The sequence below is a fragment of the uncultured Pedobacter sp. genome, from assembly GCF_913776295.1.
Taxonomy (GTDB): Bacteria; Bacteroidota; Bacteroidia; order Sphingobacteriales; family Sphingobacteriaceae; genus Pedobacter.
On record NZ_CAJYOJ010000076.1, the window covers coordinates 1 to 52,368 of the forward strand.

Here is a 52,368-nt window from a genome sequence, read left to right on the forward strand (position 1 = left end):
TAATCGGGTTTAGGTGGCCCGGCCGGTAAGGAGATTGGGGGTTGCAAAGCGCAAAATTTACTATGCCTTTAAAATTTCAATGGGTTTTACAGCACTGTTCTGCGTAAATAAACCCCTGCCCGTTGCAGGCGGGTGATCGCAGCGAACACGAAGTGCAACGGAGTAAAGCGAAGAGCAGGAAGAAACTTCACTATTTAACCCAGGTTTTGCTTTCCGAAACAAAAAAATAATACTTTTCTAAAAAGAAATATAAGGCGCAATCTTATCAATCACCTGCTGATTTAAGAGAATGATCTTTTTTAAATCGGCTACACCGGTATAATTACCATGCTGCCTGCGGTATTGAATAATGGCATTGATCTGTTTAAACGTAAGATAGGGATTACGCTTTAAATCATTAAAAGTTGCCGTATTGAGGTTGATCGTTTTTAGCGGCGTATTACCAATTTTAATCTGATCTTTAATTTCGGCATATTTATTAGAATCTAAGCCGTACACTTCAAGAAGCTGTTCTTTTTTATGGAAACCACCTAAACGTTCGCGGTATTTAAGAATTCTAAGTGCAAAAGTCCCACCGATGCCTTTAATCTCATCCAATTGAGTAGAATCTGCCGTATTAATATCAACAACCACCGGAGCTTTTTTGGCATATTCCTTCCTTTCATTACGCGCATCACTTTTGGGCAATCTTATTGTCTCGGGTATGCTGGCATAGGGCAATATCTTTTTATACATTTCAGGCGAAATGGTATACATTTTCTGAAGATCCTCGGGTTTATAAAACCTTCCTCCCTTATTGGTATAATTTACAATGGATTGTGCCTGTTTTGCTGAAAGGCCCAGCGTTTCCCACCCCTCTTTCGTTAATGTATTGGGATCGAATTTAAAAAGCTTAACTGTTTTTTTGTGGCTGAAAGTTTCGATCCGATCGCGAACAGCATCATTAGTCGCTTGATCTGTTATGCTAATCTGCTGAATTTGTGCTAAAAGATTCGGGTCATCCTTTGGAACCGGCTGCCAATAGCCAAATATAATTGGTACGGCCTTTATAATCATGATAATAAAGACCAGGAGCAACAATCCGTTGAATTCGCTTTTGCTTACACCAAAATTTTTGTTGAACCAAATTCTCATTGATGCGATATGACATGTGGATTATAAATATAAATCTTATTTTTGGGATTGCAAAACTGACTAGGTTTTGCCTATCAACAATCTAAGAATTTATATGAAAATCATAACTACATCTGAGTTTGCGAAAGCAACAAAGATAGATAAGCTAGGTGTACCAGGTTTAGCAGGTTTGATGATGGAGATCATGAAACTGAACGACATTAATGATGTATTTGCGCAAAACCAACACTTTAAAGGCTTAGAATTTGTAGACAAGATACTGGAAACCATTGGTGTTTCTATCGAATTTGACGATGATGATTTAAATAGCATACCGAAAACCGGGCCGTTTATTGCCATTGCAAACCACCCTTATGGCGGTGTGGAAGGTTTGGCCCTGGTTAAACTTTTATGTACGGTTAGGCCGGATGCCAAGGTAATGGTGAATTTTATTCTGAAAAAAATACCAAACCTGGATGAGTTTTTTGTGGCTGTAAATCCGTTTGAAAATGTGCAGCATTCATCCAGCATCAGCGGATTGAAGACTACTTTTGATCTGCTTAGAAACGGCACGCCGATTGGCATTTTCCCGGCCGGGGAGGTTTCTACTTTTAAATTAGATGCGCAGCAGGTAACCGACAGGATGTGGCACCCTGTTGTTGGAAAGCTGATTGCTAAAGCTAAAGTACCGGTTGTACCGATTTATTTCCATGGCAACAACGGTGTTTTCTTTAATATTCTGAGCTTTATACACCCTACCCTGCGAACGGCAAAACTACCTTCAGAATTTTTAAACAAACATGGCCGTACCATTAAAGTTAGGATTGGCAAACCCATAGCCGTATCTGAAATTTCGCATATGAACAGCAGCAATAAGCTGATGGACTTTTTAAGGGCCCGGACGTATGCGCTGGGTATTGGTTTAGACACCGAAAAGAAACTCTTTAATCCATTAAACTTATTTAAGATTAAAAAGAAACCTGCGGAGGTAATTGAGGAAACTTCCAGGCTTTTAATCAAAAATGAGGTTGCGGCGCTGGAAGATTTCAGGGTTTGGACGGAGAAAAATTATGAGGTATACATTGTCCCGACTTTAAAAATCCCGAATATTTTAAGGGAGATAGGTCGCCTTCGCGAAATTACTTTCCGTGAGGTTGGCGAGGGCACCAACAAAAAAATCGATCTGGATAATTACGATATCTACTATAACCATTTATTTATATGGGATAAAGATTTAGAAAATATTGTAGGCGCTTACCGGATTGGAAAAGGTGATGAGATTTTAGAAAGCATGGGCCGCCGTGGTTTTTACCTTTCTGAACTCTTTAAAATGAAAGATCAATTCTACCCGATGCTGAGACAAGGTATTGAACTGGGCAGATCGTGGATCAGAAAAGAATACCAGGGTAAACCACTTCCGTTATTCCTGTTATGGAAAGGGATTTTAAAATACCTGATCGATAATCCACAGTACCGCTATATGTTCGGTCCGGTAAGTATCAGCAACAATTTCTCGAAATTCAGCAAGGCTTTGATTGTAGATTACATTACCAAAAACCATTTCGATTACGAAATGGCCAAATATGTTAAACCCCGAAACAAATTTAAAGCCGATTTACTGCCAATTTCTACCGATACCCTGGTCGACAGCAGCGAATCTTTTAAAGATCTTGATAGCATTATCGGAGATATTGAAAACTCACATATTAAAATCCCGGTGTTGTTAAGGCAGTATATGAACCTGAATGCAAAAATTATCTCGTTTAATATCGACCCTAAGTTTTCTGATTGTTTAGATGGTTTCTTAGTGGTTGATACCCATAGTATTCCTGCAGAGATTTTAGAGAAACTTGGCAAAAATCTATAATTTATGCCATAAAAAAACCCAGACATCCATCTGGGTTTTTTATTATCAACTAACCTAAACTTTATAAATACTAACCAAATATTTATGGCACAAAAGTAGTTTGGCCATGTTAAATTGGTATTAAAGAAATGTTATTTATAGAAATTTATTAATGTACCGGATGTAATTTGCCAATACCCGTAATGGATATGGAAGAAAGTCCGGCTTTAGCAAATCTGTTCAAGATGTTAACATAGTATTAAGCACCACTTAAATGGTTTACATAAAGAAATTGTTGCTTTTACATTAATAATAAGTAAATTTAAAATAACCAAATATGGCGCGGCTTGAAAAAAAGAATTTACATCTGCATTTTGAGAACTATTTTGTTCGCTGGCCTGATGACGAATGCTATCGGCTCAAAGGGACAGCAACATGCTTTCGATTTTTATGATGGAGCCTTTAATTTCAGTGTCGATTCTACAATAGTTTTTCCTGTACCTCAAGAGGCAACTACATCAGCTGTTTCAAACTTTTATCATCAGATCTCTTCAGGAAGATACGCTTCCCTGATCTCATCTTTAGAAAGGTACCAGAAAGAATATAATTTAAACGACTGGATTTATTATCAGCTGATCCGTAAAACAGCCGAACAGATTAGTCCGAAAGCAAATAACTATTTTGCCTACACCTTATACAAATGGTTTTTACTCAGTAAGTGTGGCTATGATGCAAGGCTGGCAGTAGGTAATGATCAGGTCATTTTTTATGTGAGAAATGAGGAGGACATCAGCGATATTCCGTTTTTTATGATTGAAGGAAAAAAGTTTATGTGCCTGAACTACCATGATTATGGCAAACTATTTAAGCAGGCCGATGCTTACAAACCGGTAAAAATATTAATTCCGGAAGGTAAAAATCCATTTTCGTATAAAGTAACGCGAATGCCCGATTTTAAGCCCGAAAGTTATGAGGAAAAGGACATTGAATTTAGCTACCGTCAGAAAATACATCATTTTAAACTAAAAGTTAATCAGGATGTTCAAACCATTTTCAAAAATTATCCGGTAGTTGATTTTGAGAGTTACTTTAATATTCCGCTAAGCCGAGAAACATACAGTTCTCTGATCCCCACACTGAAAGAAAATCTGAAAAACATGGATCAGAAAAAAGGCGTTGATTACCTGATGAGATTTACACGTTATGGCTTTCTATATGAAGATGACAGTGAAAACTATGGTAAGGAAAAACGATTCGCTCCGGAACAAACCTTGTTAAGTAAATATAGTGACTGCGATGACCGTGCTGCGTTATTTTTTTATCTGGTGAAAGAAATATATAACCTCCCGATGATCGCTTTGCTATATCCCAAACATTTAACCATTGCCGTACAGTTTGATAAACCGGTAGGCGAAGCAATTACTTACAAGGGCAAAAAATATTCTTATTGCGAACCAACCCCGCAATCAAAAAACCTAAAGATAGGACAAATTGCCACCAACCTGAAAAATCTGAAATATGATGTGGTATATGCCTATGAGCCTGGCAATAAATAATACCCGACATATTAAATTAAGGTTAACTAAAAGTTAAAATAATATTATTTTATCAAGTACCGAAAGATCAACACTTTATTTACCGTATTTTTAAGCGCTAAGTATAATAACCATATGGCCGCTATCATCTATACTGTTATCAAAGAATTCTTTGTCGAAATTCACGGCCACCCGGTCAAGGCCAGAATCTTATCGCCAATTAGTGATGATAAAACCTTTACCTTTCAGGTCAGTTCACACTTTAAAAATGCCAGCGAACAGGAAGCCAACGTACCGGCCTCCACCTTTACTTCTTATACCAATGCCGAACGCCATTTGCTGGGCTACCTTGAAGCTTTTCAAAACACACTGGATTTAGGTGGCGATGTAGCACCAGGGGTTGATTTTTAAACCTGTTACGGATCGTATTCGAGCAGAAGTGTTTAATATTCGATTGATTGAGATCCAATCTGATTAACAGCAGGAAATATTTTATATGTTAAGTAAGAGGTTTACCGTTAACATAATCATAATATTAACTTAACTTTCTGTTTTTTTACCTTTGTAAAAACCCGTAAATTTCAGATGAAAAAGAACAAATCCAAGTCGAAAAATCACTCGACAAATAAAAAGCTACGTAAAGAATTAGAATCGAAATTAACCTTTGCATTTAACGAATTGGTTAATCAATATGGAAAAGCCAAAAAAACGGACAAAGTGATTGAGAAGTTTGCCAAACAACTTGTTAAGAAGGTAAATATTCCTGTTGTTGATGATTTAATAACAGCATCGATCAACGAAGAGAAAGCTATTGTTGCGGACATTGAAGAAAAACCAGTTAAAGTGGTTTCTACAAAGAAAACAAAAGCCTCATTAAAAGAAGCAGAATTGAAATAAAAGCTGACAAAAAAGGCCGGGAGTGCAGATTCCCGGCCTTTTTATTTTAAATCGTTATTAAAAATCAGCTTATTTAACAGCACCAGGAGTGGTGTAAGGTAATGATTGAGGATCAAAATGAGCCCAGCCAGCAGCCCAGTTATCAGCACCAAAAGCACCTCTGTAGGCTACAGCTGTAAAACCTGATGTTAATTTAGCATTAGCAAATGAAGCACCGGTTGCTGCAGCAGAATTTGCCACTACCGTAAAGTTTGGAGTACCAACCCTTGAGCTTGCAACCAGATCTGCAGAATATTTGTAAGGATCGGTAATGATGCTCGACGCTAAAGCAGTAGGGTCAAAAGTATTCAATGCTGTCGCAGCCTGCAATAATGGGCTAATCACACTTAAAGCTGTTGCATTAGAAGCTTTAATCTGATTTCCTTTACCATTGCTATTATAGATCAGGTTGTTTGCAAATAATGATTTACCAGTAGCAAGATTGCTGGATGCGTTTGCACCGGCAGAACCAGCACCATCATCATAATAAACACCTTCAGTATAACCAACAATGATAGAGTTAACTAAACTCATTGCAGAGTTACGACGGATTTGAGCACCGTGCTGGAAGTTAGCATTGATGCTGCTACCACCAGAACCTACAGGGCCTAAAATCGTCATGTTTGAAAAAATAGCAGAAGTTTGAGGCGCTGAGTTGTCACCGGCCGCATTGTTATCGGATTCGAAACCGTTTGATCCGGAAACGTCAGCAGTTACAGCTAAACGTTGTGCTAAACCAAACTGAACTTTACCTGAGAAACCGTTATCGGTATCAAAATCATCATCCCAGCTATCGATAGCCAATAAGTGAGCACAGTTAACTGCACCACCGAACCATTCGAAAGCATCATCACCAGAACGGTAAACCTCGATATAATCGATTTGAGTACCTGAACCAACTGAACCAAAAGTTAAACCGTTGATTTCGTTATCAGGACTTAAAGCAATACCTGCATACTCTATACGCACATATTTCATCACACCTGAATTATCGGCATTATCGGTACCACCATGTTTACCTTTATCAGTTGCATCAGATATACCCTCAATTGGAACAGATGTACCTAAGTTGTTCTGAGCTTTACCCAAAAGAATCACACCACCCCAATCGCCTTCTTTGCGAGCACCAGCAGCTACACTTGAAGTAAATACAATGGGTTTATCTACTGTACCGGTTGCATTGATTTTAGCTCCTCTTGTAATAACCAAAGCACCTTTGGTAGCTTTATCACCTTTAATAATCGTACCAGGCTGAATGGTTAAAGTAGCATTGTTGGTTACAAAAACATTACCTTTTAACAGGTAAATTTTATCTGCACTCCAGGTTGTACTTGCTGTTACATCACCAGAAACTTCTACTGTGTTAGCCGCTAAAGGTGGGTTAATATCATCATCGACAGTGTTTTTAGAACAACTTGCCAACAAAACGATTACGCTCATTGCGCAAAGTAATAATTGTTTTTTCATCTTTCCTTGTTTCTTAACTTTTTATAAAATTATTATCCTATTGTAATTTGTAGATTAAACAGATTTTAAAATATCATTAACATCAGCACTTTTCACTAAACATGATCTTAACATTAAAATGTATAAGAGAAAGAAAGTGAGTAATTACTTCCTGGCTTATAACTACTAATGGTTTCATCGCCTTTCGAGCGATCGTATTTTTTATCAAGATCGTTATCATAGTATTGTGTAATGCGGTTATTTAAAATATCACCAGCATTAAATTTAATTTCGCCTCTGTTTTTAATCACTTTTAAGGCCAATTGCAAATCGATAACATCCCTAGGTGCTTCCCATATTGCAGGGAAAAGTACACCACCGGCAACATTAAGTCTCCGTCCTACCCTGTTGTAGAGTGCATTAAAGTTTAGCTTGTTATCCAGTAAGCTATGTTGTAAACCAGCATTAATAATGTAAGGCGCCTGACCAACCATTGGTCTTTTCACATCTTTCAGATTTAAACCAGTATTATTCGTTTCAACTTTTGATTTAATAAGCGAAAGATTTGTGTAGAAGGTTGTATTCTTTAAGAAATCAGTTTTGGCAATAAAATCCAGTGATTTACGAAATTCCAATTCCACCCCATAAACATTAACCTGATCAGAATTGATATAGGTTATGATTCTTGAAGAACCACCATCACTATTAAAAGATTCGATGGCATTGTGGAATTTTTTATAGAATGCCGAAACTGAAATGATCTGTCCTGCCTGAGGATAAAATTCGAAACGGATATCGCCGTTGTCGATTTTTGCTTCTTTTAGACCAGGATTACCCTGTTGCAAAGCCAAAAGTTCATAATCATAAACTGATGCAGAAGCCAATTCCCTAAATTCTGGCCTGGCAAGCGTACGATAATAAGAAGCCCTTAAATTTATTTTTGGTGTTAGGCTGTACGTGTAGTTCGCAGATGGCAAAAAGTCAACATAGTTATCATTGACAGAAGTTTGAGGTGTAGGCACTTTAGCGTCTAAAACAACATTAAATTGTTCAACTCTTAGTCCCCATACCAATCTCGATTTTTCGCCCAGTTTGTTGTCTAGCATTAAATAACCCGCATTGGTCATAGAGTGCGCGTTGTAGCTATCGGCATCCAACGAAATATCATTTAAATAATAAGCCCCGCCATTGATTGCATCTTTACCATATAATGTATTAAGAGATCTTCTCTGTACCTCATCTTTCAGCGAAGAGCTTTGATTGGCCTGTAATCCGATAAATCTTGCGTCGAAACTACGTTTGCGATAAATAGAACTTAAACCAGCTTTGAAAGTAGATGTTTGGCTAAACATTTTTACCGGTAAGGTATAGTTTAAACCTCCGCTAAAGTTATCTTCGTTCAATTTTGAGAATAACCTAGAATTTTCCTTATTGATATTGTCTGTTTGAGCAACATATACATACGCTTCTTTACCTGCAAGACTTGGATCTCTTTGATAAGAGATTTTCTTTTGATCTGGTTGATCATTCAAAATATTGGCATAACTTAACGACCAGTTGATTTTTGAATTATTCTCACCAAGTGGATGTGTGCCTTCGAGGGTAGACTTGAACAAAGATTTCTGCATTAAATCGAATGCATAAAATTTAATATCCCTTCCTCTATCCTTATTATAACCTTGTCTATCCAGATATTGATCGTCATAAGTTCTGTTATAAATGTTCTTTAAGGTAATCTTACTTTTACCGAAGGAATAAGCAAAATTGGCAATTGCACCTAAATTAGTAGAGAATTTATAAGCATTATCATGATAATCATAATTTACATAATCACGGATAACATCATTATAAATAGTTTGTGAATTTCTATAAGTAACTGAAAATAATGCGCCTAATCTATTATTGCTTTCTTTAAAATCTTTGACTCTACCTAAAGTAAACTGATAATTTTGAGTAGGAAGAGAAGTATTGTTATAAGTTTTCCAGTTAGATGAGAGGCTGTTCATTGCTGCAACATCCTGAGCAGGTGTTAGTCCGGCAAGGATTTTATTACGTGACGGGAAATTACCCGGTAAGGCTTTATTGCCATTATCAAAGCCAAAATAATCACTGGCATTTCTAACCCCGCTCTTAAAATCCTTAAACGTTGATGCTGTGTTATAACCAGCTCCAATACCAAAACTGATAAAATTGTTATCTGGTATATCTTTCGTCAAAATCTGGATAGCACCTCCGGTAAAATCAGCAGGTAAATCTGGTGTAGCTGTTTTACTGACTATCAGGTTATCAACCAGATTCGAAGGAACAATATCAAATGAAAATGCTTTACGGTTGGGCTCAGTACTTGGTAATGATGCGCCATCAAGGGTTGCATTGTTATACCTATCGCTCAATCCCCTCACGACCACAAATTTGTTATCCTGAACCGTAGCACCGCTTACCCTTTTTAAAATATCAGAAGTATTTCTATCCGGCGATTTTTTAATCTGGTCGCTCGAAATACCATCAGAAATTAAAGCACTGTTTTTTTGTTGCGCATATAAAGAGTTAACCGATTCTTGCTTAAAGCTTGCTTTTACCACAACCTCCTGCAAGTTTTGCCCGACAGCCTCGTTAAGTACAATATTTAAACTGGTAACTGATGGTCCTTTAACCTCTACATCTGATACCTCTTTAGTCTGGTACCCGACGTAAGAAAACTCAAGCGCATATTTACCATTGCTTATGGCTTGTAAAGTATATTTACCATCAACATCTGTTGAAACACCTTTAGTTGTACCTTTAATTTTAACCGTTACGCCGATTAGGGTTTCGCCTGTTTTTTTATCGGTAACCGTTCCAGAAATTTTTCCGGTTTGGGCATACGAAAGTATGCTGATCGTTAAAGCTAACACAGTAAGTGCCGCTCTTTTAAAAAAGTTTAGTAAGTCCAATTTGCCTTTATTTGATAAGGGCAAAATTATTACCACAGTGTTAACTGTAGGTTAGATGTTAATTAAGATTGTTTTACTTTAAGGTTAATTCAATATTAACCAATATTTTTGATCAGTAACGGATGCCCACCTTTTTGCAGATGAAATGCAATAACCAGATTGGGCCGATTAACAAAAATTTAACATCATCCAGGAAAGATGGTTTCTTCCTTTCAATTTTATGTCCGATAAACTGACCGATCCAGGCGGCTATAAATATTGCAGCGTAAATGGCATACGCGGTTCCGCTCCCCAGACCTACCGCCTGCTCAATTTTAACGATGATATAACTCATTATTCCCACCACCCAGATCATCATGAAAAATAAAACTGGTGATAAAGTGAAATAATAATACAAGCTAAAGGCTATCAGAAACGAAGCCCAATTAAAGAAGCCGTTATAGCTGCCCAGAAAATTTAGATGCGGAAATGGAATCTGCCATACTAAACCCAACAGGCTGAACACGATCAAAGGAACACAGATCCAATGAACCAGTTTATTGGTTGAGTTTTGGTGGCTCTCTGCATACTTGTCGAAAAGTACATCAACCGGTCTTTTAGGGTCAATTTTAATGGTTTGCTTGCTCATTATGTAAAAATAAAAAAAGCGATGGAATATCCATCGCTTTATATAGAGACCTTATAGGTTTTTGAAACCTGTAAGGTCTTAAACTATTATTTCGCAAAAGCTACCGAACGGGTTTCCCTGATTACGGTCACCTTAATCTGACCCGGATAGGTCATTTCAGTTTGAATACGTGTAGAAATATCGGCCGCTAAAAGTTCTGCCTGTGCATCGGTTATGCGTTCGCTTTCTACAATTACACGTAGTTCTCTACCAGCCTGTATAGCGAAAGTTTTTTCTACACCTGGATAAGATAACGCCAATTCTTCTAAATCTTTAAGGCGTTTAATATAACTTTCCACCACCTCGCGGCGTGCCCCCGGACGTGCGCCAGAAATGGCATCACAAGCCTGTACAATTGGAGAGATCATTGAAGTCATCTCAATTTCATCATGGTGGGCACCAATAGCATTGCAAATTTCCGGGTGCTCTTTATATTTTTCAGCCAGTTGCATTCCTAAAATGGCGTGTGGCAATTCCGGGTTATCATCAGGCACTTTACCAATATCGTGTAAGAGACCCGCACGTTTAGCCATTTTAGCATTTAAGCCTAACTCTGCAGCCATTGTGGCACAGAAATTCGCCACCTCACGTGAGTGATGTAAAAGATTTTGTCCGTATGATGAACGGTAACGCATACGCCCAACCATCCGGATCAACTCCGGATGCAAACCATGGATCCCTAAATCAATTACGGTACGCTCTCCAATTTCTACAATCTCATCTTCAATCTGTTTTTTGGTTTTGGCTACAATTTCTTCAATACGTGCCGGGTGGATACGACCATCGGTTACCAAACGGTGTAAAGCCAAACGGGCGATTTCTCTTCTTACCGGATCGAAACCAGATAGAATGATCGCTTCCGGTGTATCGTCCACAATAATTTCAATGCCGGTTGCTGCTTCCAGGGCACGGATATTTCTACCCTCTCTTCCAATAACGCGACCTTTAATTTCGTCACTTTCGATATGGAAAATAGACACAGAATTTTCAATTGCCGCTTCGGTAGCCGTACGCTGAATGGTTTGAATCACCACTTTTTTAGCTTCCTTACTTGCCGTTAATTTGGCCTCATCCACAATATCCTTCACCTGCATCATAGCCTGGGTACGGGCTTCCTGTTTCAGATTTTCTACCAATTGTTCTTTAGCTTCTTCAGCAGAAAGGCCGGCAATAGTTTCTAACTGTTTTAGATGCTGATTTTTAAGTACCTCCACTTCTTCTTGCTTTTTAACGGCAAGCTCAGTCTGTTTTTCGAGGTTAATTTTATGCTTTTCGAGTTCCTGCTCTTTTTTATTAAAGTTCTCCATACGCTGATTGACCGATTGCTCTTTCTGCTTAATGGTATTTTCGCGCTGGTTAATGGTATTGTTTCTTGCACTAACTTCTTGTTCGTGTTCAGCTTTTAATTGTAAGAATTTCTCTTTTGCTTCTAAAAGTTTATTCTTTTTTAAAATCTCTGCATTGTTTTCTGCATCTTTTAAAATTTTCTTCACTTTGTTCTGTGCGGCAATTTCCTGCTGTTTAAGCAAGTTACGCAACAGAAATCTTCCTATTACTACTCCGATAGCTATACCCGCTATCACGGCAAATACATATCCTAATATTTCAACTATTTCCATTTTGTTTTTTATGTAAAAAAAAACCGCAACTAATTTTTAAAGTCTCATACATTTTAAACCTCAACTAAGCATAATTAGGGTTTAAGCCATTTTCAGGTGCAATTGCAAATGAAATACGCCCTCTTAACCCTATAGATATTGAAGTGTTAAGTTTTATAAAATTTGAAACTCAAAAACCAGCTGCGGCTATGTTTTTATGCTAAATAGTGGCACCGTCGCTGATCCGATAACTAATCGGATGTAAACCTAATTAAATAGATGCTGAAACGAGTTCAGCATGACGAATTGCCGAAAGAACGAACCTTATTTTGCAAAGAAATTATTGAGTAAAATATCCAATTCTTCAACTTTATCGGCAACAGCAGTATCCTGGCTCTGTACTTTGTTTTCTGTTCTTAATACGGCTGTTGCATAGTGCAACACTGCCATAGAAAGAAGGTCTTGCTTATCTCTAACCGCATAATTATCCTGGTAATCTTTTATGCGCTCATTGATCATTTTTGCTGCCCGTCTCACAATTTCTTCCTCTTCCACATTTACTTTTAGTGGGTAAATACGGTCGGAAATGGTTATTTTAATCGAGATTTCTCCCATTTGCTAGCTTAGTTTCTGATTTCCTTGCATCACTATTTTTTTAATAATGCAATACTCTTATCAATCTCCCGCACAAAATCGTTAATTTTTTGTTTAATGTCAAGCGATTTTTCACTTGCCCCCTCTATACTTTTAGCCAATTTTGTAACTCTCAATTTTTCATCAAGTTCCAAATTTTTGCCTTTTGCTGTATCGAGCGCAACCTTTAACGATTGATTTTCAAGCTTTAATAAATCATTTTCTTCCTGTAGCGCATTACATAACTCAATTACCCGAGCCGTTTTTTGTAATACTTTATCTAATTGATCTGCAACAGAAGCCATGAATTTATTTTTAAAAATACGAATTTATATTTTATTTCCTAATTTCTGCCCCGGCTTGTGCCGTTAAATTCGTGATTAGTTTCTGCATGGTATGTTCAATCTGCTTATCGGTCAGGGTTTGTTCCTCATCCTGCAAAATAAAATTCAAGGCATAAGATTTTTTGCCTTCCGGCAATTTATCACCCACATATACATCAAATACACCCACTTCCTTGATCAGCTTTTTATCAGTTTTAAATGCAATGCCTTTCAAAGTATCGAAAGTTACATTTTGATCAATCAGCAAGGAAAGATCGCGACGCACCTGCGGATACTTAGCAACATCTTTATGTACGATTTTATTTCTCCTTACAATATCCAATAAAACAGCCCAATCAAAATCAGCATAATATACATCTGCATTTACATCAGCTATTTTACGGTCGGCTTTTGAAACGGCCCCGAAACTTACCAAAGTTTTATCTCCACGGAAATATTTAATGCCATAGGCAAAGTTTTCGTCGTTTAAAACATCAGACTGGTAACTGGTAATGCCCAAACGTGATACGATGGCATCAACTGCTGATTTTAAATTATAAAAAGTGGCCGGTTTAGCCTGATGGTTCCATTGCTCACTTTGTTTGGCACCTGCAATCAACAATAATAACCTTGGGCGCTCCACATACTGCTCATTAATTAGATGATAGGTTTTACCAAATTCGTAAAACTTCACGTCCGGATTCTTCCGGTTCTGATTGTAGGCTACACTTTCCAAAGCCGGCATCAATAAATTCTGTCGCATTACATTTAAATCACTGCTCAACGGATTTAAAATGAATACGGCTTCGTCTAAATTTTTCGAATAGGCTGATTTGGTTAACGAGTTACACATAATCTCTGCAAAACCATTTGCAGTGAGCATATCTGCAATGACGTTATGCGTATTTTCCTTCTCAGGCTTTACACTGTAAGAAAGTGATGCATTCACCTTTGAAGGAATTTCGATATTGTTGTAACCATAAATACGCAATACCTCTTCTGTAATATCGCATTCGCGGGTTACGTCTACTTTAAATGATGGTACCCTTAAAGCCAAAGTATCATCAGAAGTATTAGTTGCCGAAATACCTAAAGCGGTAATGATGTGTTTGATTTCAGCCGAAGGAATATTTGCGCCGATTAATTTATTGATATTGGTATAACTTACCTCGAACTCAAATGGCTTGATTTGGTTTGGGTAGATATCAGCCACCGGAGAAGAAATTTCGCCACCAGCCAGTTCTTTGATCAACAAAGCAGCATATTTTAATGCAGTAACCGTAATCTCAGGATCGGTACCACGCTCGTAACGGAAAGAAGCATCGGTTTTTAAACCATGTCTTTTAGATGTTTTGCGAACAGAAACAGAATTGAAATAAGCACTTTCGAGGAAAATATTTTTGGTATTGGTATCAACGCCTGAAGATTTACCGCCAAAAACACCGGCTATACACATTGGTGCTTCAGCATTGCAGATCATCAGATCATCTGCAATCAACTTGCGCTCCACCTCATCAAGCGTTACAAAAGGTGTTCCTTCGGCAACTTTCTTAACAATTACTTTTCCACCGCTAATTTTATCAGCATCAAATGCATGTAAAGGCTGCCCCAAACCATGAAGCACATAATTGGTGATATCCACCACATTATTGATCGGGCGTAAACCAATTACCTTTAGCTTGTCTTTCAACCAATCAGGCGATTCTGTAACGGTAACACCAGAAATGGTAACACTACTATACCGTGGACAAGCTGTTGAATCTTCTACTTCGACAGGTATAACCAGACTTTCGTTATCCGTTTTGAATGCAGAAATATCAGGCATTTCATACTCACTTCTGAAATAGGCCGCTAAATCTCTCGCCACGCCTAAATGAGATGCTGCATCGGCACGGTTGGGTGTTAATCCGATTTCGAAAACAAAATCATCATCCATTTTAAAATGATCTTTTGCGCGGATCCCGACCTCGGTATCTTCAGCCAGGATCATAATTCCATCATGCGATTTGCCTAAACCGATTTCATCTTCGGCACAGATCATTCCCTGCGAAAGTTCACCCCTGATTTTTGATTCTTTTATCTTAAAAGGTTCTCCCTCTAAAGGATATACCGTTGTACCCACTGTAGCTACGACCACTTTTTGGCCAGCGCCCACATTTGGCGCACCGCAAACAATCTGAAGGTTTTCTTTGCCGCCAACATTTACGGTCGTAATGCGCAAACGATCGGCATTCGGATGCTGAACACAGGTTAATACTTCGCCAATAACCAATCCCTCTAAACCGCCTAAAACAGGCTGCACTTTTTCTACACTTTCTACCTCTAAACCCACATTGGTAAGGATTAAAGAAAGTTCCTGAGGTGTTTTATCAATTTGTACGAATTTTTTTAACCAGTTATATGATATTTTCATTTATTGAGATTTGAGATTCGAGACCTTAGATTTGAGACTTACGAGCGCTAAAATCGTGGTTCAAGAATTATAAAATGCAAAGATATTATTTAAAGGGCAAAGCAGGAAGTTAATTATTGAGATTTGATATTGGAGAGACGAGATTTGAGACATGAGAAGTGAGCGATAACAAAACCGAAAAATGGTTCAAACACCAAAAAGTGACTAGTGGCCGATTTTAAGATTGGACAGAATGACCGCGCATGCCCCTGCTCCTATTACCAGCATAATAGCCGAAGCAATCACTAACTGAAGTCCAGGTTTAACAGGCTGATTGTTAGCCGCCTTGATAATGATCTGAATGATGCCAATAACGAATAATAATACAACTACTGCCCAATATATAATAAAGATTCCCATACGCTTGCTTTGAGATTAACTGTTAAAAAGCAATACGGCACAAGCACCAAAACCGATTACGGCCATTACTACCGAAATAATAAGCAGTTTCAATCCGGATTTCACCGGTTCGTTCCTGGATGATTTAATGATAATCTGAATGATCCCCACTACAAAAAGTACAATTGCAGTAAGCACATAAACCACAATTAAGCCGAATAAACCATCCATATCAATTCATATTTAATTTTTCCCTGATGAGATCTATTTTATTATCGCGGTAAAAAATATTCATGGTTTCGAAAGGCACCATTTTATATTTATCGCTTACGATGTGTACACACGATTTTTTAACAGCACGCACATCAAAATCGAGCGGATCCATAAAATTCATGATAATGATCCGAAATAAGTTATCGTAACTTAAACTATCTGATTTTACTCTTGGCAGGCAGCACATCAGTTCGCCAAAAGTATCTTCTGCACAATCAACCGAAACACCAGTGCTAAACAGGTTGAGCATATGTTCTTTAAGTTTTTCATCATGTTCAAAAACGATTGTGTTTTTTGAGTTATTGAGCAAATCTTCCGGATTGATCAGGTGGGTCATCGGAATCACCTCATCGCCTATTTTTAACGCATAAGCCATACACAATGCATCAGGATTACATGGTACAGGGATCAAATCCTGAGGCGTAAAGGTTGGGTATTGCTCATAAATTTTCCGGCGCACCTCGGTTAAGGTAATTCTTCCCTGTTGATCATTATAATCATCGTTTCTTCCGGCAACCTGAGTAGGCTGGAAAGTGACGCCGCGAACACATTTCTGCTTTAATGCATAATCCAAAATATCGCCAATCTCATGATCGTTTAGTCCTTTTTGTAAAGTAACTACCAGAGTGGTCGATATGTTAAAGTGGTTTAAATGATCGATAGCTTTTTTTCTTACTTCAGTAAGATCTTCGCCCCTTAGCCTAGTTAACACATCGGCACTGAAACTGTCAAACTGCAGGTAAATTTCAAAATCGGGCATATAACTGGCCAGCTTCTCTACAAAGTTGATATCCTTAGCAATCCTGATGCCGTTGGTATTTACCATCAAGTGTTTAATGGGTTTGGTTTTGGCGAGATCTAATATCTTAAAAAACTCAGGATGTACCGTTGGTTCGCCGCCGGAGAGCTGTACCACATCAGGCTCACCTTCGTTAGCCACTACCACATCCATCATTCGCTCTATTTCTGCCAAAGTTCGGTGCCTGCCATAATTTGGCGACGACATGGCATAACAGGTTGGACAGGCGAGGTTGCAGCGATCGGTAACCTCTATCACCGTTAAACAAGAATGTTGTTCGTGATCGGTACACAAGCCACAATCATAAGGACAACCGTAATGCACCTTGGTATTAAACTTCAGCGGCATTTCAGATTGTTTATTATAATTCCTGATCTGTTTATAATACTCCACGTCATCTGCAATCATCACTTTGCTATCGCCATGTACCCTGCAATTTTTCAGCATAAATACCCTGGCGTCCTGAAAAACGATTTTCGCATCACAGAGCTGTAAACATTCAGGACAAAGGCTTTTGGTATAATCGTAGTATATATAATCTCTGGTATTGGCCATAATGTTTACCGGTTAGGTAATACTTTTTCTAAAAATTCTGAAGATGAATTTATAATAATAAATAAAAATAAACAAAGCAGACCAATGAATGCTGCTTAAATTTAAAAATAATGGATAGTAAGGCTTCATAAACTCCATTAAAAACCGAAACAAGAAATACAGCACCATAAATAATTTAAAGCGATCACCATTAATCATTTCTTTATGTTTCAAATGGTTAAAAAGAAAGATCAGAAGCATGAGGTAAATCATTTCATAGAGCATGACAGGATGCCTGGGTATACCATCACCGAGGTCCATACCCATAAAAAAACGGGTAGGAATACCATAGGTCGGTTCATCGGTCCCCATAGAGAAGCAACCGATCCGTCCGATAATCAACGCAACCAAAATCGGGATTACATAGACATCTCCGGATGCGATTTTTACGCCTATTATTTTCTTAATCAATTCGACGCCAAATAAGCCCCCAAGCAAACCGCCAACAATGGTTTTACTTTGATAAAGTATCGAAAAATTAAGCTGATGGAGTACCTGAGGGGTTTCGAGTACAGCAATTACCCTTGAGCCGATAAGAGCGCCCAACATGGCACCCAACATAATCCACAGCCTGTTTTCATCAGATATCGGATCTACGATTCCTTTCTTATAATAGTAATACAATCTTACGCCAACGATAAAGGCCAGGGTTTCGAAAATATAGTGATAATGGTATTGGTTACCGAAAAGCCCGAACTGAAAAGGAAATGGTGATACGGATTTTAAAAGCATCTACTGAAAGTATAACCGACAAAAAACAGGTAAATGATCAGAATAATACCTTTTATCCTTACTATCAGTCAATACAGCAAACTTTTGCACTTTAAAACCTTTGTTTACAAAAACATAGTCTATCCTATCTCTTAGGTCGCTATCGAAATGAAAACCATTAAAAGTACCTGTTGGGCCGTATGGCGGCTCTACCGAAACCTCTTTTGCATCGGTTAGAAAAGATTTGATGGTAGCAATGGCTTCAGTTTCCGGTGTTACATTTAAATCACCGGTAAAAACAACCGGTAATTCAGGCGCAATTTGCTGTATTTTTTGCTTTAATAATTTGGCCGATTCAATTCTTGCTTTCACCCCAACATGATCGTAATGGGTATTAAAAACGATAAATTCTCTTTTATTCAACTTATCGTAAAGTTTTACCCAGCTACATATACGGTTAAGTGCGGCATCCCATCCTTTTGAAGGTACATCCGGGGTTTCTGATAACCAGAATGTTCCACCATCTTTTTTAGTAAAACGGTCTTTATCAAAATAAACTGCAGAAAATTCTCCTTTTCTTTTCCCGTCATCGCGCCCAACGCCTACCACATCAAAATTAGAATTTTCGAGCAGGGCATCAAATTGTTCGGGCAATGCCTCCTGCACGCAAAGGATATCGGCATCGTGAAATTTAACCAACGCTTTTACATTGTCTTTTCGGTTTGGCCAGGCATTAACGCCGTCTGATGCCACATTTAAGCGGATGTTATAGGTAATGATGTTAACAGGGGCAGCAGTTTTCTGAGCGAATGCCGAAATAGTTAACAAAAGAAAAAGAGGGATGATTTTTAAAGCATTCATAAATGTAATTTCATTATTTAATTAATATGGTGGCTTGTAACACCTGATTTTAAGCCGCAATTATATTACTATAACGTTAATTGTACTTTAACATCCAATATATTTTAAATTAAATCTTCATCCCTATAACTATAATAGCGGTTATTCGCGAAAATTAGGTGATCAACCACATACAAACTCAACAAATTGCCTGAAGCAACCATATCTCTGGTCAATTTATCGTCGCTTTAAATTTCCGGAAGGGTGATTATGTGCCAACACAATATTTGCCGCATTGTTTTCCAAAGCTGTTTTAAAGATAATTTTCGGATCGGCTACCGTACCGGCCTGCCCGCCTTTACTGATCAAAAATTTGCCGATTACCCGGTTAGACCTGTTGAGCAGTAATATCCAGAATTCTTCGTGATTGAGATTAGCAAAGGTCTGATGTAGATATTTATATACATCATTAGAGGTAGTTACATGCGTAATCACTTCTTCTACGGTTTCTTTCCGCCGTAAACCAAGCTCTAAAGCAGCGATAATGGTTAGTGCTTTGGCTTCTCCGATACCTTTAAACCTTGAAAGTTCCTGAATGGAGGCCTTTCCTAGTTTTGTTAAATTGTTCTCGTAAAAAGATAAAATTCTTTTACTCAAATCAACAGCGGTTTCATTTTTATTGCCAGAGCCAATTAAAATAGCAATGAGTTCGGCATCTGTTAAATGTCTTCTACCGTGCAACAAAAGTTTTTCGCGGGGACGGTCTTCTTCGGCCCATAACTTTATACCTAGTTTCTGTTCGTAGTTTTCCATTTTTTAAGATAAAAAAAGGCATCCTAACTTATCGTTGGGATGCCTTCCTAATATCGTAAAAAATTGGCTTATTTTAAACCGTTAACGAATTTCGTTAATTTTGATTTGTTATTTGCCGCTTTGTTTTTGTGGATGATGTTCTTTTTAGCTAAACGATCTAACATAGAGATTACTTTAGGCAATAAATCTGAGGCAGATTTTTTATCTTCTGCAGCACGTAATCTTTTAATGAAAGTACGCGTAGTTTTTGCCTGATATCTGTTACGTAAACGTTTTGTTGCGTTTGCTCTAATTCTTTTTAATGAAGATTTATGATTTGCCATTTCTATTTAGCCTTTTATTTTTCTTATTCGTTTCCTTTAATTCGGGTTGCAAATATAGGATTAATGTTTTTAAATTACAAAACACTTTCAACTTTTTTTTCATCACAACCGAAGCCTGTTTTGGAACAGTAAAAATAAGTTAAAATTATTCATTAATAATACTTTAACATAATTGAATAAAAATTCCTTTCCATGGAGAAAACAGGCTTAAAAATACTATTTTTGGGCAAAACGATTTTGAGTGAAAAAAAGAATAGCCATCTTTGCATCAGGTTCCGGCTCTAATGCCCAAAAACTGATGGAGCATTTTAAGCGGAGCAATGAAATAGAAATATCTTTGGTATTAACCAATAATGCCGATGCCTATGTATTACAAAGGGCCGATAATTTCGAAATCCCCACTCATATCTTCGATCGTAACGAATTCTACCAAACTGATGAGGTGGTAGATCTGCTAAAAAATCTTGAAATCGATTTTATAGTACTGGCTGGCTTCCTTTGGTTGATGCCTAAAAACCTGATCCACGCCTACCCTGGCAGAATTGTCAATATCCACCCGGCCATCCTTCCGAAATTTGGCGGAAAAGGCATGTATGGCGACCACGTACATCAGGCAGTGATGGCTGCAGGAGAAGCAGAGGGTGGAATAACCATTCATTACGTGAATGAAAATTATGACGAAGGCGAGTATATTTACCAGGCCCGCTACAGGATAGATAAAAACGATAGCCTCGAAATGGTAAAGTTTAAAGGGCAGCAACTGGAACATTTACATTACCCTAAGGTGGTAGAAAGCCTGGTAAAGAAGATTATGAAGTAGGATACTTGTAAACGTAAAATCATTAAAAAATTTTTCTGTTGCAAAATGCCTTACACCTCAAGTATATAAAAATGGTTAAAAAACTTATTACCAAATAATCGATGGAACGATATGCTCCTTCGCTTAACTGATTAATACCACTACAGGCAATTAGTGGCCCTATTATAATCTGCTTCTGTAAAAGTGAAAGTAAATCTATATTTGCGGTCGTCCTTACGCTCCGCGATATAACTACCGATATTCAAAGGATTGTTTTCTCCCTTATCATCCTTAATGACGATACATTTCATATGATCGAACTTAATGACAATGGGCTGATTGGGGCTCTTACGTGCCTTATCATCTATCAATGGACTGTAGTAATCACTGGCACTGACCACTTTGTCTGACAGCTCATGAGTCATCATTGCCGCACTTGACGATTGTGGAGAAAGGCTATATTTCTCAAACCCACTGCTAAAAGTAACATGATGGTTAGTCTTGTTTACAAAATAAAATTCGCCCTCCATCGCATAATCCCTTATTTTGTTACAGGATGCACCCAGACTCAAAAATATGCTAATAATTGCTCCGAAAATCAAATAGCGCACTGACGCGCCATAATGTGTTGTTTCCATAATTGTATAATAAATTGTGTTTCTATTCGGTCATTGTTTTTTTATTCGTGAACGCGGCCTGTATTTCTACTATGGAATATCCTTCCGCCTATCTGTTGGCCAAAAATGGACCATAGCCTACTATCTTCAAATATCGCCATGTTTGAGGACCACCAAAGGCCAAATTCATGGGAAAGATGTAAATTAACTTTGTGCGTAAACTAATCCCGATTTTTTCGATTGCGTAAAAAATTAAATTCCGTAGTTCCCTATCAAAATAATTAACAGTCTTTCTCAAATCAAAGAAGAAGTGATTATAATGATTACTATTAAAAAAACCAACCGTATTCTTAAAGTAAACCGTAAACATAAAAAAATACATCTATTAGTCTTTATTATTTTAAACGCAATCGCAATACGATAACAAGGTAAAAAACATCACCTCTCTATACGGCTGTGACGGCTCTAATAACTTCAAACAAACCTGAAACAGCCAACGCAAATCTTATTCTTTTTTTGCCCATCCAACATAATAAAAAAGCCATACGATTTTACTACCTTTGCGGCTCAAAATTTTCAGTAGAATGAGTCAATCCATTAAAATCAAAAACGCTTTAATCTCAGTATATTATAAAGATGGTTTGGAGCCATTGGTAAAATTGTTGGCCGCACAAGGGGTACAATTATTTTCTACGGGCGGAACAGAACAATTCATCAAAGATTTAAACCTTCCTGTTACAGCGGTTGAAGATTTAACAGGTTATCCATCTATCTTAGGCGGACGTGTTAAAACCTTACATCCAAAAGTATTTGGAGGAATTTTAAACCGTAGGGCGTTAACTGGCGACCAGGAGCAGATTGCTGAATACGAAATTCCTGAAATTGACCTGGTTATTGTTGACTTATATCCATTTGAAGAAACGGTAAGAGCAGGCGGAACACCTGAAGAAATTATCGAAAAAATAGACATCGGTGGTATTTCCTTAATCCGTGCCGCAGCAAAAAACTTCAATGATGTGGTGATCATTGCATCAAAAAATGACTACCCTACTTTAGAAGCACAATTAGCAGCGCAGAATGGCGAAACCACTTTAGCACAACGTAAAGCGTATGCTAAAAAAGCATTCCATACCTCTTCTCATTACGATACTGCCATTTTCAATTATTTTAATACTGAAGAACCACTTGATGTTTTCAAACAGAGTGTTACCGACGCCAAAACCTTACGTTATGGCGAAAACCCTCATCAAGGCGGTAGGTTTTATGGCGATTTAGATGCCATGTTCACCAAACTTAACGGCAAAGAACTTTCTTACAATAATTTGGTGGATGTAGATGCAGCTGTTGCTTTAATCGACGAATTCGAAGAGCCAACTTTTGCCATTTTAAAACACACCAATGCCTGTGGCATAGCCTCACGCCCAACCGTTAAACAAGCATGGATTGACGCTTTAGCTTGTGATCCCGTTTCGGCTTTTGGTGGCGTACTGATTACCAATGTTGAAGTTGACCTGGAAACCGCAGAAGAAATCAATAACCTGTTTTTTGAGGTATTGATTGCGCCGTCTTACCAGGCAGAGGCAGTAGAGTTGTTCAGCAAAAAGAAAAACCGCGTTATTTTACAGCGCAATGAGGTTGAACTGAGTAAAAAACAATTTAAAACATTATTAAACGGTGTAATTGAGCAGGATAAAGATTTAATTATCGAAGGTCCGGAGCAAATGACAACGGTTACAGATAAAGCACCAACTGAGCAAGAACTAAAAGATTTGTTCTTTGCCAACAAAATTGTAAAACACACCAAATCGAACACCATTGTTTTGGTTAAAGATGATGTTTTAATTGCAAGCGGTGTGGGCCAGACTTCGCGCGTGGATGCCTTAAGACAAGCGATTGAAAAAGCGACTTCTTTCGGTTTCAGCGTTAAAGGTGCTGCAATGGCTTCTGATGCTTTCTTTCCTTTTCCTGATTGTGTGGAGATTGCTGCCGATGCTGGAATTACAGCTGTTCTGCAACCAGGTGGATCAATCAAGGATGCGGATTCTGTTGCAAAAGCAAACGAAAAAGGCATTGCCATGGTAACCACAGGGGTAAGACACTTTAAACACTAGAAAGGTAGAAGGTTAAGGGTTTAAGGGTGGAAGGTTTTATATGATTACTTCCAATCACCAGAATCCGGCACTAAGAATAATAAGTTTTATTTTCTGAACATTTTAATTGCCTTAAAAACAATTTAATAACTGTAGAAAATAAAACTTAAAACAATAAAAATCCTATTTTTACATTAGGAATAGTATAGATTTGATCAAATAAAGAAAACATACCTTATACATGGGATTATTTAACTGGTTTACGCAAGAAGTTGCCATTGATTTAGGCACCGCGAATACCCTGATTATACATAACGACAAAGTAGTGGTAGATGAGCCATCTATTGTTGCTTTCGATCGTACTACAAATAAAGTGATTGCAATTGGCCGTCAGGCCATGCAAATGGAGGGTAAAACCCACGATAATATTAAAACTGTACGTCCGTTGAAAGATGGTGTAATCGCCGATTTCAACGCTGCGGAAGCGATGATTAAAGGAATGATCCGGATGCTTAACGGCGGTAAAGGCTGGATGTTTCCTTCATTGCGTATGGTAATCTGTATTCCATCTGGTATCACCGAAGTAGAAAAACGTGCCGTGCGCGATTCAGCCGAAATTGCCGGTGCAAAAGAAGTTTACCTGATCCACGAACCAATGGCTGCTGCGGTAGGTATCGGGATTGATGTGGAAGAGCCAATGGGTAACATGATTATCGATATAGGTGGAGGTACTACCGAAATTGCAGTTATTGCTTTATCAGGTATTGTTTGCGATCAGTCTATCAGGGTTGCCGGAGATAACTTCGACTCTGATATCGTAAATTATATCCGCCGCCAGCACAACATCATGATTGGTGACCGTACTGCTGAAAAAATTAAAATTGAAGTGGGTGCAGCGCTACCTGAATTACAGGATGCGCCTGCTGATTTCGCAGTTCAGGGCCGCGATTTAATGACGGGTGTACCTAAACAGATCACTGTATCTTATACTGAAATTGCGCATTGCTTAGATAAATCCATTTCTAAAATTGAAGAAGCGATTTTAAAAGCTTTAGAGATTACTCCTCCGGAACTTTCGGCGGACATCTACCAAACAGGTATTTATTTAACTGGTGGTGGAGCATTGCTAAGAGGTTTGGATAAGCGTGTAGCCGCGAAAACAAAACTGCCGGTTCACGTTGCAGAAGATCCACTTCGTGCAGTAGTTCGTGGCACCGGCATCGCCCTTAAAAACATCGGCGGATATAAATTTTTAATGCAATAATATTCAGTTTGGAGTTTGGGGTTGTGAGTTTGGAGTTTCCACTTCTACGCCAAACGATTAACTCCCAACTCCGAACTTTTAACTCCAAACTCAAATGCGTAACCTTTGGATTTTCATCAGCAGATACAACGCATTTTTCTTGTTTATCATGTTTTTCGTTGTCGGCATTTACCTTACGGTTAAAAATAATGCTTACCAGAGAAGCGTAACTTTAAATTCCAGCAACGAGGTTGTAGGTACTGCCTATGAAAGGTTAAACGTTTTCAAACGATATTTGAACCTGGGCATGGTTAACGATAGCCTTGCCGCAGAAAACGCCAAACTTAAAAGCCAATTACTGAAATTAACTACTATAGACACGGCCAAAGATGTTAAAGTGGTAGATACGGTCAACAATCAACAATATACCTATCTGGCAGCCAAAGTGGTTAAAAATTCGGTCACTTTGCGCAACAACATCATGACGATTAATAAAGGTACAGTTGATGGGATTAAAAGTGGTATGGCTGTAATTGCTCCTCAACGCGGAGTAGTTGGTTTTATCCGTGATGTTTCTGCACATCTGGCCACCATCCAGTCATTATTGCATAAAGATACGAAGATCAGTGTAACCTTGAAAAAGAACCATGCACTAGGTTCATTGGTTTGGGGCGATGGAAATTTTGATATTAAAAAGGCATTTGTAAAAGAGGTACCCAATCATATTAAAATGTATGTTGGCGATACCGTTGTCACTTCCGGTTATGGCTCCTTTCCTGCAGGGGTCCTGGTTGGAAAAATCAGTAAGGCCAATGTGGCCACAAATGATAATTTTTTATCAGCAGAATTAAATTTGTTTACTGACTTTAGTACGTTGCAATATGTATATGTGGTTAAAGATAAAAGAGCTGATGAACAGAAAGCTTTAGAAAGCATGGCTAAACCTAATGAATAGTAGAATCATAATTGTAAATATTGTCAGGTGGTTTTTACTGCTTTTTGTGCAGATTTTTCTGCTCAAGAATATGGGTTTTTACGATCTTTCAACCCCTTTCATCTATGTGCTGTTTTTACTCCTGCTCCCATTTGGCATTCCCAATATTTTATTATACTCACTGGCTTTTGCCACAGGATTAGCCCTCGATGCTTTTTACGATACCATGGGCGTACATGCTACAGCCTGTGTGGTCCTGGCTTTAGTAAGGATTTCCTTTATTTCCATCAGCTTAAACCGCGATGCCATTGACGATCCGGAACCATCGTTAAGTTATATGGGTTTCCAATGGTTTTCACTTTATACTTTTCTTTGCGTTGCAGCACACCACCTCGTGTTATTTTTTCTGGAAACATTCAGGTTAACCGAAGTTGGTTATACTTTAATGAGATGCGGTTTAAGTTGTATCTTTACACTGCTTATTATTTTTTTGGTAGAGTTTATATTCTATAGAAGAACGCCACGCTAAATGGATCAATTATTTAACCGGAAATATATCGTCCAGGGATTATTTATTGTAGTCGCCCTCATTTTATTGGGAAAGTTATTCTATATCCAGATTATTAGCGACAAGGCATTTAGCTCCGCCGAGAGTAACGTACTCCGTAAAATTTATAAATACCCTGCCCGCGGAGCCATCCTCGACCGGAATATGAAGGTAATTGTGCAGAACGAACCTGTTTACGATTTAATGGTGATCCCAAACGAGGTTAAACCCTTTGATACCCTCGGATTGGCCAATGCTTTAGAAATCACTATTGAAGATGTGCGTAAAAAGCTGAAAAAAGCAAAAGCGCAATCTCCTTATCAATCTACATTTTTTGAAAGACAGATTTCGGTACAGAGTTATGCACGCTTACAGGAAATCATGTATCGTTTCCCTGGCTTCAGAACACAGGACAGGACGATCAGGCATTATCCAGATAGCATTGCCGGACAGCTTTTCGGCTATGTAAAAGAAGTAAATCCTGATGATATTGAAAAATCTGAAGGTTATTATAAACCGGGCGATTTTATTGGAAAAAGTGGGTTGGAGCGGTCCTACGAAGATTTTTTAAGGGGCAAAAAAGGGGTGATCAATACACTTTACGATGCCAGAAACGTTGCTCAGGGAAGTTATGCCAACGGTAAATACGATATAAATGCGGTATCCGGAGACCGCTTAATTTCTTCTTTAGACATCAGAATCCAACGCCTTGGCGAAGAATTGATGAAAAATAAAGTAGGTGCAATTGTGGCCATTGAGCCGGCAACCGGAGAAATCCTGGCATTTGTAAGCAGTCCAGGCTATGACCCTAACCAGTTAGTGGGTAAAGATTGGGGAAAAAACTACATGAGTTTGATTGCAAATCCTTATCGCCCACAGATTGTAAGGCCTATTGCCGGACAATATTCTCCCGGATCATCATTTAAGCCTGTTGATGCTTTGGTTGCCCTGCAAGATGGTGCCATAGATCCGAATACTACATTTTTCTGTCCGGGTTATTATATGGCCGGAAATCATAAAGTAAAGTGTGAGCACGTTGATGGCACCATTAACATGCAACGTGGCATTGCCCGTTCCTGCAACACCTATTTCTGCCATGTTTTTCAGAACATTATCACGAAAAACGGCATGAAAAACCAACGCCAAACTTATGCGCATTGGCATGAACAGATTTCAAAATGGGGTTTTGGCCAGAAATTGGGCATTGATATGCCTTTCGAAAAAAAGGGTATATTTTATCAGGCTGATCATTATGATAAAATTTATGGCAAACGCTGGGGATATACCACTGTAATTTCACAGGCCATTGGTCAGGGTGAGATTACCTCTACTCCATTACAAATGGCCAATGTAATGGCCGCCATTGCTAACCGTGGCTATTATTTAAAACCTCACTTAATTAAAGGTATCGGCGATAAAAATGTAGTTAAGAAAGAGTATGTAGTTAAAAACTATGTAGGTGTAGATGAAAAATACTTTCCTATTGTAATCGATGGCATGCGGGATGCAGTAAATAGTCCTTGGGGAACGGCAAAAGAATCGCAGATACCCAACATTCTGATGTGCGGTAAAACCGGAACCGTACAAAACCCACATGGCAAAAACCACTCTGTTTTTATTGGTTTTGCGCCTATGAACAAGCCTAAAATTGCCATTGCCGTGATTGTAGAAAATGGCGGTTATGGAGGATCTTATGCTGCACCGATTTCGAGTTTTATTGTAGAGAAATACTTAACCGATAGCATTAAACCACGTTCTAACGGTTATACCGTTAAAGCATTCGCCGAAACCAATCTTTTACCGGCTTTGATTGATAAGACCAAAAAGGTAAAACCCACCAAATTAGACAGTTTAAAACTAAAAAAAGCCGATTCGCTTAAAAAGGTTAAAGACAGCTTAAAAATTAAACCCGCTGTACTTAAACAAACCGTCGCTACCAAGTTAAAAGTAAATCAACCTAGTATAAACAATAAACCTGTAACCAATAAGCAATGATTCAACAACAGGGAAACCGTTTCTTTTTTAATGTAGATTGGATTACCGTTTTAATCTATATTGCTTTATGTACAGTTGGTTTTATTAATGTTTATGCTTCTATCTACAATCCAGATAAAGCAACAGGTTTTGATTTTGCGAGCAGTTATGGTAAACAATTAATCTATGTCATTACCGGCGTGATATTGGGCCTGTCCATTTTATTGTTCGACGGCAGATTATTTAACGTATTTGCACCATTTATCTACGGCGCTACCCTATTTTTGCTTGTAGTAGTACTGTTTGTCGGGAGAAATGTTGGCGGAAACCAGGCCTGGATCCCGATAGGCTCTTTTAGGTTGCAGCCTTCGGAGTTTGCCAAATTTGGTACAGCCTTACTTTTAGCGAGGTATGTGAGCACATTTAATCCAAAATTCAGGGATATTAAATCGATTGTCATTGCCGGTTTAATTGTATTAGCTCCGCTTTTGTTAATTATGCTACAACCTGACACAGGCTCTGCATTGGTTTTCTTGGCCTTTATGTTCCCCTTATATAGGGAGGGGCTATCGGGTTACTTCCTGTTGATTTTCCTTGGAATGATTGTACTCTTCGTTGCCGATTTCCTGGTACCCACTTACATCTTGATCCTTATCCTTACCACTATCGGCGGGCTTTTTATCTATAACAACAGGCGTAAACAGAAGATCATTATCTCCACCATATTGGTAACCATCATTGCCATTGCTTATTTATTTGTAGTTAAAATTGCCTACGAAAAAGTTTTGGCACCTCATCAACGCAGCCGCATTGAGTTGATGTTAGGCCTTAAGGCTGATAATAAAGGTGCGGGTTATAATGTCATCCAATCGCAGATTGCCATTGGCTCTGGGCAGTTAACGGGTCGTGGTTTTTTACAGGGTACCCAAACCAAATATGGTTATGTACCTGCTCAAAGTACCGACTTTATCTTTTCTACCATTGGCGAAGAATGGGGCTTTGTGGGCTGTTCTGTGGTAATTGGCCTGTATATGTTTTTATTGCTCCGGTTGATTAATCTGGCAGAAAGACAACGGTCTACTTTCTCCAGGGTTTACGGCTACAGCGTGGCCTGCATCTTCTTTTTCCACGTGTTTATCAATATCGGAATGACTATTGGAATTATTCCGGTAATCGGGATTCCGCTACCGTTTATCAGTTATGGCGGTTCGTCGTTATGGAGTTTTACCATCCTGTTGTTTATATTTTTGAAACTGGATTCTAACCGGATGGGGTTTATTTAAAGAGTCGGAAGTCCTGAGTCTTTAGTCTGAAGTCGACACTTCGTAGTGTATATTGCCAACCTTATTTAACAATCTTTGCGCTAGCTGGTATGGTCGAGGTATTTATTGTTTTTGAAAGCAAAACCAGTAATCAAATTATCGTATGCTCCCGCTAAACGCTTCACTTCCTGTCCGCTTTTATCGCCCGCACCGGGCAGCGGTTTAGGCGGGCAATACAATGCTGCTATCCGCAGTGAATAAACCCGACAAAAATGGAAATCCTTTTTGAAGCCGTAACATCCGTATTACGCAGCAGCTTTCTCAAAAAGATTGAAATGATGGCGGGGCTACAGCACCTGTGAAATACCGAACGTTCGTTTCTAAATCAAAAAACTAAAAGTATTTTTGTTTGAGTGTAGCGCGCAGTTATATCATTCACTAAACCGCTTAACACCAGCCGCTAACCGCTCTTATTTACTAAACCTTCTATTTAACAGCTCGTAAAACTGATCAACAGTGGCCTGTTTACTGGCCCAGTTATTTTTTACTGCATAATTATTTTGAAGATAACTATCTGCGGCTTCGAAACTGTTCATCTTATTGATGATATCAATTACTTCAGAATAGGCCAGGTTATAGCCATTAAAAAGATCTTTAATAAAAAGTAACTTTTCATTTAAATTAATGGCCTGTTTTAAATCGGAAATCGGTGCTTTAACGGGCTCATTATTCTGGCTGTTTGTTTTGGCCAATAAGTCGTTTAAACTTGGTGCCGGTTTTGCCACTACGGGCTGCGGAGTTGGTTTTACAGGCACAGCTTCAGGTCTGAATATGGGCCGCTCCTCATCTACAGATGGTGAAATAATGGGGTCATCCAGTTTTACATCTTTTATTGCTTCAATAGGTTGAGTAGCAGGTGTGGGTATAGGTTCTTCCACTTTAACGGCCACAACAGGCTCTTCCAACTTTTCAGCCGCGATGGGCTCCTCTTTAACAATTGTTTCGGCTGCTGCTTCTTGATGCGGAATTAAAAAAGGCTCAGGACCAATTTCATCTTCATCAGCTGGCTGCGGTTCCTCCTGAATAGCTAAAGTTGCTTCTTTATCATGAATAATCTTTTTACGCGCTAAAATTTCTGCTTCTTCCTGGCTTAGAGGGCGATCAAAAATTTCGTCTACAGATCCATTCGCAACCGGATTTGCTTCGTAATCAAACTGATCGTTTTGATGATGCGTATTGAGTACAAATTCGAAAGTATGGTCGTCCTGATCGGGCTTAAAAAAATCCTTATTCAAAAGTGAAGCAGCTTTGTGTTCTTCAATTAATTCATCATCAAGCACTTCCTGTTCAGGTTTTATATCTACGCGCTCTTCCTCTTCCTGGGCCGTTACCACTTCTTCCAGTTCCTGCGGAGCAAAACGTTCATCATTGTCCGCAGAACTTTTTTCAGGTTCCGGCAATACAATCGTATTTTGTTCGGCTAACAAGCTATGTTTTCCGACTTCAGTTGATTTATTTTCTATTGTGGCATTTAATTTTTTGACGATATTAACATGATCAGAAAGGAAATGGGCATTAGCCAGAAACAGCTCCAATTCCAAATCGTTTAATTGCTGCGGATTTTGAGCCAAAAACTGGTATTGCTCATTTAACTCTGTTAAAATACTGCCTATCTTTCTGAAAATATCTTGTTGGTTCATCATAAAATTAAAACGAAATTTTAGCCAATTTATGTTGCTAACTAAGTGTTCAAAAATAACACAAAATTTAATATTTATTTTATTGTCATTGATCCTTAAAAGGTAACAATTTAACACCTATTATCTGACAAAATAACTCAATATATATCACAAACCTAATAATATCTGATTTGTTTTCCGTGACTAAAACAAGCTTATAATTTTTGGGAGAATTTTCCTCTTTGTGCAAAATAGATCTGAGCTCTTCATAAACTACCGCCTTTCAGATTGATGATATTATTGTATTTTTATCAAATTTATTTTCAAAACATAACAACTATGCGCTCACAAACCTGTGCTATACTTTTGGGTATATCTGAAATTTTTGTTCTATTAATCGCTTTATTAATTTTTTGGTCGGTAGCCAATTTTGGAAAGAATACTTCTTTGGGATTTTGGGGTTCATTACTACTGGCAATATTTACCACTCCGATTATCGCCTTTTTAATTATTTTAATTTTTTTCAGAAAACGGTAACTGCCAAATATCAAGGAAGTTTGCAAAAATGATTAAGTTAAAAAAGTCATTACTTATTATTTTTAACCTTTTTGAAATACAAAATCCTCATATTTGTTTGGTTTAAAGTATAGGGGAAATAAAAAAACAGGCATGTTATTTAGCGAACAGAATTTTAGGAGAAGGGGCGAATTTTCGGGAAGTATAGAAGTGGTATGTGGCTCTATGTTTTCCGGTAAAACTGAAGAACTGATCAGAAGGCTAAAGCGGGCGCAGATTGCTAAACTAAATGTCGAAATTTTTAAACCCCGTACCGATACCCGTTATCATGAAACTGCCGTGGTTTCGCACGATTTAAACTCAATCAACTCCACTCCCGTTGATAGCGCTTCAGCCATTTTATTGCTGGGTACCAATACACAGGTGGTGGGTATAGATGAGGCACAGTTTTTTGATGATGAACTACCAGATGTTTGCAATAAACTGGCACTTAAGGGCATACGCGTGATTATTGCTGGTTTAGATATGGATTTTACAGGGAAACCTTTTGGCCCGATGCCAGCTTTGATGGCCATTGCCGAACATGTGACTAAAGTAAATGCGGTTTGTGTTTGTTGTGGTAATCCTGCTCTTTACAGTTACCGTACTGTTGCCGATGAAGCTACGGTGTTACTGGGCGAAAAGGAAAGTTACGAGCCACGTTGCAGAGCCTGTTATAATCTGGATAAAGGATAACCCTCACATGATTATTCCTTATCTTTAAGCCAGTTTATTAGCGGTATGTACAAACAAGCTCAATTAGAAGCCTTCAGAAAGGGTATTGCTCAATTTGTAACATTTAATGATGCGGAATGGAAAATCTTTACTCCATACGTTAGTTTTTCCATCCTAAGCAAAAAAGAACATTTTGCAGTTGAAGGAAAAGTTTGCGACTACATGTGTTTTATTACCAGTGGCGCCGTTCGTTACTACCATATCAAAGACGGGCAGGAAATTACGGGATACTTTAGCTTTGAAAATGAGTTGATGAGTGCTTATAAAAGTTTCCTGAAACGCACGCCCAACACCAATTACATTCAGGCACTTGAAGAAACAGCATTGGTGATGATTTCATACCAAAATCTTCAACAAATGTTAAATCACCCGATATTGGCTTTAAAAATGGAACGTTTCGGTCGCTTAATTGCCGAATATTATATCTGCTGTTATGAAGACCGGGTAACTGCTTTTATTACCCAGAGTCCGGAAGAGCGTTACATCACACTCGAAAAAACAGGAAAAAATATTTTCCAACGCATTCCACAACACTTTATTGCCAACTTTTTAGGCATTACGCCTGTTTCACTTTCCCGGATCCGTAAACGAACGCTTCTGCAATAAAGAGTTGTCGACTTTCTAGCAAATGCGCTATCGAAGTTCTTCATACGGAATAATCCAAAAACCTTATCTTTTGTTAACGTTTTCATAGTTCGGTGCCGCATAACTTTGAACCAATCAAAAAAACAAAGATATGCACACTATACTTGGCGCCGGCGGGCCAACTGCAAACGCACTAACCAGAGAATTACTTAATACAGACGAAACCATTAGGTTGGTTAGCCGAAAACCAATTTCTACAAACTTCCCGCAGGTAAGCTGGGTTAAGGCAGATTTATTAAATGAAGCTGAACTTTTTGCAGCAGCCGAAGGTTCGAAAGTGATTTACCTGTGTGCGGGTTTGGTTTATGATGCCAAGATATGGCAAGAACAGTGGCCGGTTATCATTCAAAATGTAATGAACTTAACCAAGCGTACTGGCGCAAGGTTAATTTTTTTCGATAATGTTTATATGTATGGGCTGGTAAATGGACCGATGACAGAAGATACACCTTACCAACCATGTAGTTTAAAAGGTGAAGTAAGGGCAAAAGTAGCCGAACAATTAATGAACGAATCCAAAACAGGCAAAATAAATGTAACCATTGCACGTGCTGCAGATTTTTACGGAGCCGATTCGATGAACAGCTTTTTTGACATGATGGTGCTCGATAAGTTTGCCAAAAAAGAAAAAGCGCAATGGATAGGCAACCCTGGTACACTACACAGCTTTACCTATGTTGAAGATGCAGGAAGAGCCTTATTTTTGTTAGGACAAACACCCGGTTCCGGCAACCAGATCTGGCACCTTCCCACTGCCGCTCCTTTAAAAGGAAAAGCATTCATTGAAATGGCCGCTAAAATTTATGAAACCAAACCCCGGTATATAACTATTAATAAACTAATGCTGCGCCTGGTAGGTTTATTTAAAAAAGTAGTTGCCGGTACAGTAGAAATGTACTATCAGTATGACCATGATTATCATTTCGATTCTACCAAATTTGAAAAGGCCTTCAACTTTAAGCCTACCGCTTACCATGATGGGATACTAAAACTATCACAAACCATGTATAAGAAACAGAATTGATATGAAATGGGAGAAATGATAGGCTAACTCTTTATCTTTATCGCAAATGATTCAAGATAATAAAAAGGATAGCAAAGTTCGAACCGTATCTATTTTAGGTTGCGGTTGGTTTGGCCTTGCTTTAGCCAAAAAACTGGTCGGATTAAATTATATGGTTAAAGGTTCTACCACCAGTCAGGATAAATTAGCGATCCTCCAATCGGAACATATACAGCCATTTTTAGTAAATTTTACGGCAGAATCGATTGTTACGGATGCTGCTTTTTTTGAGGCTGATGTACTGTTTATCTGTATTCCCCCAAAGCGAAATTCAGCTGAATTACTTGATTATCCGAAAAAGATCAATTCAATTTTGGCCGCAGCAGAAAATAGATCAAAACATGTGGTATTGATCAGTTCGACCAGTGTTTATGCTGATGAAAATAAAACAGTAAATGAAAACAGCGAAACCATTCCGGATACGGATTCGGGAAAGTTTGTTTTAGCTGCCGAAATACTTTTTAAGGAATTATTTCCTGAAAAGGCAACGGTAATTCGCTTTGCGGGCTTGATTGGTCCAGAACGTAACCCGGGTAGATTTTTTGCCGGAAAAACAAACATTCCGAATGGTTTGGCTCCGGTAAACCTGATCCACCAGACCGATGCCGTTGGCCTTGCAATAAAACTTTTGGAAAAGCAGGCATTTGGCCAAACATATAATGCCTGCTCACCAAACCATCCTGCAAAAATGGATTTTTATGCGGAAGCGGCCAAAGCATTGGGTTTAGTTATTCCTGAATTTATTGAAGAAAAGAAAAACTGGAAGATTGTAGAGAGTTTGAATGTGCCAAAGTACCTGGATTATGAATTTAAGATAGCGATTTAACTACTATGGTCGTCATTGCGAGAAGGCTTTTTCAGCCGACGAAGCAATCTTCTGGCAAGGAACAACTAGCAGGAAAGATTGCTTCGTCGTTCCTCCTCGCAATGACGAAACCTACTATTAACTCAACAACCCTAACAACTCTTTTTTGGTTAAATTTTTAAAGAAACTTCCTTCTGTCTGGATCAGATTCTTTACCAAATCCTTTTTAGTTGCCTGGAGTTTCATGATTTTTTCTTCAATAGTATCAGGGCAGATTAGCCTGACCGCCATTACATTTTTATGTTGGCCAATTCTGTATGCCCTATCAATCGCCTGGTTTTCTACCGCAGGGTTCCACCATGGATCAACCAGGTAAACATAATCGGCTTCAGTTAAATTCAATCCCGTACCGCCCGCTTTTAAACTAATCAGAAAAACCGGAATATCGGCATTTTCCTGAAATGAAGCAACCGCTTCAGCCCTTTTCCGCGTTTGCCCGGTAAGATATTCGTACCTGATTCCCTTATTTTCCAGTTGCTTTTTAATCAGGTCGAGCATGGTAACAAACTGAGAAAAAACAAGAATTTTATGCTTTCCTACCCTGTTTTCTATCTGCTCTATCAGCACATCAATTTTTGAAGAAGCCTGCAGATAAGATTTTCCATCAGCCAGCAAAGCTGCCGAATTGCAAATCTGCCTTAACGTGGTGATGCTTTTCAATACATGCATCGAACTTTTAGGCAGTTCATCTTCCTGTTTACCCAAAATATAATCCTGGATTTCCTTTTTATTGGCTTCATAAACTTCTCGCTGCTCCTCACCCATTTCGCAATACAGTACAATTTCAGTTTTATCGGGAAGCTCTTTTGCTACCTGTTCTTTGGTTCTGCGGAGGATAAAAGGTCTTATTTTTTTCTGGAGTTCCTCGGCTCTTTTACTATCCTTAAATTGGTCGATCGGGGTAGAATATAAATCGGCAAACTGTTGTTTACTTCCAAACAAACCCGGGCAGGCAAATGACAGCTGCCCGTATAAATCAAAGGTATTATTCTCAATAGGCGTCCCCGTCATCACTACTTTATTTCGAGATTGCAGCATTCTGACCGCCTTATAACGTTGGGAATCGGGATTTTTGATCAGCTGCGATTCATCCAAAAAGATATAATTGAAGCGATAATCTTTCAGGAAACGGATATCGGAAAGCAATGTTCCATATGAAGTTAAAATAATTTCATAATCATCGAAAGTATCCGTTGTTTTTGTCCGTTCGCCAGCATAAATGGTTTTTACTTTTATTGACGGTGCAAATTTCTCTACTTCTGCCTTCCAATTAAATATTAAAGAAGCTGGCACAACCACCAGATTGGTATTGTGTTTTACTTTTTCACGCTGTGATAAAATGAAAGCCAAAACCTGAATGGTTTTACCCAACCCCATATCATCGGCCAAACAGGCACCAAAGTTAAAGTCATCTAAAAAATTGAGCCAGTTTAAACCATCTTTCTGGTAATGGCGCAACGTTGCGGTTAAACCTTCCGGTACCTCAACCTCCTGGATGGAATTGCTTCTTTCAAATTTCTGCCGGTACAGTTTTAATTCGTTTTTAACTTCACCATCTAACAGTGCATCCTCATATAGCTCATTTATCGAAGCAAATTTGATTTTCGGTGTAAGAATGGCATCTTCAGTTACTTCGCCAGCACCGAAATAAGCCGAAAATTTCTCTATCCATTCATGCGGAAGTATGCCAAGGGTTCCGTCATCAAGTGTTACAAATTTGCTTTTGTTTCTGATCGATTTATGGAGATGTTTAAGTGCCACCTGTTTTTTGCCAAACTTCACTTTTACTTTGGTTTCAAACCAATCCGTTCCGCTTAATACTTCAATATTGATTTTAGCCTTAAACTCACTAAATTTATTGTTTTTGAGTTGATTGAACCCTAAAATATGAATGCCTTTATTTCGCCATTCTTCAAAAGCATTCAGGAACCAGGCTTCTTCCATAAACCTTTTGCGGTGCAGATAAAAAGAATCGTTGGTTTCCTGCTCGTAGAAATAAGGATGTTGTTTTAAAATGTCACCAATAAACTGCAACTCTGCCGCTTCATCACGGTGCAGGGTAAAAAGATTGCCCAGTTTATCCTGTGCCTGAATTTGCTTTTTAGAAAGAACAGGGATTTCCAGGTTTCCATAACGCATAACCGGCGTAAGCAGAATATAATCTTCAGATTCTGACAGGTAGATCAATTGCTCGTTTTCGAGATCGAAACCTTTTTCTTCAATCTGACTTTTGGTGGCAGGTTTTAAATAAGCATAATCAACTTGGATACTTCCTTCTAAAGGCACCAGAATATTTTTTTGAAACTCCAGATATTTTGTTTTGTGCAGGACTAATCTGTTGCTCTGTTTTTTGAAAAAACCAATTACCCGTAAAAAATCGAGTCTGCCAATTAGATAAAGTTGGTTGTAAAGTTTAACAAAGTACTGGTGTACCAACACCAGGCTATCCAGCTCGTATGATTTCCCTTCGATAATCAACCGACCTGTAATTTCATAATAATCATCGCGTTGGTTTACCGAAAGGTGTAAATCTAACTCCAGCAAATGTACCTCAACTGCGATAATGGTAGAGGCTTGAATTGCAACAGATTGCTTACTATCCTGTAAATAAAGAGGAACCTTTAGCGGATTTTTCACAATCGCTTTTAAAGCTTCAATTTCTGCCTCGCTTTGTTCGTGATTATATTGCTGTTGAAAAGCAATGATGCCACTGTAAAACTTTAACTGATCGCTATCACTGGTTTTAAACAGCAAATCTACCGGATTTATACCCATGAGAGGATTTTTCACCTTACCGTTTTTGGTAGTTTTGGCTGAGAATAATTCTATAATTAGATTATTATAATAGCGGTGCTGCCCAAAAACCAGGATCATTTTACCTGGATCACTTTTGACCGGTAGTTTTGACTTGGATTTACTAGCTGGCAACAAAAGTTCCTGTAAATTCTGCTGAACTTCTTTGTTGAAAGGTTGGAGCGCATCCATTTTCGGCCGGATTACAACCTGGCTGTTTTCGTAACGGAGATTGAACAGCAGATCGAGATGCGCCTCTTTTTCCAACCCATAATCGATTGCAATTTTGGCAAGCTTTTGTTGGCGCAGGTTACTATCAAAAAAAATGAGCAGATCCGGGCGCTGAAGGATATTATACAAAACCCTCGCCTGGTGTTCGCATAACTTATGTTTAGGTGTAGCACACCTGCAGGAAAGTTTTACAGCGTTTTCATTTTGCTGAACCTGCACAATTGGAAAAGCTGATCCAGCGGTTTCATCGCTAAAAGCAGCAAAATCAATCTCAATCTGTTCTGGAAAAAGCTGATAAAAACCTTTAACATCTGTATGGATCAGTCCGCTTAAATGCTTTAGGATAACAATCTGGCTCAGGTTTTTCAGATTGAAATCCCTTAATATGTAATCGTAAGGATTTTGTTCTGATACCGGATGCGTTGTTACCTGTTCACTCATTTAAACTAAAAAGCTAAAGTGATAAAAGTAATCATTAATAAGTTTTAGCTAAAATGACTTTTTAGCTTTTTATGCACAATTAATGGATATAAATGATTTTTAGTTTAGCGAAACTAAATTTTGATAGATTTTTCCATTTCGTCACAATCAGTCGGGAAGAACTAAGCATGTACCACAACGGTCAAATGACGATTTATGTGGTTGAAAATGCAGATATTCTCTCCACAATATCTTCAATTACATCCGCAGATTTGAGGATTTTATAATGGCCTACCTCTTCAAATGATTTGGCGTTTATCGCAGGATTTTTAGCTAAAAACTCTTTTAGGAATGGATATGGGGAGATATGATCATCAGGATCGTAAGCCAGAAAATGATCCAAATCTGGACCTAATTGATAAAGTTCTGCCAGATTAAAGTGTTCAGCCGGAACTGGAAATTCTTTGGCAAAGTTGCTGAAAAAGATATCCTGATCCTTTGTGCCAATGTTTACCGAATCCAAACTTTGTGCGAAGTTTTCTCTCAGTTTGATCAACGGTGCAATGCTAACAAGCAAGTGAGGAAGAATCGATAATTCCTGTACAGCAATTACGTTAGCCATGCCACCAAGTGAATGCCCCACAAGGACATCGGGCATTGCATAATTTAAAGCAATAGATTTTACTGAATCTGCATATAACATCAGGTTGGAAAACTCGGAAACTGAACTTCCGTTGCCAGGTGCATCAAAAGCAATTATCTCCAGGTCATCTATTTTCTGAAGTTCAATAATCAGCTCATAAAAATCCAAAGCTTTTGAGGCCCAGCCGTGTGTAAGTAATACTTTTCGCTTTCCATTTCCCCAGCTAAAACAATTAATGGTGACGTTGGCTTTGGTAAAATAGGTATCAAAAACGGGAAGGCTAAACTGTTTTGAAGCCGTAATAAGCTGTTCCTGATGCAGGCGTAAAGGCATTTTAGGCGAATAAAAAATAAATTCACGCATGAGCGCGGCATCAGGTGCGGCCTGTGTTAATTTAAGCCCATTTACAATTTGTTTTAGTCTTTTCAACAGCAATTAATTTATACTTAAACCAGATGTGATTTTAAATCAGCCGGCGAATAGTTAATTGATTTCAAGGTTTTATCGTCAGATTTCCTGAACACCAAAAACAGTCCGTCTACTTCTTTATAATAAGATTCGGTCCCGTCTTTTTCTAAATAAAACCGGATGGTTTGCTCAGCTTCTTCTATCGTTTTACAGGCTTTGCTCATGTTAGAACGGTGAACTTCGTCAAATAACGTTTTAAATTTTCCGCCCAGGCCGAACTCGTGTATGGCACCCGCTAAAACATACTGCAAATCGCAAAGGGCATCGGCAACTTCTACCAGATCGTCATTTTCTACGGCTTCCTGTAGCTCTTTTAATTCCTCTGCTAAAAGCGAAATGCGTAAATTAGCCCGTTGTTTTGAAGGAATTACCGGATTCTCAAGAATTGGATGTTTAAAGGTAGTGTGAAATTCTGCAACCTGATTTAGCGAATTTGTCTCTTGCATGATGGTGTCTGGTTTAATCGTGATGCAGCAAACTTAAAAAAAATCGGAAGAAATATCGGGCAGAATTTATGCACAGGTTGGTTAATCGGTTAATTGTTTAATTGGTTAACTGAAAATTGCCAGGCATCAACTGCAAATTGTCAATTGTAAATTGTCAATTGTAAACTGTCAACTGCAAATTGCCAACTGAAAACTGGTGAGATTGGTTAATCGGTTAATTGTTTAATTGGTTAATTGTTTAATTGGTTAATTGTTTAATTGGTTAACTGAAAATTGTAAACTGTAAACTGCCAACTGAAAACTGCAAATTGTCAACTGAAAACTGAAAACTAAAAAAATCAGTTCCCACCCTTCTTCCCTTCCCTTACCACTTTAAAAAATTCCTCTTTATAGGTTTCGCCAACGGGGATGGCCTGATCGTTGATATAAACCGTATTTCCATCTATCATCTTAATTTTTTCCAGCGAAATAATGTAAGATTTGTGGATACGGTAAAAAGGTGGCTGTGGTAGTTCCGTTTCCAACTCCCGCAAGGCCTGGTACGTCACAATTCTTTGCGTAGCCGTATATACCGAAACATAGTTTTTCAGTCCCTCTATGTAGAGAATCTCGTCATAATTAACCTTGATAAACTTATTTTTGGTATCGCCTTTAATAAAAATAAAATCATTTCCTTGCACTAAAGGCTTTAAAGCAACTTCTTGCTGAACAGGTATGACGGGCATTAAAATCTGCTGTGCTTTCGTTGCTGCTTTGTAGAAACGTTCGTAAGAGATCGGTTTCAGGAGATAATCTACCACGTCCAGGTCAAAACCTTCCAAAGCGTACTCTGGGTATGCCGTTGTTAAAATCACCTTGCATTTACCGCCACAGATTTTCAAAAACTGGATTCCTGTTAACTCAGGCATCTGTATATCCAGGAAAACAAGATCTACTTTACCCTCCTGTACCAGGTTAAGTGCTTCAAAAGCATTGGTAGTAGTTCCAACCAAATCTAAAAATGGAGTTTTGTTGATAAAGGCAGCAATAATATCTGAAGCATAAGATTCATCATCAACGGCAAGGCAACGGATCATAGGTGATGGATATGGGTTAACGGTTAGGGTTTGGCAGATTAAGATATTTCAATGATACAAATTATACATCAGAGATTTAAGATCAAAGTACTTTTATAGGTATTTCCATTGTTCGAAATCAATAACTCATGTTTATCGGGATAGATCAGATCTAACCTGCGATGGATATTCACCATACCTACACCACTTGAGCGGTCTTTTTGTGCATGACTGATCTTATTGCTCACTTCAAAGCTTAATCTTTTGTTTTGCACTTTCAGTTTAATACGCACAGGCTGAGTTGCGTCGTTTACCACACCATGTTTAAAAGCATTTTCAACAAATGGAATCAAAATCAGTGAAGCTATTTTTTGATCGCTAACGCCCTCTGCAGTAAAATCCACATAAAATTTGGGTTCAAAACGCATCCTGAATAATGCCACATAACTTTCCAGATATTCCACTTCCTTATCTAAACTCACCTTACCATCCGGGCTGTCGTTCAAGGTATAACGCATCAGGTCTGACAAACGCAGAACAGCATTGGCCAGCTGATCTGAAACAGGAATAGCCAGCGAATAAACATAATTTAAAGTATTGTACAGAAAATGGGGATTAATCTGCGACTTCAAAAATGAGAGTTCAGCCTTAACTACTTCTTCCTTAAGTTTACGGTTCGCCTGCTCTGATTTAAAACTTTTTTCAATACCATATACCGCAGCTGGCACCACAATAAAAGCAATGCTCCAATAAATATTATCTGAGATGTATCCCCAGGCAGTAACTTCATCACTATAATTATGGAAACCAAACCATTTTAAGTAAAGCACTTCTTCTATGATGTACCGGAGTGAAATAAATACTGCAATAGTAAACAGAATAGCACCAATTAGTTGCAATACCTTACCCTTTTTCAAAAAACGCGGATAAGCCCATAGGTAACAGATATAAAATTCGATCAACTGAATAAAATTCATGGAGACATTAAATGCAACCCTGGTGAAGGTAGTTCCGGAAATTAAAGTGCCTCCGTATAAATAACCCAATACCAGCAACCAGCATAAAATATGAATAAAAATGGTTTTGATTGTTTTCATGCCCTAAATCTATATAAAGCTTTGGTATCCGCCTATTTTCTTATTCCAAACAGGTAAATAATTATCCCAACGTATCCAACCGGAGGACGAATGCCTGTTATACTTTAAAAAAGGATTGGGATAATATTTTAACCGGTTGGGATTATATAATTGTTAGGGTGATGCAACCACCTCATCTTTGAATCGTCAATACTAAAAACCAACTCAATGATGAATCCTCTATTTAAATCTATTCTTTTTACCCTGCTTGTTTTTAATTTTAAAACTGCGCTTGCTCAAAACATTAAGGTATCAGGAACGGTTACCGACAACAAAAATAACACACTCAATTATGCATCAGTAGCATTAATCCACTTACCTGATTCGGTTTCTGTATCCTTGCAGGTTACCAATGTACAAGGTTTATACGACTTTAGCAATGTTAAACCTGGCAGTTATCTGATTAAAGCTTTAATGATGGGTTATAGAAAAACCCAGTCTCCAACATTTGAAGTAAAGAATTTAACCGTTAAAGTTCCAACAATCATACTGGCAGACGAAAGTCAAAACCTGAAAGATGTTAACATTATATCAAAAATGCCCGTAATAGACCAGAAGGCAGACCGGGTGATTGTAAACGTAGAACAGATGAATACCGCAGGTGACAATGCACTGGAAGTAATCAGCAGGTCGCCAGGTGTAAAGCTCGATAAAGACGATAACATTGTACTTAAGGGTAAAAAAGGAATCAATGTAATGATTGATGGTAAGATGAGCTACATGACGGGGCTGGAATTAACTACTTATCTTAAATCGTTACCGGGATCGGCTGTGAGCAAATTAGAATTAATTTCTAATCCTCCATCTTCTTTTGATGCTGCCGGTACAGCCGGGATCATCAACATTAAACTGAAAAGAAATAAGATGCAGGGATTTAACGGAAACATGAATCTGGGCGGTGGTTATGGCCGTTATGAAAAGGTTTATGGCGGCACCAACCTGAATTACAATATCGGTAAGGTGAGTACCTATCTACGCTTAGATGCCGGACACTATAATTCATTCAACAGACTTACATTAAACAGAACCATTGGCGACGATCAATATAATCAGATTAATTTCTGGCATCCGATAACCAACAGCTTAAATTATTCTACAGGTGCCGATTATTTCATTAATGAGAAACATACCATAGGGCTGATGGTAAAAGGCTTTACTGCACCTGAAGAGACCAAAGTAAACAGCAATTCTGTAAATTATAATGCCGCAGGTATAAAAATGGGCGGCACATCCATGTTCAATCCACAAAGTAATACCGAAGAAAACCATGCACTTAATTTAAATTACCGTTTCAAAACAGATACGCTGGGAGGAGAATTAGGTTTTGATGCCGATTACGTAAGGTTCGATAATAGCAAAAACGAAACTTTCACCAATAATTATCTCGATGCAAACGATCAGCTGATCGGCAATCCAATTGATTTGCGTAACAAAGGAATGGGAAACGTTTCTATCTATTCTGTCAAAGCTGATTATAGCTTAAATTTTTCAAAAACATTAAAAATGGAAACCGGCTGGAAAAGCAGCTGGGTAAAATCACAGAGCGATGTACGTTTCGACTCGTTAAAAACAGCAGGCTGGCTTAACGATCCCCGCAGAACGAATGCTTTTTCATACAACGAGAATATTAATGCAGGCTATCTTTCCCTTGATCAAAGTTTTAAAAACCTTCAGATCAAAGCGGGTTTACGTGCAGAACAGACACTAGGCAACGGCAGCTCATCCGGTACCAATACCTTGATCAACCGAAAATACTGGAAGCTTTTCCCAACGATTTTTGTATCGTTAAAACTCGACTCAAACAACCTTATTACTGCGGCATACCGTAAAAGTATCAACAGACCATCGTACAGCAGCTTAAATCCTTTTACCTTTTATTCAGATCCATATACTGCCCTGCAAGGTAATCCATTATTACAGCCATCTTATGCCAATAGTTTCGAGTTTAATTATTCTATTAAAAGCTTCAGGGTATTAACTTTGAGTTATTCTGTAAACAATGGTTCAATATCGGAAGTGGTTTATCAGAACAACAGTACCAAAGAAAGTATCTCCAGACCAGAAAACCTGAATCGCACCATAAACTTTTACATGGCTGCCGGGAGTCCTTTTGATATAACCAAATGGTGGAACAATAGTACCGAAGTTTCGGCAGGATTTAACCGAACCGAATCAGCTGTCCAGGGAAATGGGTACAATGCTTTCTCCTGGAACTGGTCGGTGGTGATGGATAATACCTTCACCTTACCTAAAAATTATAGCTTAACCACCTATGCCTTTTACGATTCGCCATCTGTTTATGGCCTTTTCCATAACCTGGGAAGTCATCAGCTCAATATCGGTGCTAAAAAATCATTCTGGAACAAAAACGCCACGTTGGCACTAAAAGTAAACGACATTTTTAATACGAGTAAATTCAGGGCCAACCTCGAATATAACAACATTAAAACCTATTGGCAAAACGAATGGGAAAGCCGCAGGGTAAACCTGAGTTTCACCTATAAATTCGGAAATATGAAGATCAAGACTGCCCGTAAAAGACAAACGGGGACAAGCGAAGAAGAAAACAGGGCAGGCAAAAATTAACGATACGCGTAAAATAAAATCGGTTAACTCTGTAATGTTATACAGTTAACCGATTAAGCCGTATAATTAATGAAACCAGCTATAAAACCAGTAGCATCCAGATGTTACAGGCGTAATGGCCGGAATTACCCAGAGGGCCATCGAGTTTTTTAAAACCTGCCTTTTCGTACATGGTAATCGCTTTGGCAAGTTCCGGAAAAGACTCCAGATAAATTTCATTATAACCAAATTGCTGTGCAGATGCTATACTTTTCTCCATCAGCATTTTACCAATGCCTTTACCACGCGAAGCTGGAAGGGCATAAAATTTAACGAGTTCAACACAACCTTCCGGCAAGCCATCTGTTGGATAAATACCGCAGCCACCAATAATAACCCCATCCTCTTCTGCCAGCCAATAAGCAGATTCAGGATGTTCGAAAAGTGTTGCCAAATCATCCGTTGTAGGATCGGTATAAACGGTACCGGGCCTGTCTACTTTAAATTCTTTTAAAACCGTTCTGATCATGGAAGCAGTAGCAATATTATCTGCCGGAGTTATTTTCCTAATGGTTATGGCCATAGCTTATTATTTTTATCCAAAATTAAAAAACCAGCAATTGTTTTAAAATAAAAGCAAACAAAATACAAACGAATTCCATTATAAATATTAAAACTTATTGATACCATGGAAAACGAAGAAACTAAAAAAGAGACCTCACCAAACAGCGATCATCCAAAACCAACAGACTATGTACAGCTGGAAATAGAAACCGTAATACCCTCTACAGAAAAGGAAACAGCTCAACCAGATGAGTCTGCTCAAAAGACAGGAGAAGCGGAAGATGATGAAAAAGCAAATGCTAATGACCAGGTTGAAAAGACAGATACAGCGGAAAAACCGGCTGAAGAAAGTAAAGCTGATGGCGAAGATCAACGGGATGATATAGAAACCATTACGCCAAGGGCCTAAGTTAATTTTGATTAAACCCATATTGCGGCTGAAATAGTTTTAGTATTTTGGCGTTATGAATGATATGAAAAAGAGATTATTGCTTTTCTTGTTTACCATTAGCATTTTTGGTTGTGGAATTAACAGGCAGGCGCAACAGATAAAAGCACTGGAAAATTGCACCTATAAAATTACCGGCGTAAAACAGATAACAATAGCAGGAACAGATGTTAAACAATTGATGGATCAGCAAAGTTTTAGTTTAACCAGTTTACCCGGGGTAGCATTGGGTCTGTTAAGAAAAGACATTCCTTTAAAAGCCAACCTGAATTTAGAAATTACCAACCCATCAAGTAATTTAGCCGCCATCAACCAGTTCGAATATAAAATATTGGTTAATAATACTGATCTGGCAGAAGGCGTTGTTAATCAGAGTGTAAGTATCGCGCAAGGTCAGACCGTTACTGTTCCTGTACAGTTGATGAGCAATATCTACGGGTTGATATCTAATGGTAATGTTTTCAACGATATTATCAAGGCGGCTCAAAAGGGATCATCTTCAAAAGATGAAAAATTAGGCTTATTAACTATTAAAATCAGACCAACTTTTATGCTGGGCAGTACACCTGTTAAATATCCGGGTTACATCACCATCAACAAAGATATCAGCAGTAAAATACTATTGTAAATACGATCGTAAACAAAAAATGCCCGCTTAACATGTCTAGTCAAGCGGGCATTTTTATTAAGCTTCGTTAAAATTTCTTGTGGGGTGTCATCACCATACCTTTAAATCCGTTTGGATCCAGCTTTTCATCCAACTCCCTCAACTGAGCTATTGACAATTTGGGAACTGCTTTGGTTGCAGTGCTTAAACTAGATGTTTTTTTTACTGTAGTTACAAAATTTCCATTCTTCGCATAGGTCAAAGCGTAATTCAGCAAGGTCTCGGTTTCATCCCCCCATGTTTTCCTTAAATCTTCTGGTGATTCTTTGTCAACCGTAAGGCCACTATAATAGCCTCCCACTCCAAGTTTGTTTTTGGTTTCAAATTCCGGAATATACATATCCACCTTATCTATCCTGATCGGAAAGAAACCAACCGGTTTACCATAAGTTGTTCTCCCAATTAACTTGACATCGATTACCGGTTTTAAGCTATTAATGGTGAGTTCACTGGCTGATGCTGTAGCGCCCGTTACGATAAAATAAATTCTATTCAAGGCTAAACTACCTGATTTAGCAAACTTTTCTACGTTGTCTGCAGCTGTTGGTGAATAATTTAAATCAGCATAAGTCGCATATTTTCCATTTACCCCCGTGGTAAAGGTTTGCAATTTACCAGCATCATCCAACAAAGGTTGGTGTGCTAAAACAGAGCTTTTCCGCTGGGCTGTAGTTATATTTTGCAGATAATCGTTGTAGTAAGAAGTAAACATGGTGTTACCGTTTTCCGCTGAAGGTGCCAGCAGATTAATCATTTCGATAGCGGTTGAAACATAGCCGCCGCCATTATAGCGTAAATCAACAACCACTTCGCTAACCCCCTGCGTAGCAAAATTAGCAAAAACTGCACTTATGGCTGACGAGGAATTATTAGTAAAACTATTAAATACAATATAACCTACCTTCTTTGTACCCACCGTATAAACGTTTGTAAACAGTATCGGATTAACCGTATAGATACCGCTTGATATTACAGCAGTTTTAGAATTGCCGGCAATATCATTAAAAACTAAGGTGACTGTTGCGTTTGTGCCAAAAATAGCATTATTTAAAAAGTTAACCGCGCCCGGATAAGTCAGATCGGTTCTTCCGTTCACACTGGTTATCCTACAACCACGTGTTAATCCCTTCAATGCTGCCGGCGAGTTGGGATAAACATATTTCACCATGAGATCAGTAGTGCTATCGTAATTATACTGAACAGAAAAACCATAATCATTTGCCGAACCATTTACGTCGGCTTTAAGCGATCCTGTCTTTCCTGTAGTCGCTGCTGCATAATCAAAGAAAGAATATTTAGGTTCACCGGAATTGCTTACATATTCATATGGTTTGCCTGTTGCCGGATCTAAGGAATACTGTGTCATGGCATATAGTTCTGCCTCATTCGAACTAAATCTCCTTGGATTGAACACTTCATAGGTTGGCAGCGAAGTGTTCCAATAATAGAGTTCTTTTCCGTATAAAAAAATAGAATCTTTAGTTAGTTCATCGCGGGTTCCGCTGGGCGTAGTTACAACGGGAGGTGTTTCAGGCTCTTCAGGAACTGTACTACTCTTTTTACAGCCACTAAGGGCTATAAAGCTTAGAAAACTTAGTGCAGCCAGATGAAGGAATCTCTTATTTCTCATAGAAATTATTATAGTATAATGTTCAATATACGGATTAGGCAGCGGTAAGGTTGTTTAAAAATGAAGTTTTATCTATCCAAAACTCCATCTTATTCGAAATATTGTACGCCTATACGTAGATGTTGATGAACTACGTAAATCTACCGATTAAATTACTTTTTACCATGATATTTTACTGAATTTAAAAAGTATTTAAAAGTGGTGCCGGGATATTATCTCTTATGCCCCCAAAAATTGTCGTCTTTGCACCGCATTTGTCGATCAATTTATGCGCAAATTTGATCTAACAAGTTAAGAATCAATAGCAGTAAATCTAATTCCTAATTAATCGGAGTGGAGAATAACGATAACTTAAATTATACCTTATGGAAAAAATTCAATTTAAAACCACAATTAACGCACCAAGAGCGAAAGTTTGGGATGTACTTTTTGGTTTAAAAACCTACCCTGAGTGGACCGCTGTATTTGCTGAAGGATCGCAGGTGGAAACCGACTGGAAAAAAGGAAGCCGGGCCATTTTTGGAGATGGAAAAGGAAATGGGATGGTTGCAATGATCCACGAAAATATCCCCTATCAACACCTTTCCATCAAACACGTGGGCGAAATCAAAAATGGCAAAGAAAAGCTACACAATTGGGGCGAATCTTTTGAAAACTACACCTTAAACGAAAAAAATGGCGAAACCGAACTGCTGATCGATATGGATATGGTTAAAGAATGGGTAGAATATTTCACAGAAACATGGCCGAAAGCTTTAGCTAAAGTGAAAGAAATAGCCGAAAGATAAGATTTCAAGAAATATCTAAAAACCAAAAAAGCCTTTCATTACTGAAAGGCTTTTGGAAGTGGTGCCACCTGGATTCGAACCAGGGACACAAGGATTTTCAGTCCTTTGCTCTACCGACTGAGCTATGGCACCATCCCGTTTGGGATTGCAAATGTAGTATTCTTTTTCCCAAATCCAAAAAACGATTTCAGTTTTTTTCTATGAATGCAATGATCATGCATCAACTTTTTGATATGCAGGATGATGCAAAAAAAATTATTTTTTATTCATTCATCTAATCGTTCGTACAGAGGATCCAAGATCCATTGTTACGCTAATATCGAACATTTGAAAACCAACTAAAACCAAAAAAGCCTCTCATTTCTGAAAGGCTTTGGAAGTGGTGCCACCTGGATTCGAACCAGGGACACAAGGATTTTCAGTCCTTTGCTCTACCGACTGAGCTATGGCACCATCCGTTTGGGATTGCAAATGTAGTGTTCTTTTTTCAAAAGCAAAACTTTTTTTCGATTATTTCATTGCCACACTGATTATCAATTAATTAATTTTTCATTTTTTGAAATCTACATGATCATCTTTGCTTAGAATGAATACAAACAAAAATTTTTTACCATTTATTTATGCATGCATAGTAATTTATTTAGATTAATATTCTATTTTAGCACTACAATCTCATATTTGCATGGTAGCACAGATTCTTTTTCTAGTACTCACGCTTGCAGCAATTGCGCTGTTTACAGTTAATCTGCGTAAAATAATTCGCAATATTCGCCTGGGCAAACCGGTAAATCGACAAGATCAACCGCAAAAAAGGTTAATAACCATGCTCCGGGTGGCTTTTGGCCAATCTAAAATGGTCGTCCGCCCTATCCCTGCCTTTCTGCATTTTTTTGTGTACATCGGCTTCGTCATTATCAACATCGAAGTGTTGGAAATCATGATTGATGGGTTATTCGGCACACACCGCATCTTCAATGGTCTGGGCGGTTTATATAACTTCCTGATTGGCGCTTTCGAAATCCTGGCTTTTACAGTGTGGGTTTCCTGTGCTATTTTTCTTGTCCGCAGGAATATCCTAAAACTTAAACGCTTTAGTGGTATAGAGATGAAAAGCTGGCCAAAATCTGATGCCAACTATATTCTCATCACCGAGATTTTATTAATGAGTGCTTTCCTGTTCATGAATGCGGCAGATGCAAAATTACAGCTTTTGGGCGCCAGCCATTATGTTACTGCCGGTGCATTTCCGGTAAGCCAGTATTTAATGAACATCCTACCCTCATCAGAAAGTGCTTTGGTTATCATTGAGCGTAGTTGTTGGTGGTTCCACATTATTGGTATCTTAGCATTCCTAAATTACCTGCCCTATTCAAAACATTTTCATATCCTTTTTGCCTTCCCCAACACCTATTTTTCCAATCTGGAACCTAAAGGAGAGTTTACCAACATGGCCTCGGTTACCAATGAAGTAAAAGCGATGCTCGATCCTTCCTTTGTGCCGGCAGAAACCGAAACAGGTAAGTTTGGCGCAAAAGACGTAACTGATCTGAGTTGGGTAAACCTGATGAATGCTTATACCTGCACTGAATGTGGTAGATGTACCTCGGTATGTCCGGCCAACATTACTGGGAAACTTTTATCTCCACGCAAAATTATGATGGATACCCGCGACCGTATTACAGAAGTGGGCCAGAATATTGATAAACATGGCGAAGCACACCAGGATGGAAAATCGTTATTGGATGATTACATCAGCAGAGAAGAAATTTGGGCCTGCACCAGCTGTAATGCCTGCGTTGAAGCCTGCCCGGTAAATATCGATCCATTACAGATTATTATGGAACTGCGACGTTTTGCTGTGATGGAAGAATCGCAGGCACCTGGAAGTATTAATGCGATGCTGGGCAACATTGAAAATAACCAGGCGCCTTGGAAATACTCTCCTGCTGATCGTTTTAACTGGGCACAAGAGAGTTAGCAGTTAGCAGTTGACAGTTTTCAGTTGACAATGAGTTAAATAACAATGAAATCAAGTCTGATACCCGATACCTCATACTTGATACCAGATTAAACAATAATCACATCAAGTCTTGATACTTAATACATCATACTTGATACTAGATAATAGACAAATGGAATTTAAAGTCCCTACAATGGCCGAGTTAATGGCCGCAGGTGAAGAACCGGAAATATTATTTTGGGTAGGCTGTGCCGGAAGTTATGATGAAAGAGCGCAAAAAATTACCCGCGACATTTGTAAGATTTTACATCATGTAGGCATTAAATATGCGGTCTTGGGCACAGAAGAAAGCTGTACCGGAGATCCTGCCAAAAGAGCCGGCAACGAGTTCCTTTTCCAGATGCAGGCGATGACCAATATTGAGGTGTTGAATGCCTATAACATCAAAAAAATTGTTACCGGATGCCCTCATTGTTTTAACACCATCAAAAACGAATATCCGGGTTTAGGAGGCACTTATGAAGTCATTCACCATACGCAACTGATACAGGATTTAATTAACGAGGGCAAACTGAAAGCCGAAGGAGGCGAAAGTTTCAAAGGTAAAAAAATCACTTATCATGATCCTTGTTATCTGGGCCGTGGGAACGGAATTTACGAAGCACCAAGAAAAGCTTTGGAAGTACTTGATGCGCAATTAGTAGAAATGAAACGCTGCAAAAGTAATGGCTTATGTTGCGGTGCCGGCGGTGCCCAGATGTTTAAAGAACCAGAAAAGGGAAATAAAGACATCAACGTAGAACGTATTGACGAGGCTTTAGAAACCAATCCACAATTTATTGCAGCAGGCTGCCCATTCTGCATGACCATGTTAAGTGATGGCATCAAACTAAAAGATAAAGAACAGGAAGTTAAAGTGCTTGATATTGCTGAGATTACAACAAGGGCAAACGGCTTGTAACAACTGATTTAGGTCAACTTGATAAAAGCTGTACCATAAGAATAGTTGTCAATCTTAGCGTTAGCCTGCATCATTCCCAACCCGATCCGATGGTTATCGGATGGAAACTACGTAGTGTTCATGAGTACCAATAAAAAAACAAAAAAATTAATGAATAATCTTCATGCAAAATGGCATCCGTTCGACCAGGTTTAGCCTGGTCATTTTTCTTCTGACAGGTCGGTTTTCCCGTTGCACAAACCTAAGTTTATAGCCCTGATCGCAGCGGCATCCCCCGATCCTTCATCCTACCGTGTGGACACATCTTTTGCTAAGTTTCAGGGATATTTTTGATTCTCCATCCAATATTTATTTCAGCGAATTTTTGTAGCCCAATCCATAATGTTGTTATTCCAGGCGGTCTTTCGCTTG

General features: G+C 38.4%; 47 protein-coding genes and 2 tRNA genes. 21 read left to right on the plus strand and 28 right to left on the minus strand.

Going from position 1 to position 52,368, the window contains the following annotated elements:
• Positions 1-237 precede the first annotated feature (237 nt).
• A complete protein-coding gene (locus QZ738_RS17025) occupies positions 238-1,134 on the minus strand; it encodes a helix-hairpin-helix domain-containing protein (protein WP_293788934.1) in 897 nt (298 codons plus the stop codon).
• 94 nt (positions 1,135-1,228) lie between these two features.
• On the opposite strand from QZ738_RS17025, the gene QZ738_RS17030 reads away from it, so the two are divergent.
• The 4 genes from QZ738_RS17030 (at position 1,229) to QZ738_RS17045 (ending at position 5,391) form a co-directional block, all read left to right on the plus strand.
• Entirely contained in the window at positions 1,229-2,980 is a 1,752-nt protein-coding gene (locus QZ738_RS17030; protein WP_293788935.1) for a GNAT family N-acyltransferase, read from the plus strand.
• Positions 2,981-3,306: 326 nt separating this feature from the next.
• Complete coding sequence (locus tag QZ738_RS17035; protein WP_367268605.1) at positions 3,307-4,515, plus strand: hypothetical protein; 1,209 nt, start codon at positions 3,307-3,309, stop codon at positions 4,513-4,515.
• 114 nt (positions 4,516-4,629) lie between these two features.
• Positions 4,630-4,905 (plus strand): hypothetical protein, encoded by a 276-nt coding sequence (locus QZ738_RS17040; RefSeq protein WP_293788936.1) that lies wholly within the window; start codon positions 4,630-4,632, stop codon positions 4,903-4,905.
• Between the two features lie 174 nt (positions 4,906-5,079).
• Positions 5,080-5,391: a hypothetical protein gene (locus QZ738_RS17045; RefSeq protein WP_293788937.1), complete on the plus strand. Its 312-nt coding sequence runs from the start codon at positions 5,080-5,082 to the stop codon at positions 5,389-5,391.
• Between the two features lie 69 nt (positions 5,392-5,460).
• Here the strand turns inward: QZ738_RS17045 and QZ738_RS17050 are convergent, their stop codons facing one another.
• From QZ738_RS17050 to rpsT, 15 genes are all read right to left on the minus strand, one after another.
• Positions 5,461-6,897 (minus strand): hypothetical protein, encoded by a 1,437-nt coding sequence (locus QZ738_RS17050; protein WP_293788938.1) that lies wholly within the window; start codon positions 6,895-6,897, stop codon positions 5,461-5,463.
• A 113-nt stretch (positions 6,898-7,010) separates the two neighbouring features.
• A complete protein-coding gene (locus tag QZ738_RS17055) occupies positions 7,011-9,809 on the minus strand; it encodes a TonB-dependent receptor (RefSeq protein WP_293788939.1) in 2,799 nt (932 codons plus the stop codon).
• A gap of 112 nt (positions 9,810-9,921) precedes the next feature.
• Positions 9,922-10,437, minus strand: coding sequence for a DUF962 domain-containing protein (locus tag QZ738_RS17060; protein ID WP_293788940.1), 516 nt, complete (start codon positions 10,435-10,437; stop codon positions 9,922-9,924).
• Positions 10,438-10,523: 86 nt separating this feature from the next.
• Positions 10,524-12,095, minus strand: a complete 1,572-nt coding sequence (gene rny / locus QZ738_RS17065; RefSeq protein WP_293788941.1) for a ribonuclease Y — start codon at positions 12,093-12,095, stop codon at positions 10,524-10,526.
• Between the two features lie 303 nt (positions 12,096-12,398).
• Complete coding sequence (locus tag QZ738_RS17070) at positions 12,399-12,689, minus strand: cell division protein ZapA (RefSeq protein WP_293788942.1); 291 nt, start codon at positions 12,687-12,689, stop codon at positions 12,399-12,401.
• 32 nt (positions 12,690-12,721) lie between these two features.
• Complete coding sequence (locus QZ738_RS17075) at positions 12,722-13,012, minus strand: hypothetical protein (protein ID WP_293788943.1); 291 nt, start codon at positions 13,010-13,012, stop codon at positions 12,722-12,724.
• 31 nt (positions 13,013-13,043) lie between these two features.
• Positions 13,044-15,443 carry a phenylalanine--tRNA ligase subunit beta gene (gene pheT / locus QZ738_RS17080; protein WP_293788944.1) on the minus strand — a complete coding sequence of 800 codons (2,400 nt, stop codon included), beginning with the start codon at positions 15,441-15,443 and terminating at the stop codon, positions 13,044-13,046.
• Between the two features lie 204 nt (positions 15,444-15,647).
• Complete coding sequence (locus QZ738_RS17085) at positions 15,648-15,842, minus strand: hypothetical protein (RefSeq protein WP_293788945.1); 195 nt, start codon at positions 15,840-15,842, stop codon at positions 15,648-15,650.
• Between the two features lie 15 nt (positions 15,843-15,857).
• On the minus strand, positions 15,858-16,052 hold the full coding sequence (locus tag QZ738_RS17090) for a hypothetical protein (protein ID WP_293788946.1): 195 nt from the start codon (positions 16,050-16,052) through the stop codon (positions 15,858-15,860).
• A 1-nt stretch (position 16,053) separates the two neighbouring features.
• A complete protein-coding gene (locus QZ738_RS17095) occupies positions 16,054-17,448 on the minus strand; it encodes a radical SAM protein (RefSeq protein WP_293788947.1) in 1,395 nt (464 codons plus the stop codon).
• Between the two features lie 12 nt (positions 17,449-17,460).
• On the minus strand, positions 17,461-18,219 hold the full coding sequence (locus tag QZ738_RS17100; RefSeq protein WP_293788948.1) for a prolipoprotein diacylglyceryl transferase: 759 nt from the start codon (positions 18,217-18,219) through the stop codon (positions 17,461-17,463).
• Positions 18,220-19,059, minus strand: coding sequence for an endonuclease/exonuclease/phosphatase family protein (locus QZ738_RS17105; RefSeq protein WP_293788949.1), 840 nt, complete (start codon positions 19,057-19,059; stop codon positions 18,220-18,222).
• Positions 19,060-19,163: 104 nt separating this feature from the next.
• Positions 19,164-19,262: a hypothetical protein gene (locus tag QZ738_RS21385; RefSeq protein WP_367268608.1), complete on the minus strand. Its 99-nt coding sequence runs from the start codon at positions 19,260-19,262 to the stop codon at positions 19,164-19,166.
• A gap of 13 nt (positions 19,263-19,275) precedes the next feature.
• A complete protein-coding gene (locus QZ738_RS17110; protein WP_367268606.1) occupies positions 19,276-19,851 on the minus strand; it encodes a RadC family protein in 576 nt (191 codons plus the stop codon).
• A 68-nt stretch (positions 19,852-19,919) separates the two neighbouring features.
• Positions 19,920-20,174 carry a 30S ribosomal protein S20 gene (gene rpsT / locus QZ738_RS17115; RefSeq protein ID WP_029277289.1) on the minus strand — a complete coding sequence of 85 codons (255 nt, stop codon included), beginning with the start codon at positions 20,172-20,174 and terminating at the stop codon, positions 19,920-19,922.
• Positions 20,175-20,415: 241 nt separating this feature from the next.
• Between rpsT and QZ738_RS17120 the strand changes: the two genes are divergently transcribed.
• Positions 20,416-20,994, plus strand: coding sequence for a phosphoribosylglycinamide formyltransferase (locus QZ738_RS17120; protein WP_293788950.1), 579 nt, complete (start codon positions 20,416-20,418; stop codon positions 20,992-20,994).
• A 140-nt stretch (positions 20,995-21,134) separates the two neighbouring features.
• Here QZ738_RS17120 and QZ738_RS17125 read toward each other — a convergent pair whose 3' ends face one another.
• Both QZ738_RS17125 and QZ738_RS21390 read right to left on the minus strand, forming a co-directional pair.
• Positions 21,135-21,611 (minus strand): hypothetical protein, encoded by a 477-nt coding sequence (locus tag QZ738_RS17125; RefSeq protein ID WP_293788951.1) that lies wholly within the window; start codon positions 21,609-21,611, stop codon positions 21,135-21,137.
• Between the two features lie 88 nt (positions 21,612-21,699).
• The gene (locus QZ738_RS21390) at positions 21,700-21,972 is read right to left on the minus strand and encodes an Abi family protein (RefSeq protein WP_367268607.1); all 273 of its coding nucleotides are present in this window, start codon (positions 21,970-21,972) and stop codon (positions 21,700-21,702) included.
• A gap of 202 nt (positions 21,973-22,174) precedes the next feature.
• Here QZ738_RS21390 and purH point away from each other — a divergent pair, with 202 nt between their 5' ends.
• From purH to rodA, 6 genes are all read left to right on the plus strand, one after another.
• On the plus strand, positions 22,175-23,701 hold the full coding sequence (purH, locus tag QZ738_RS17130) for a bifunctional phosphoribosylaminoimidazolecarboxamide formyltransferase/IMP cyclohydrolase (protein ID WP_293788952.1): 1,527 nt from the start codon (positions 22,175-22,177) through the stop codon (positions 23,699-23,701).
• Positions 23,702-23,921: 220 nt separating this feature from the next.
• The gene (locus QZ738_RS17135) at positions 23,922-24,944 is read left to right on the plus strand and encodes a rod shape-determining protein (protein ID WP_010601761.1); all 1,023 of its coding nucleotides are present in this window, start codon (positions 23,922-23,924) and stop codon (positions 24,942-24,944) included.
• A gap of 94 nt (positions 24,945-25,038) precedes the next feature.
• Positions 25,039-25,878, plus strand: coding sequence for a rod shape-determining protein MreC (mreC, locus tag QZ738_RS17140; protein ID WP_293788953.1), 840 nt, complete (start codon positions 25,039-25,041; stop codon positions 25,876-25,878).
• Positions 25,871-26,386, plus strand: coding sequence for a rod shape-determining protein MreD (locus tag QZ738_RS17145; protein WP_293788954.1), 516 nt, complete (start codon positions 25,871-25,873; stop codon positions 26,384-26,386). The genes mreC and QZ738_RS17145 overlap by 8 nt, the downstream gene beginning before the upstream one ends.
• Entirely contained in the window at positions 26,387-28,399 is a 2,013-nt protein-coding gene (gene mrdA, locus QZ738_RS17150) for a penicillin-binding protein 2 (RefSeq protein ID WP_293788955.1), read from the plus strand.
• A complete protein-coding gene (gene rodA / locus QZ738_RS17155; RefSeq protein ID WP_293788956.1) occupies positions 28,396-29,661 on the plus strand; it encodes a rod shape-determining protein RodA in 1,266 nt (421 codons plus the stop codon). The genes mrdA and rodA overlap by 4 nt, the downstream gene beginning before the upstream one ends.
• 449 nt (positions 29,662-30,110) lie before the next feature.
• Here rodA and QZ738_RS17160 read toward each other — a convergent pair whose 3' ends face one another.
• A complete protein-coding gene (locus QZ738_RS17160) occupies positions 30,111-31,343 on the minus strand; it encodes a hypothetical protein (RefSeq protein ID WP_293788957.1) in 1,233 nt (410 codons plus the stop codon).
• A 645-nt stretch (positions 31,344-31,988) separates the two neighbouring features.
• Between QZ738_RS17160 and QZ738_RS17165 the strand changes: the two genes are divergently transcribed.
• The 4 genes from QZ738_RS17165 (at position 31,989) to QZ738_RS17180 (ending at position 35,143) form a co-directional block, all read left to right on the plus strand.
• Positions 31,989-32,570, plus strand: coding sequence for a thymidine kinase (locus QZ738_RS17165; RefSeq protein WP_293788958.1), 582 nt, complete (start codon positions 31,989-31,991; stop codon positions 32,568-32,570).
• Between the two features lie 45 nt (positions 32,571-32,615).
• Positions 32,616-33,215 carry a Crp/Fnr family transcriptional regulator gene (locus QZ738_RS17170; RefSeq protein ID WP_293788959.1) on the plus strand — a complete coding sequence of 200 codons (600 nt, stop codon included), beginning with the start codon at positions 32,616-32,618 and terminating at the stop codon, positions 33,213-33,215.
• Positions 33,216-33,345: 130 nt separating this feature from the next.
• On the plus strand, positions 33,346-34,278 hold the full coding sequence (locus QZ738_RS17175) for an NAD-dependent epimerase/dehydratase family protein (protein WP_293788960.1): 933 nt from the start codon (positions 33,346-33,348) through the stop codon (positions 34,276-34,278).
• A gap of 46 nt (positions 34,279-34,324) precedes the next feature.
• Positions 34,325-35,143: an NAD-binding protein gene (locus QZ738_RS17180; RefSeq protein WP_293788961.1), complete on the plus strand. Its 819-nt coding sequence runs from the start codon at positions 34,325-34,327 to the stop codon at positions 35,141-35,143.
• A 117-nt stretch (positions 35,144-35,260) separates the two neighbouring features.
• On the opposite strand, the gene QZ738_RS17185 is transcribed toward QZ738_RS17180, so the two are convergent.
• The 5 genes from QZ738_RS17185 to QZ738_RS17205 form a co-directional block, all read right to left on the minus strand.
• Positions 35,261-38,647, minus strand: a complete 3,387-nt coding sequence (locus tag QZ738_RS17185; protein WP_293788962.1) for a DEAD/DEAH box helicase — start codon at positions 38,645-38,647, stop codon at positions 35,261-35,263.
• A 193-nt stretch (positions 38,648-38,840) separates the two neighbouring features.
• Positions 38,841-39,698 carry an alpha/beta hydrolase gene (locus QZ738_RS17190; RefSeq protein ID WP_293788963.1) on the minus strand — a complete coding sequence of 286 codons (858 nt, stop codon included), beginning with the start codon at positions 39,696-39,698 and terminating at the stop codon, positions 38,841-38,843.
• A 17-nt stretch (positions 39,699-39,715) separates the two neighbouring features.
• Positions 39,716-40,183 (minus strand): nucleoside triphosphate pyrophosphohydrolase family protein, encoded by a 468-nt coding sequence (locus QZ738_RS17195; RefSeq protein WP_293788964.1) that lies wholly within the window; start codon positions 40,181-40,183, stop codon positions 39,716-39,718.
• Between the two features lie 338 nt (positions 40,184-40,521).
• The gene (locus QZ738_RS17200) at positions 40,522-41,259 is read right to left on the minus strand and encodes a LytTR family DNA-binding domain-containing protein (RefSeq protein WP_293788965.1); all 738 of its coding nucleotides are present in this window, start codon (positions 41,257-41,259) and stop codon (positions 40,522-40,524) included.
• A 68-nt stretch (positions 41,260-41,327) separates the two neighbouring features.
• Positions 41,328-42,335, minus strand: a complete 1,008-nt coding sequence (locus tag QZ738_RS17205; RefSeq protein WP_293788966.1) for a sensor histidine kinase — start codon at positions 42,333-42,335, stop codon at positions 41,328-41,330.
• Positions 42,336-42,542: 207 nt separating this feature from the next.
• On the opposite strand from QZ738_RS17205, the gene QZ738_RS17210 reads away from it, so the two are divergent.
• Positions 42,543-44,960, plus strand: a complete 2,418-nt coding sequence (locus QZ738_RS17210) for an outer membrane beta-barrel family protein (protein ID WP_293788967.1) — start codon at positions 42,543-42,545, stop codon at positions 44,958-44,960.
• Positions 44,961-45,039: 79 nt separating this feature from the next.
• Here the strand turns inward: QZ738_RS17210 and QZ738_RS17215 are convergent, their stop codons facing one another.
• Positions 45,040-45,522, minus strand: coding sequence for a GNAT family N-acetyltransferase (locus QZ738_RS17215; RefSeq protein WP_293788968.1), 483 nt, complete (start codon positions 45,520-45,522; stop codon positions 45,040-45,042).
• A 105-nt stretch (positions 45,523-45,627) separates the two neighbouring features.
• Between QZ738_RS17215 and QZ738_RS17220 the strand changes: the two genes are divergently transcribed.
• Both QZ738_RS17220 and QZ738_RS17225 read left to right on the plus strand, forming a co-directional pair.
• Positions 45,628-45,912, plus strand: a complete 285-nt coding sequence (locus QZ738_RS17220) for a hypothetical protein (RefSeq protein WP_293788969.1) — start codon at positions 45,628-45,630, stop codon at positions 45,910-45,912.
• A 64-nt stretch (positions 45,913-45,976) separates the two neighbouring features.
• Positions 45,977-46,579: a hypothetical protein gene (locus tag QZ738_RS17225; RefSeq protein WP_293788970.1), complete on the plus strand. Its 603-nt coding sequence runs from the start codon at positions 45,977-45,979 to the stop codon at positions 46,577-46,579.
• Between the two features lie 67 nt (positions 46,580-46,646).
• Here QZ738_RS17225 and QZ738_RS17230 read toward each other — a convergent pair whose 3' ends face one another.
• Complete coding sequence (locus tag QZ738_RS17230) at positions 46,647-48,248, minus strand: S41 family peptidase (RefSeq protein WP_293788971.1); 1,602 nt, start codon at positions 48,246-48,248, stop codon at positions 46,647-46,649.
• A gap of 365 nt (positions 48,249-48,613) precedes the next feature.
• Here QZ738_RS17230 and QZ738_RS17235 point away from each other — a divergent pair, with 365 nt between their 5' ends.
• The gene (locus tag QZ738_RS17235) at positions 48,614-49,036 is read left to right on the plus strand and encodes an SRPBCC domain-containing protein (RefSeq protein WP_293788972.1); all 423 of its coding nucleotides are present in this window, start codon (positions 48,614-48,616) and stop codon (positions 49,034-49,036) included.
• A 59-nt stretch (positions 49,037-49,095) separates the two neighbouring features.
• Here the strand turns inward: QZ738_RS17235 and QZ738_RS17240 are convergent.
• Positions 49,096-49,168, minus strand: a tRNA-Phe gene (locus tag QZ738_RS17240).
• Positions 49,169-49,416: 248 nt separating this feature from the next.
• A tRNA-Phe gene (locus QZ738_RS17245) sits at positions 49,417-49,489 on the minus strand.
• 229 nt (positions 49,490-49,718) lie between these two features.
• Here QZ738_RS17245 and QZ738_RS17250 point away from each other — a divergent pair.
• Together QZ738_RS17250 and QZ738_RS17255 are read left to right on the plus strand one after the other, a co-directional pair.
• Positions 49,719-51,014, plus strand: coding sequence for a (Fe-S)-binding protein (locus QZ738_RS17250; protein WP_293788973.1), 1,296 nt, complete (start codon positions 49,719-49,721; stop codon positions 51,012-51,014).
• A 154-nt stretch (positions 51,015-51,168) separates the two neighbouring features.
• Positions 51,169-51,957 carry a (Fe-S)-binding protein gene (locus QZ738_RS17255; protein ID WP_293788974.1) on the plus strand — a complete coding sequence of 263 codons (789 nt, stop codon included), beginning with the start codon at positions 51,169-51,171 and terminating at the stop codon, positions 51,955-51,957.
• Positions 51,958-52,368 lie beyond the last annotated feature (411 nt).

Coding starts and splice junctions, on each gene's coding strand:
- QZ738_RS17025 (WP_293788934.1), bottom strand. CDS start 1,134: ATGAGAATTTGGTTCAACAAAAATTTTGGTGTAAGCAAAAGCGAATTC.
- QZ738_RS17030 (WP_293788935.1), top strand. CDS start 1,229: ATGAAAATCATAACTACATCTGAGTTTGCGAAAGCAACAAAGATAGAT.
- QZ738_RS17040 (WP_293788936.1), top strand. CDS start 4,630: ATGGCCGCTATCATCTATACTGTTATCAAAGAATTCTTTGTCGAAATT.
- QZ738_RS17045 (WP_293788937.1), top strand. CDS start 5,080: ATGAAAAAGAACAAATCCAAGTCGAAAAATCACTCGACAAATAAAAAG.
- QZ738_RS17050 (WP_293788938.1), bottom strand. CDS start 6,897: ATGAAAAAACAATTATTACTTTGCGCAATGAGCGTAATCGTTTTGTTG.
- QZ738_RS17060 (WP_293788940.1), bottom strand. CDS start 10,437: ATGAGCAAGCAAACCATTAAAATTGACCCTAAAAGACCGGTTGATGTA.
- rny (WP_293788941.1), bottom strand. CDS start 12,095: ATGGAAATAGTTGAAATATTAGGATATGTATTTGCCGTGATAGCGGGT.
- QZ738_RS17070 (WP_293788942.1), bottom strand. CDS start 12,689: ATGGGAGAAATCTCGATTAAAATAACCATTTCCGACCGTATTTACCCA.
- QZ738_RS17075 (WP_293788943.1), bottom strand. CDS start 13,012: ATGGCTTCTGTTGCAGATCAATTAGATAAAGTATTACAAAAAACGGCT.
- pheT (WP_293788944.1), bottom strand. CDS start 15,443: ATGAAAATATCATATAACTGGTTAAAAAAATTCGTACAAATTGATAAA.
- QZ738_RS17085 (WP_293788945.1), bottom strand. CDS start 15,842: ATGGGAATCTTTATTATATATTGGGCAGTAGTTGTATTATTATTCGTT.
- QZ738_RS17090 (WP_293788946.1), bottom strand. CDS start 16,052: ATGGATGGTTTATTCGGCTTAATTGTGGTTTATGTGCTTACTGCAATT.
- QZ738_RS17095 (WP_293788947.1), bottom strand. CDS start 17,448: ATGGCCAATACCAGAGATTATATATACTACGATTATACCAAAAGCCTT.
- QZ738_RS17100 (WP_293788948.1), bottom strand. CDS start 18,219: ATGCTTTTAAAATCCGTATCACCATTTCCTTTTCAGTTCGGGCTTTTC.
- QZ738_RS17105 (WP_293788949.1), bottom strand. CDS start 19,059: ATGAATGCTTTAAAAATCATCCCTCTTTTTCTTTTGTTAACTATTTCG.
- QZ738_RS21385 (WP_367268608.1), bottom strand. CDS start 19,262: ATGGTTGCTTCAGGCAATTTGTTGAGTTTGTATGTGGTTGATCACCTA.
- QZ738_RS17110 (WP_367268606.1), bottom strand. CDS start 19,851: ATGGAAAACTACGAACAGAAACTAGGTATAAAGTTATGGGCCGAAGAA.
- rpsT (WP_029277289.1), bottom strand. CDS start 20,174: ATGGCAAATCATAAATCTTCATTAAAAAGAATTAGAGCAAACGCAACA.
- QZ738_RS17125 (WP_293788951.1), bottom strand. CDS start 21,611: ATGGAAACAACACATTATGGCGCGTCAGTGCGCTATTTGATTTTCGGA.
- QZ738_RS21390 (WP_367268607.1), bottom strand. CDS start 21,972: ATGTATTTTTTTATGTTTACGGTTTACTTTAAGAATACGGTTGGTTTT.
- purH (WP_293788952.1), top strand. CDS start 22,175: ATGAGTCAATCCATTAAAATCAAAAACGCTTTAATCTCAGTATATTAT.
- QZ738_RS17135 (WP_010601761.1), top strand. CDS start 23,922: ATGGGATTATTTAACTGGTTTACGCAAGAAGTTGCCATTGATTTAGGC.
- mreC (WP_293788953.1), top strand. CDS start 25,039: ATGCGTAACCTTTGGATTTTCATCAGCAGATACAACGCATTTTTCTTG.
- QZ738_RS17145 (WP_293788954.1), top strand. CDS start 25,871: ATGAATAGTAGAATCATAATTGTAAATATTGTCAGGTGGTTTTTACTG.
- mrdA (WP_293788955.1), top strand. CDS start 26,387: ATGGATCAATTATTTAACCGGAAATATATCGTCCAGGGATTATTTATT.
- rodA (WP_293788956.1), top strand. CDS start 28,396: ATGATTCAACAACAGGGAAACCGTTTCTTTTTTAATGTAGATTGGATT.
- QZ738_RS17160 (WP_293788957.1), bottom strand. CDS start 31,343: ATGATGAACCAACAAGATATTTTCAGAAAGATAGGCAGTATTTTAACA.
- QZ738_RS17165 (WP_293788958.1), top strand. CDS start 31,989: ATGTTATTTAGCGAACAGAATTTTAGGAGAAGGGGCGAATTTTCGGGA.
- QZ738_RS17170 (WP_293788959.1), top strand. CDS start 32,616: ATGTACAAACAAGCTCAATTAGAAGCCTTCAGAAAGGGTATTGCTCAA.
- QZ738_RS17175 (WP_293788960.1), top strand. CDS start 33,346: ATGCACACTATACTTGGCGCCGGCGGGCCAACTGCAAACGCACTAACC.
- QZ738_RS17180 (WP_293788961.1), top strand. CDS start 34,325: ATGATTCAAGATAATAAAAAGGATAGCAAAGTTCGAACCGTATCTATT.
- QZ738_RS17185 (WP_293788962.1), bottom strand. CDS start 38,647: ATGAGTGAACAGGTAACAACGCATCCGGTATCAGAACAAAATCCTTAC.
- QZ738_RS17195 (WP_293788964.1), bottom strand. CDS start 40,183: ATGCAAGAGACAAATTCGCTAAATCAGGTTGCAGAATTTCACACTACC.
- QZ738_RS17200 (WP_293788965.1), bottom strand. CDS start 41,259: ATGATCCGTTGCCTTGCCGTTGATGATGAATCTTATGCTTCAGATATT.
- QZ738_RS17205 (WP_293788966.1), bottom strand. CDS start 42,335: ATGAAAACAATCAAAACCATTTTTATTCATATTTTATGCTGGTTGCTG.
- QZ738_RS17210 (WP_293788967.1), top strand. CDS start 42,543: ATGATGAATCCTCTATTTAAATCTATTCTTTTTACCCTGCTTGTTTTT.
- QZ738_RS17215 (WP_293788968.1), bottom strand. CDS start 45,522: ATGGCCATAACCATTAGGAAAATAACTCCGGCAGATAATATTGCTACT.
- QZ738_RS17220 (WP_293788969.1), top strand. CDS start 45,628: ATGGAAAACGAAGAAACTAAAAAAGAGACCTCACCAAACAGCGATCAT.
- QZ738_RS17225 (WP_293788970.1), top strand. CDS start 45,977: ATGAAAAAGAGATTATTGCTTTTCTTGTTTACCATTAGCATTTTTGGT.
- QZ738_RS17230 (WP_293788971.1), bottom strand. CDS start 48,248: ATGAGAAATAAGAGATTCCTTCATCTGGCTGCACTAAGTTTTCTAAGC.
- QZ738_RS17235 (WP_293788972.1), top strand. CDS start 48,614: ATGGAAAAAATTCAATTTAAAACCACAATTAACGCACCAAGAGCGAAA.
- QZ738_RS17250 (WP_293788973.1), top strand. CDS start 49,719: ATGGTAGCACAGATTCTTTTTCTAGTACTCACGCTTGCAGCAATTGCG.
- QZ738_RS17255 (WP_293788974.1), top strand. CDS start 51,169: ATGGAATTTAAAGTCCCTACAATGGCCGAGTTAATGGCCGCAGGTGAA.